The sequence below is a fragment of the Streptomyces sp. NPDC020884 genome (assembly GCF_044333935.1).
Classification (GTDB): Bacteria; Actinomycetota; Actinomycetes; order Streptomycetales; family Streptomycetaceae; genus Streptomyces.
In genome coordinates this window covers 114,837-169,777 of sequence record NZ_JBIRRY010000011.1, presented here as the reverse complement: position 1 = coordinate 169,777, position 54,941 = coordinate 114,837, and the positions used below count along the sequence as shown (strand labels likewise).

The following is a 54,941-nucleotide window of genomic DNA, read 5'->3' as shown; positions in this document are numbered from 1 at the left end:
CGGCAGCATCGCGCCGCTGCGCTCGCCGCACCCTTCGGCGTACTCGCGGGCCAGCTTGCGCTGGGCGCGCTTGTCCGCCTCGCTGTCGGGGACCGGGTCGGCCTTGGGGGCCTTGACGAACTCCTGCGGGTCGGCACAGGAGATGGGGGCCGAGTGGCCGACGCCGCGCGGGTCGAAGCCGACGAAGTCGTACGCCTTGGCGGTCTTGGTCCAGATCGGGTTCTTGGTGGTGATCCGGGTGGGGAACCGCAGCCCCGAACCGCCGGGCCCGCCGGGGTTGTAGAGCAGGGCGCCCTGGCGTTCGTCCTTCGTGCCCGTGCTGACGTGCCGGTCGACGGCCAGCTTGATCTTCTTGCCGTTCGGCTTGGCGTAGTCGAGCGGCACGCTCACCCAGCCGCACTGGATGGGGGCGGTCAGGCCCCAGTCCGCGGGGCAGTCCTGCCAGTCGATCCCGGTCTTCGCCGCCCGCTGCGCCGCGACGGCGACGCCGCGCGCCTCCGTGTCGCCCCGGCCGTGGTGGCGGCCGTCGGCACCGGCGGCGGGCGCGGCCATCGCCCCCGCTATGAGCGTGCCCGCGACGAGGGCGCCGGCCGAACCGAGCATCGTTGTACGTCTCACGTGGAAATCTCCCCCTTCATCCGATCCGCCGCCGAGAGCGGCGTGGTCATCGGTACTTCGCGGGGATCCTTTCGTCTGTGAGGCACCCGGGGCCAGGGCGTACACCTGTTTCTTTACCGAACCCATAACCGGTGAAGGAAGTTCGCTGAGCGGACTCACCCGGCCCGGTCGCCGTGGTCCGCCTTCCGTCCGTCCAGCAGCTCGTGCGTCGCGTCGTCCAGGATCCGGCGCAGCAGACGGGCGTCGGCGGCCACGGCGGTCACCAGGACGGCGGGGCCGGCGAGCGGGGTGAGGGCGGCGGTGGGTCCGAGGAGGCGAGCGGGGAGCGGAGCGTCCTCGAAGGCCGGGTCGGCGAGGAACAGTTGGCCGACGGCCCGGTGGCCGCCGAGGACGGCGGGGCCGTCCCAGCCCGCGGGGGCGCCGGGCCCATAGGTCAGTTGCTGGTCGAGGAGCGGGCGGCCCGCGCGGTGGACGGTGAGCCGGGTGGTGAGCGCGCCGGTGGGTTCGCCGTGCCGGCCGAGGATCTGCTCCTCGCGCAGCAGCAGCCGCGCGGTGGGGGCGAGCCGGACCCGGGTGGTCTGGCGCAGGTCGCTGCGGTGGGCGCAGACGAGCTGTTCGGGCAGCCAGTGCAGGACGGCCTCCTCCCCCACGCTCAGCTCCACGGTGTACGTGGACGGGCCGGTGTCCGCCCGGGGGGCCGGGAGGGCCACGGTGGCCGCCGCCGCGTCGACGGTGAGGCGCGCGCCGTCCGCGACCTCCGCCTCGATGGCGAGGCGATCGCCGTTGAGCGGGGCGCTCATCGCGCCGACGACGGTGACCCGGGCGTACGCGGCCCGTGGGGAGCGGGTGCGGCGCAGGGCGAGCGGGCCATCACTCCGAAGGACGGGCAGGGCGGTGCCGCCCCGCCCGTCGGGCTCGGCGCGCAGCCGGGCCGTCGCGCGGACGCTCACGCGGCCCAGGCGGCGAGCTGCGCCCGCACCCAGTCGGCGACCGGTCCGACGCCCTCGGCCGAGGTCAGCGAGGTGAAGGCGACGGGGAGTTCGCCGCGCTGCTTCTCGGCGTCCAGGGCCATCCGCGCCAGGTCGGAGCCGACGTAGGGGGCGAGGTCGGTCTTGTTGATGACCAGGAGGTCGGCGGTGGTGACGCCGGGACCGCCCTTGCGCGGGATGTCGTCGCCGCCCGCGACGTCGATGACAAACACCTGCGCGTCGACCAGGCCCTTGGAGAAGGTGGCGGTGAGGTTGTCGCCGCCGGACTCGACGAGGATCAGGTCGAGCGGTCCGACCGCGTCCTCCAGGTCCTCGACCGCCTCGAGGTTGGCGGAGATGTCGTCGCGGATCGCGGTGTGCGGGCAGGCGCCGGTCTCCACGGCCTGGATCCGCTCGGGCGGCAGGACCGCGTTGCGCAGCAGGAAGGCGGCGTCCTCCCGGGTGTAGATGTCGTTGGTGACGACGGCGATGGAGAACCGGTCGCGCAGCTCCCGGCAGAGGGCGGCGACGGTGGCCGTCTTGCCGGAGCCGACGGGGCCGCCGAGCCCGATGCGCAGGGCGCGCCGGGCGCCGTCGGGGCGGGTGGCGTCGGCGCTGACGGCGGCGGGGCCGTCGTGGGTGTGGCCGAGGTGCATGGGGGCTCCCGTGGTGGTCGCAGGGGTGGCTAGGAGGCGAAGAGGCGGACCGGCCAGGCGGCGTGCGCCTCGGCGGTGATGTCGAGGAGCGGGGCCGAGGCGGCGGGCAGGGCGTCGATGCCCTGGCGGGCGGCCTCGGCGGCCTGTTCGGCGACCCGGTCCAGCTCGGGGGCGAGCCGGGCGAGTACGGCGGTGGCGTGGAAGGGGTCCAGGGACAGGAGGCGGACGACGGCGGTGGCGGGGCCGCTGACCGTCTCGTACGCGACGCAGTGGGCGGCGTCCTCGGGGCTCAGGCCCGCCGCCCGTGCGGTGAGCCCGAGGACGACGGGCTGGTGGGCGCCGCGCGGCCGGGCCGCCGCGAGCGCGTCCAGTTCGGGGCTCGGCCAGGTGGCGCGGGCGGCCCGCATCATCTGCCGGCCCAGCTTGCGGGCGGTGGCTCGCAGGGCGGGCGAGGGCGTGCGGGCGTCGGCGGCCTCGTCGAGGGCGAGCGGGTCCAGGCCGTGGGCCGCCGCCGCGGCGAGGGCGGCGGCGGTGAGGCCCGCGGTGTGCAGACGGCCCCGGCAGAAGGCGGCGAGGGAGTCGGCGTCGCGGACGCGGCCCTGGGCGACGGCCGGTTCGGCGCCGCCGGAGTGGGCGTGGCCCCCGGCGGGGAAGCGGCCGTCGGCGAGGACGAGGAGCGCTGCGCGTGACATGACTGCGTTCCGCCGCTCTCAGAAGAGGAAGTAGCGCTGGGCCATGGGCAGTTCCGCCGCGGGTGCGGGCTCGACCGGATCGCCGTCGATGGTGACGGCGAAGCTGTCCGGGTCGACGTGGACCTGCGGCAGGGCGTCGTTCTCCCGCATGTCGGCCTTGGTGACCCCCCGGGTGCTGGTGATCGGCACGAACCGCTTGTTCAGGGCGAGCCGTTCGGGCAGCCCGTCCTCGATCGCCGCGGTGGAGACGAAGTTGAACGAGCCGTGGGCGGCCGCCCGTCCCAGGGCGCCGAACATCGGCCGGGGCAGGACCGGCTGGGGCGTCGGAATGGAGGCGTTGGCGTCGCCCATCTGCGCGTACGCGATCTGGCCGCCCTTGATGACGGTCTGCGGCTTGACGCCGAAGAACGCCGGGTCCCAGAGGACGAGGTCGGCGAGCTTGCCGGTCTCCACGGAGCCGATCTCGCGGTCCAGGCCCTGCGCGACGGCCGGGTTGATCGTGTATTTGGCGACATAGCGACGGGCTCGGTGGTTGTCCGCCCGGCCGTCGCCCGGCAGGGCCCCGCGCCGCTTCTTCATCACATGGGCGGTCTGCCAGGTCCGCAGGATCACCTCGCCGATGCGCCCCATGGCCTGGGAGTCGGAGGAGATGATCGAGATGGCTCCGAGGTCGTGCAGGATGTCCTCGGCCGCGATGGTGGAGGGCCGGATCCGGGACTCCGCGAACGCCAGGTCCTCGGGGACCGCGGGGTTCAGGTGGTGGCACACCATCAGCATGTCGAGGTGTTCGTCGATGGTGTTGACGGTGTGCGGCCGGGTGGGGTTGGTCGAGCTGGGCAGGACGTGGGGCTCGGAGACCACGCTGATGATGTCGGGCGCGTGCCCGCCGCCCGCCCCCTCGGTGTGGTACGCGTGGATCGTCCGGCCGGCGATGGCGGCGAGGGTGTCGGCGACGAACCCGGCCTCGTTGAGCGTGTCGGTGTGGATGGCGAGCTGGGCGCCGGTCTCCTCGCAGACGCCCAGGCAGGCGTCGATCACGGCGGGCGTCGCGCCCCAGTCCTCGTGGATCTTGAAGCCGAGGGCTCCGCCGCGCAGTTGGGAGTGCATGGCGTCGCGGGACATCGTGTTGCCCTTGCCGAGCAGCCCGATGTTGACGGGGAAGGTCTCCAGCGCCTCGAACATCCGGGCGAGGTGCCAGGGGCCCGGGGTGATGGTGGTGGCCTTGGTGCCCTCGGCAGGTCCGGTGCCACCGCCGACGAGGGTGGTGATGCCGCTGGAGAGCGCCTGGTCGACGAGGGTGGGTGAGATGAAGTGGACGTGGGCGTCGACCGCTCCGGCCGTGAGCAGTTTTCCGTTGCCCGCGATGATCTCGGTCTCCGGACCGATCACGAGGTCGGGGTGGACGCCGTCCATGGTGTCCGGGTTCCCGGCCTTGCCGATGCCGGTGATCCGGCCGTCCCGGATGCCGATGTCGGCCTTGACGATGCCCCAGTGGTCGAGGACGACGGCCCCGGTGATGACGGTGTCGGGTGCGCCCTCGGCCCGGGTGGTGCGGGCCTGGCCCATGGACTCCCGGATCACCTTGCCGCCGCCGAACACCGCCTCGTCGCCCGCGTGTCCGGGGCCGCCCGAGCGGTCCTCCTCGATCTCGACGAGCAGATCGGTGTCGGCGAGGCGGATCCGGTCGCCGGTGGTGGGTCCGAACAGGTCGGCGTACACGGCTCGCTCGAGGTCAGGCATCGAGGGCACCTCCGGTTTCGCCGCGCAGGCCGGGGACGACGCGGCGGCCGGTGAGGGGGACGAGTTCGACGTCGGCGGGGATGCCGGGTTCGAAGCGGACGGCCGTGCCGGCCGCGATGTTCAGCCGCAGACCGCGGGCGGCGGCGCGGTCGAAGCGCAGCCCGGGGTTGGCCTCGGCGAAGTGGTAGTGGGAGCCGACCTGGACGGGACGGTCGGCGGCGTTGAGGACGGTGAGGCGGGTGACCGTTCGCCCCTCGTTGAGGGGGATGGGCCCGTCCCCGTACAGGATCTCTCCGGGAATCATCGACGCTCCCCCGTCAGACGATCGGATCGTGGACGGTGACGAGCTTCGTGCCGTCGGGGAAGGTGGCCTCGACCTGGACGTCGTGGAGCATCTCGGGGATGCCGTCCATGACCTCGTCCCGGGTGAGCAACGTGCGGCCGGACGCCATGAGTTCGGCGACGGTGCGGCCGTCCCGGGCGCCTTCGAGCAGATGGGCGGTGATCAGTGCGACGGACTCGGGGTGATTGAGCCGCAGCCCGCGTGCCCGGCGCTTCTCGGCCACATCGGCGGCCACATGGATGAGCAGGCGTTCCTGCTCGTGCGGGGTCAGTTGCACGCTTCCACCTCATCGTCTTCCGTCCGGCTCCGGGTCCGGACGCAGCGGGACCTTATCCCCGTTCAACAGTTCGTTGAACGAGGACAGCGGTCTCGCGACCAGGCATTGCACGTTAGGGCGGAAGTTTTTCCGTTGCGTTAACTGATCTTTTGCGGACCCATGGACATCAGCCCGCGCAACCCGTTCTCCAGCACGTCGGGGCGTACGTCCCCGAAGAGCGCCTCCTGCACGATGAAGCCCTGCGCCGTCGCGATCATCGTTCGCGCCACGTCGTCGCCGGGCACGTCGCTCCTCAGGATCCCGGCGGAGCGGTAGGCGTCGACCAGCTCCGCCCAGACGACGCGCAGGGCGGCGTAACCGTCGCCGAGCAGCGCGCCGAGCCGTTCGTCGCGCAGCGTCTCGGACCAGAGCTGGACGACGAGCGCGGCGAAGGTCCGGCGCTCCAGGCCGTGCACCTGCCCCGCGAGCACGCCGCCGAGCACCCGGCCGAGCAGCGCGTCCGGCGTGGGCGGCGGTGTCATCCGGGCCGCCTCCTCGAAGGCTCCGCGAATGACGGCGAAGGTCTCCTCGGTGATGGCCGCGATGATGTCCTCCTTGCCGGTGAAGTAGCGGTAGACCGCTCCGGCGGACAGGCCCACCTCCTTGAGGACGTCCTGCATGGACGTGCCGTGAAATCCCTTGCGGGCGAAGCAGCGTGCCGCGCCGTCGAGGATCTGACGGCGGCGGGCGTCGAGGTGTTCCTGGGATACGCGAGCCATGACCTCAATCTAAAACGAACATTCCTTCTTGACAATCGCGTGCGGCGTCCCGACAGTGGGACCGACAAGAAAAACGAACGATCATTCTCTTTGGTGATCCGTCGCCCACGAATCGAGGCCCTCCATGCCCACCGCACCCAACCGCCGCGCGGTGGCGGTCATTGTGCTGATCCCGCTGATGGTGACGCTCTCCCTCTGGGCCTTCGCCTGGCCCGCCGCCCGGATCGCGCCGCGCGACCTCCCGGTCGGGGTGGCGGGCGCGGCGCCGGCCGCCCAGCAGCTGGAGCAGCGGTTCGAGCAGCGCGGCGGCGCCTTCGCGGTGCACCGCTTCGAGGACGAGGCCGCCGCCCGGACCGCCGTCGAGGACCGGGTCGTATACGGAGCGGTCGTCCTCACACCCCGGGGGCCGCACCTGCTCACCGCCTCGGCGGCGAGCCCCGTCGTCTCCCAGCTGCTGCGCGAGGCCGTGACCGCGTCCGTCCCGCAGGACACCCCGGTCCAGGTCACCGACGTGGTCGCCGCGCCGCCCGGGGATCCCCGCGGCAGCGCACTCGGCGCGAGCGTTCTGCCCCTGGCCCTGGCGGGCATGGCGGCCGGAGCCGTCGTGACCCTCCTGGGCCTGCGCGGGGCGCGGGGCGCGGTGACCCTGATCGGGGCGGCCGCCCTGGTGGGCCTCGCCGCCACGGCCGTGGCGCACAGCTGGCTCGGCGTGGTCACGGGCGACTGGTGGACGGAGGCGGGGGTGCTCGCGCTCACCGTGCTGGCCATCGGTTCGGCGGTGGCGGGGCTCGGCGCCCTGTTCGGGCCGCGCGGCATCGGCGTCGGCGCGCTGCTGATGGTCCTGCTGGGCAACTCCTTCTCCGGCGTCACCAGCGCCCCGGAGCTGCTGCCCGAGCCCGTCGGGGCGATCGGCCAGTGGCTCCCGCCGGGCGCGGGCGGTTCACTGCTGCGCTCGGTCGCCTTCTTCGACGGCAGCGCGGCGGGCGGCGCCGTACTGACGCTCTCGCTGTGGTCGGTGTTCGGCCTGGCGGCGGTGCTGCTCGCCCGCCGCGCACCGGCACCGGCCGCGCCGGCCGAGCCCGTCGGGGAGCCGGCCCTCGCCGGCTGAGCGCCGGAGCCGCACGAACCGGGCCGGGTGGCCTTCCTACGGGAGGGGCACCCGGCTTCGCGCTGTCCCGGGGCGGTCGGGCGTCAGACGTCCCGGTCGTCGTGGGGGCGGTGCTCGGCGGCGATGCCGAACCTGCGCCGTTCGCCCTGAGCGGATGGCGCGGAGCCGATCGAGGAGACCGAGCTGATCACCTGCTCCTCGGCGGCGGCTTCCTCCGCTTCAAGCCTTTGCAGGTCAGCGGCGGAAACCAGCGCGATGAGCGGCTTGCCGTGCCGCGTCACCACGACGCGTTCACCGCCGTAGACAACGCGGTTGATCAGTTCCGCCAGCTCCGCCCGTGCTTGCGTCACCGGAATCTCGTAGGCCATAGTCACCATCATAACCTTCTGTACGTCCTGTACATTTTTTACGGATGGACGGACGGCAGACGGATGGTCAGCTCCAGAAGAGAGGCACGCCATGATCCGCCCCGCCGCCCGCTACGTACTGCCCGCGTTCACCGAGCGCACCGCGACCGGAACCCGGACGATGGACCCGTACTCCAAGCTGCTGTCCGAGCGGATCGTCTTTCTCGGGACCCCGATCGACGACACGGCCGCGAGCGACCTCATCGCCCAGTTCATGTATCTGGAGCACGCCGATCCGGACCGGTCGCTCTCGCTCTACATCAACTCCCCCGGCGGCACGTTCCAGGCGATGGCGGCGGTCTACGACACGATGCAGTTCCTGACCTGCGAGGTGGAGACCTTCTGCCTGGGGCAGGCGGGCTCCTATGCGGCGGCCCTGCTGGCGGCCGGGGCGAAGGGACGCCGACATGCGCTGCCCGGCGCGCGGGTAGTCATCCAGCAGCCCGCACTGGAGGAGCCGATGCGGGGCCAGCCGTCCGACCTGGAGATCCACGCGCGCGAACTGATGCGCACCCGCGAGATGTTCGCGGCCATGCTGGTCCGGCACACGGGCCGGACCGCGGAGCAGGTCACCGCCGACATCGAGCGCGACACCATCCTCGACGCGAAGGCCGCCCTCGCCTACGGGCTGGTCGACCACGTCATGGAGAACCGCTGACCGTCCCGCCCGCCGTACGACGCGAGGTGAATCGCCGATGGAGCCACCCGACTTCCCGCCCCTGCCCGCACTGACCCGCGCCGAGGGCGAGTTCGTCGACTGCTATCTGGCCGTGCTCGACCAGGTGGGCCGGATCAACCCGGCCCACGGCAGCGACACCTACAGCGCACTGCGGGCCGCCCAGGCCCTGGCCTCCCGGGCGGCGGCGCTGCGCGACGCCCTGGCCCTGATGCACGAGCGCGGCGAGTCGCGGATCCACGCCGCCACCCTGGCGCGGGCCCTGCGGGTGCTGGACGGGGAGCGCCGGGCGGGCCGGGTCGCGATGCCGCCGCCCGTGAACTGACCGGCTCGGCGCGCGGGGAGCGCCATACGGGAGCGGGCCGGTCGGTCCCGCGCACGACACGCCCGGTCCCGCGACCGGTTTCCCTCGCTCGTTCGGCGTAGGCGATCACCCGCGCGAGCGACGGCTCAACTTGCGTTCGACGCCCGCGCCGTACTCGAAATGTGCCCTTTCGTCGCTGGTACGAGGGTGTGCGCCCGGCTCGTCGGCGGGCGCGAATCCGACCTGTCCACCTGAATGGATCAGTGGTGAGGAGACTCACAAACCATCGTTTCAACTCGGAAATCCGGCACCGAGTGAGTCAAGATCCCTGGGACGACAAGCCCCCGCCACCGCGGCGGGGCGGTCCGGGCGGACGCCGAGTCCTGCCGCCGCCCGGATGACTGGTCGACAGAAGTGGATCGGCAGGAGTGGAGGACCCGAGCACAACGGGCCGACCGGGAGACCGGGAAGCCCTCGGGGTGAAGCCGCGACGCGGCCGGGCAACTTCGCCAGCCCGAACCCGACAGGTCATCCTTCACAGGCGGCTGACGAAGGGTTGCGCATGTCTGCGCAGGTTCATGTCCCGTCTCTGTTCGCCCGGGTCGGCACGGCCTCGGTGCTCACCCTGGCCGTGACGTCCACGATGCTGGCGCCCGGCCTGGTGAGCGACGCCGAGGCCGCCACCCACTCGACGAAGGCCCTGAAGGTGGCCGCGTCGAAGAAGGGGGCTCCGTACAAGTACGGCGCATCCGGCCCCAGTCGCTTCGACTGTTCGGGGCTGACGCTGTACTCGTTCAAGAAGGCCGGGAAGAAGCTTCCCCGCACGGCACAGCAGCAGTACAACAAGACCCGTCACATCGCGAAGTCGCAGCGCAAACGCGGGGATCTGGTCTTCTTCCATTCCGGGCGCAGCGTCTACCACGTGGGCATCTACGCCGGGGCCGGGAAGATCTGGCACTCCCCCAAATCGGGGGATGTGGTGCGACTGGCGAAAATCTGGTCCAAGGGCGTCTGGTACGGAAGGGTCCGCTGACCCACCGACCGGACGCTTTTTCCTTGCGGGCGGCCCAACCTCTTGCTCACGGGCGGCCCGGCCTCCTCCGGGACCGCCCGTGACGGCGCTGCCGCGCTGACGGCGTCCTCAGCGCAGCAGCGGGCCGGTCACCAGCGCCACCCCCAGACCGGTGAGCGCCACACCGCTGCCGCCCTCGATGGCGCGGGCGGTACGCGGTCGGCGCAACCACCGGCCCAGCCGGTCCACGAGCAGGGCGACGGCCGGGAACCAGATCAGCGCCAGCACCACCACGACGGCCGCGAGCAACAGGGTCCGGGGCAGCGGGGGCTGCCCGTGGGGCACGAACTGGGGCAGCAGGCTGAGGAAGAGGACCGGGGCCTTCGGGTTGAGCGCGTTCGTCAGGAACCCCTGGCGCAGGGCGCGTCCGGGCCGCTGCCCCGGCTCGCCGTCCGGCGCGTCGGAGGGCGTACCGGATCGGTCCGGTGCGGGCCCGCGGCGGATCGCGTACAGCGCGCTGATCCCGAGGTAGAGCACGTACGCGCCGCCGAGCAGCTGGACGGTGCGGAAGAGCACCGGCATGGTCACCAGCACCGCGGCGAGTCCGGCGACCGCGAGCGCGGTGTGCACCAGCAGCCCTCCGGCGACGCCGAGCGCGCTGGCCAGCCCGGCGGTGCGCGAGGCCAGGGCGTTGCGGACGACGACGGTGAAGTCGGCGCCGGGCAGCGCGACCATGCCGGCGGCGACCCCGGTGAAGGCGATCAGTTGTGCGTCCATGAGGTCCAGCCTGGACCTGCGGAGCCTTTAGCGTGTACTTGCAATCTTCTGGGTCTGCCTAAAGGAACGCTTTCATGTACGACCCGACACGGCTCGCGGCCCTGGTGGCGGTCGCGGAGGCCGGATCGATCACCCGGGCCGCCGCCCGCCTGGGCTACACCGCGCCCGCGCTCTCCCAGCAGCTGGCCAAACTGGAGCGGGAGGCCGGGGCGGCGCTGCTGGTGCGCCACCATCGCGGGGCGCGGCTGACGGCGGCGGGCGAGCTGCTGGCGGGCCGGGCCCGGCGGATCCTGGACGAACTGGACCAGGCCCGGCACGAGCTGGCGCGGCTGGCCGGGCTCTCGGGCGGCAGGCTGCGGGTGGGGACGTTCACGACGGCCGGGATCCATCTGCTGCCGCCGGTCCTGAGCGCGTTCCGGCGGGCCCATCCGGAGGTCGAGCTGGCCGTCGCCGAGTACGAGCCGCCCGGCGGGGTCGCCGCGGTGGTGGCGGGCGAGGTGGACCTCGCCCTGACCCACGCCTACGAACCGGCGGCCGCCGGGCCCCCGCCGGTGGGCGTTCTGGTGGAACCCCTCCTGGTCGAGGAACTGGTGCTGGTCACCTCGGTGGGCCACCGGCTCTCCGAGGGCACCGGGCGGCTCGCGGTCACCGAGCTGGCCGGGCGGCCGCTGATCAGCAGCGCGCCCACGCATCCGCCCCGGCGCGGGGTCGAGAACGCGCTCGCCGAGGCCGGGGCGACCCCGGCGGTGATCTGCGAGTCGCCCGGGTACGCACTGGTGTGCGCGCTGGTCAGTGCGGGGCTCGGGGTGGCGGTGGTGCCGGAGATGGTCGCCTCGATGGCGGCCGCCCCGCTGTCGGTCCGGCGGCTGGAGCCCGCGTCGTTCCGCCGGACCATCTCGGTCGTGCACCGGGGCGACCGGTCGACCGCCGCGGCCGCGACGCTGCTGGCGCTGCTGCGCGGCGGATTCGGCCGCGGAGGCACGGCCCCGGCGAACCGGCCGCAGGCGGGCTGATCCGCCCGGACCGGTCCGCCCCGGCCGGTCGAGCCCCGGCGATCAGCCCTGGACCGGCACGACCCACGGGAGGGCGATCCAGACCGTCTTGCCGCCCTCGGCGGTCGGGGTGACCTGGAGCCGCCCGCCGCGCTCCTTGGCCAGCGCCCGGATGATGACCATGCCGCGCCCGTTGTCCTGCCGCACGGCGGCGGGCAGTCGTTGGGGCCAGCGGGGGTGACTGTCCGTGACGCCGAGGTACAGTTCCTCGTCGCGTTCGAGGCGCAGGTCCACGGTGAAGGTGGGCGACTGGCCGAACGTGTGCTGGACGGCGTTGGTGGCCAGCTCCGAGATGATCAGCCGGATTATGTCGGCGAACTCGGTGTCGTCGGGCAGGCCCCATTGGGCGAGGGTCCTGGCGACATATCTGCGGGCCGAGGAGACCGAGACCGGATCGCTCGGCAGAGTGACGGTTGCTTCCTGATGGTCTGCCATGGCGACGCCGTCCCTTTCCCGCCCCGGCCGACCGGTGGTCGGCCGGGATTGTGCTTCGCGCCAGATTGCCATTGATGAAGCTCCCTGTGACGACGTTCGGCCAAGATATGCATATATCTGTCGCTCGAAACGGTGAATTCGGGACCCGTACGGCGTGGACGGACGGCACACTGACCCCTCTGCGGGCCGACCCCGGTGACGGACCGGTCCTTCCCGACAGCAGAAGGAGACCGGCATGCCGCACGGCCCCGTCGTCCGGCGGCGCAAGCTGGGTGAGGAGCTGCGGAGCCTGCGCCACGCCTCCGGGCTGACCAGCAGGGAGGCGGCGCGGCTGCTCGGCTGGCACCAGTCGAAGGTGAGCCGTGTCGAGACGGGCGCGAGCGGGGTGACGCCCGCCGACGTGTCGCGGCTGCTGGACGTCTACGCGGTGCGCGACACCCAGTTGCGGTCCCTGCTCGAGGTCCTCGCGGGGTCGGCGGGCGGTGGCGGTTCGGGCTGGTGGCATGCCTACCGGGGGCTGATCCCCCCGCAGTACCGCGACTTCATCAGTCTGGAGTCGCAGGCCAGTACGGTCCGGACCCTGGAGACCTCGGTGGTGCCGGGGCTGCTCCAGACGGCGGGATACGCGCGGGCGGTGACCCGTGCCTCGCTGGACGGGTTACCCGACGGCCGGCTCGAGGACCTGGTCGAGGTCCGGCTGACCCGCCAGCGGGTGCTGCGCGCCAGTCCGCCACTGCGCTTCACCGCCGTGCTGGACGAGGCGGTGCTCCATCGCGCGGTGGGCGGACCGGAGGTGATGCGGGATCAGTTGCAGCATCTCCGGCAGGTGTCTCAACTACCGCATGTGCAACTGCAGTTGCTGCCGTTCTCGGTCGGCGGCTACGTCGGGCTCACCTCTCCTTTCGTTATCTTCTCCTTTCCGAACATTTCCGATCTGGATGTGGTCGTTCTTGACCACTTGACGAGTAGCCTCTATCTGGAGCGGAAAGAAGACCTCGAGGCGTACAGCTCGGCCTTCCGTACCTTGCAGGCGCACGCGCTGTCGCCCGAGCGCTCGCTGGACCTCATCACCGCGATCAGCCGCAGCTAGGGGGCCCACCATGTCCGACCGTCCCGTACCGCCCGTCGCACCTCCGCAGCCGTCCGTGACCCCGTCCGCTCCGCGGTGGCGGCGCAGCAGCCGCTCCACCGGGATGAACAACTGTGTGGAGACCGCGCTGCTCGGCGGCGCGCTCCTCGCCGTGCGCGACACGAAGGACGTGGACCGGCCGCCGCTGCACTTCTCGGCGACGGCCTGGAGCACCTTCGTGAGCGGTCTCCTCCCGTACGGACCCGCCCCGCGCCGGATCAGCTGACCGGAGCGTCCGCCTGCCGGGGAGCGGTGGCGACGATCGTGGCCACCGCGGTCGCGATCTGCTCCTCGGTCAGGTCGGCCCGCGCGGTCAGCCGCAGCCGGGAAATGCCGTCCGGCACCGACGGCGGGCGGAAGCAGCCGACCGCCATTCCGGCCGCACGGCAGTCGGCCGCCCAGCGCACTGCCGCGTCCGCCGATGGCGCCCGGACGGAGACGACGGCAGCGTCGGGCCGGACCGCGGTCAGTCCGGCGGCGGTGAGCCGTCCGTACAGCGCGGCGGCCACCTCCCGGGCGCGGGCCGCCCGTTCGGGCTCCCGGCGCAGCACCCCGAGCGCGCCGAGCGCGCCGCCGGCCGCCGCCGGGGCGAGTCCGGTGTCGAAGATGAAGGTGCGGGCCGTGTTGACCAGGTGGTCGATGACCCGGGCGGGCCCCAGGACCGCTCCGCCCTGGCTGCCCAGGGACTTGGACAGGGTGAGCGTGGCCACGATGCCCTCGCGGCCCGCCAGGCCGGCGGCGGCGAGCGCGCCGCGGCCGCCGTCGCCCAGGACGCCGAGGCCGTGGGCGTCGTCGACCAGCAGGGCGGCGTCGGCGGACCGGCAGACCTCGGCCAGTGCGGTGAGCGGGGCGGCGTCGCCGTCGACGGAGAAGACCGAGTCGGTGACGGCGAGGGCCCGGCCGTCGTGCGCCCGGAGCTCCTTGGCGACCGCGTCCGGGTCGGCGTGGGGAACGACGGAGGTCGCGGCGCGGGAGAGCCGGCAGCCGTCCACGATCGAGGCGTGGTTGCCCGCGTCGGAGACGATGAGGGAGCCGCGCCCGGACAGCGCGGTCAGTGCGGCGAGGTTGGCCGCGTAGCCGGAGGAGAGCACGAGGGCCGCCTCGAAGCCGCAGAACGCGGCGAGGTCCCGTTCGAGTTCGGCGTGCAGGGCGGTGGATCCGGTGACCAGCCGGGACCCCGTCGCCCCCGCCCCCCAGCGTTCGGCGGCGGCGGCCGCGGCGGCGGTGACCTCCGGGTGCCGGGTGAGCCCCAGGTAGTCGTTGCTCGCGAGGTCCAGCAGTTCCGGCTCGGCGCCGCGCGGACGCAGGGTGCGTACGAGTCCGGCGGCGGCCCGGCCGCGGGCCTCGGCGTCGATCCAGTCGAACGGGGCGAAGGACATGGGGCGGTCCCTTGGGTAGGCGGGGCCCTCGGCGGGCGGCTCCGCGCGGACGGTCCGGCCTGGACGGTCCCTTTGTAGGCAGCCAACAGACCCTAGCCGGGTGCGCAGCAGGTCAGGGTGTGGCAATACACACACCCTCGCCCGGGTCTCCTGTCTGGTTCCTCCTTGGCTGAAGACGGTGCGGTAAGCCAGGATCATCTTTCATGGACCTGCTGAACACGCTGGTGGACAAGGGGCTGCGGCGCGAACTGCCGACCCGTGAAGAAGCGCTCGCCGTACTGGCGACCTCCGACGACGAGCTGCTCGACGTGGTGGCCGCCGCCGGGAAGGTGCGCCGTCAGTGGTTCGGGCGGCGCGTGAAGCTCAACTATCTGGTCAACCTGAAGTCGGGGCTCTGCCCCGAGGACTGCTCCTACTGCTCGCAGCGGCTCGGTTCGAAGGCCGGGATCCTCAAGTACACCTGGCTGAAGCCGGACGAGGCGTCCAGGGCCGCCGCCGCCGGGGTGGCGGGCGGCGCCAAGCGGGTCTGCCTGGTGGCGAGCGGGCGCGGCCCGACGGACCGGGACGTCGAGCGGGTCACCAGGACCATCGAGGCGATCAAGGAGGAGAACGAGGGCGTCGAGGTCTGCGCCTGCCTGGGTCTCCTCTCCGACGGCCAGGCCGACCGGCTGCGTTCGGCGGGCGCCGACGCGTACAACCACAACCTCAACACCTCCGAGGAGACGTACGGGGCGATCACCACCACGCACACGTACGCGGACCGGGTGGAGACCGTGCAGCAGGCCCAGGCCGCCGGGCTCTCGGCCTGTTCCGGGCTGATCGCCGGGATGGGCGAGAGCGACAAGGACCTGGTCGACGTCGTGTTCGCGCTGCGGGACCTGGACCCGGACTCGGTGCCGGTGAACTTCCTGATCCCGTTCGAGGGAACGCCGCTCGCCAAGGAGTGGAACCTCACCCCGCAGCGCTGCCTGCGCATTCTGGCGATGGTCCGGTTCGTCTGCCCCGACGTCGAGGTGCGGCTCGCGGGGGGCCGCGAGGTGCACCTGCGCTCCCTGCAGCCGCTGGCGCTGCACCTGGTGAACTCCATCTTCCTGGGCGACTACCTGACGAGCGAGGGCCAGGCGGGTCAGACCGACCTGGACATGATCGCGGACGCCGGTTTCGAGGTGGAGGGCGCGGGCACGACCACGCTGCCGCGCCACCGGGCCGATGCGCCGGCCGGCGGCTGCGGTACGTCGGCGGAGCCGGCCGGGTGCGGAACGCAGGAGTCCACCGGCTGCGGTTCGCACGCGGGCGGCGGCTGCGGGCCGTGCGGCGGCCACGGGGAGCAGGAACCCGCGGACGCCGGGGAGAGCGTGCCGGCCTCGCGTGCGGAGGCGAACGGCGCGGCGCGCACGGACCTGGTGGCGGTCCGCCGTCGCGGCGCGGGAACGGACCTCGCGCCCAATGCCTGAGCCGCACCCCACCGGGTCCGCCGAGCACCGTGGACCCGCGGCGCCGAAACCGTACGCGCCCGACGAGCTGCGGGCGCTGGACCGCGCGCACGTCTGGCATCCGTACGGTCCGATGCCCGGCCGCCAGGAGCCGCTGATCGTGGAGTCGGCCTCCGGGGTACGGCTCCGGCTCGCCGAACCCGTCGAGGGGCAGCGCGAGTTGGTGGACGGCATGTCCTCCTGGTGGTCGGCGGTGCACGGCTACAACCACCCGGTCCTCAACGAGGCCGCACGCGGCCAGTTGGACCGGATGAGCCATGTGATGTTCGGCGGGCTCACCCATGAGCCCGCCGTCCGGCTGGCGACCCGGCTGGTGGAGATCACCCCCGGGCCGCTCCAGCACGTCTTCCTCGCCGACTCGGGGTCCGTCTCCGTGGAGGTCGCGGTCAAGATGTGCCTGCAGTTCTGGCGTTCGGCCGGGCGTCCGGCCAAGCGGCGGCTGCTGACCTGGCGCGGCGGATACCACGGGGACACCTGGCAGCCGATGTCCGTGTGCGACCCGGAGGGCGGGATGCACGAGCTGTGGTCGGGCTCGCTGCCCCGCCAGGTCTTCGCCGACGCCCCGCCGGACGGCTTCGACGCGGAGCCGGACCCCGCCTACGTGACGCACCTGCGGGAGCTGATCGCCGCGCACGCCGACGAACTCGCGGCGGTCATCGTGGAACCGGTGGTGCAGGGGGCCGGCGGGATGCGGTTCCACTCCCCCGCCTATCTGCGGGTGCTGCGCGAGGCGTGCGACGCGCACGACGTCCTGCTGGTCCTCGACGAGATCGCGACCGGGTTCGGACGTACGGGCAAGCTGTTCGCCGCCGGACACGCCGGGATCTCGCCGGATGTCATGTGCGTCGGCAAGGCCCTGACCGGCGGCTATCTCACGATGGCGGCGACGCTGTGCACCACCCGGGTGGCCGAGGGCATCTCCAGCGGCGAGGTGCCGGTGCTGGCGCACGGGCCGACGTTCATGGGCAATCCGCTGGCCGCTTCGGTGGCCTCGGCCTCCGTGGACCTGCTGCTCGGGCAGGACTGGGAGAGCGAGGTGGCCCGGATCGGCGCGGGCCTGCGCTCCGGGCTCGCCCCCGCCTCGGACATCGCCGGGGTCGTGGACGTACGCGTCCTGGGCGCGATCGGGGTCGTCCAGCTCGGTCACGAGGTGGACATGGCGGCGGCGACCCGGGCGGCCGTGCGCGAGGGCGTGTGGCTGCGGCCGTTCCGCGACCTCGTCTACACGATGCCGCCGTACGTCACGGGCGACGAGGACGTGGCACGGATCTGCCGGGCCGTGTGCGCCGCGGCACGGGAGGGCTGAGCCGATATGTCGATGATTCTGGTGGTGTCCGGTACGGGCACGGAGATCGGCAAGACCGTGGTGACCGCCGCCGTGGCGGCCACCGCGCGAGGCGGCCGGGTCGCGGTGCTCAAGCCCGCGCAGACCGGGCTCGCCCCCGGGGAGCCGGGCGACGCGGCGGAGGTGGTCCGGCTGGCGGGCAGCCATGTCACCGCTGTCGAACTGGCCCGCTTCCCCGAGCCGTTGGCCCCGGCCACGGCCGCCCGGCGGGCGGGGCTCGCGGCGGTGCGGCCGTTCGAGGTCGCCGAGGCGGCGGAGAAGCTGGCCACCGAACACGATCTGGTGCTGGTGGAGGGGGCGGGCGGGCTCCTCGTGCGGTTCGACGACGAGGGCGGCACCCTCGCGGACGCGGCCCGGCTGCTGTCCGCGCCGGTGCTGGTGGTGGCCCCCGCGGGTCTGGGCACGCTGAACGCCACCGCCCTGACCGCCGAGGCGCTGCGGAGCCGGGGGCTGGACTGTCGGGGCGTCGTGATCGGCAGCATGCCCGCCGACCCGGACCTGGCCGCCCGGTGCAACATCGAGGACCTGCCGGTGGCGGCCGGTGCGCCGCTGCTGGGCGCGGTGCCGGCCGGCGCGGGCTCGCTGCCGGGCGCCGAGTTCGCGGCTCGGGCGTCGAGTTGGCTCGCACCGGAACTCGGCGGGACCTGGACCACACACTGATCGGCAGGACGCCCCCAGGGGGCGCACGGGGCGGCCGGACAGCTCCCGCGGGGATTCCCTGCGGGGCGATCGGGGGGAGAATCGTTGAGGAGCGTCACGTCCACTCCTCGACGGAGGTCGTCATGCAGCTGCGCAGCAGGAAGCTCCCCCGGGACGCCGTGCACCACCCGGTCTTCGCCCGCTTCTACGCACGGATGAGCGTGACCGCCGACCTGAAGGGCGGCATCGCCGCGTACCGCGAGGAGCTGCTGTCGGGGCTCTCCGGCCGGGTCATCGAGGTCGGTGCGGGCAACGGGCTGAATTTCGCCCACTACCCCGGCGCCGTGTCGGAGGTCGTGGCACTGGAGCCGGAACGCTCGCTGCGGCAGCTCGCCGCCCGGTCCGCCCTGCGCGCCGAGGTGCCGGTGGACGTCGTGCCGGGGGCGGCGGAGGCGCTGCCGGTGAAGAGCGAGGCCTTCGACGGGGCGGTGGCGTCCCTGGTCCTGTGCACCGTACGGGATCTGCCCCGAGCGCTCGCCGAGATCAGGCGGGTCCTGCGGCCCGGCGGCGAACTGCGGTTCTTCGAGCACGGGGCGGCGCAGGGCCGGGCGCTGGCCACCGCGCAGCGAGCGGCCGACCTGACGCTGTGGCCGCTGCTCTTCGGCGGCTGTCACACGGCCCGGGACCCGCTGGCCGCGATCGAGGCGGCGGGCTTCGAGATGGGCGCCTACCGCAGGCTGCGGATTCCGGAGAAGGGCCTGCAGATGCCTTCCTCCCCCTGCGTCCTGGGCGTGGCCCGCAAGCCGTTCACCGAGGACTGAGCCGGCGGCCCGCCCGCTGCCGGCCGGGGCGCAGGGCCGGGGGGCTCGGGACGCGGGGTCTCAGACGCTCCACTGCCGCAGCTCGTCGGCGATGGCCCGCACGTCCGCCTTGCCCTGCTTCACCAGCAGCGCCAGGTCGCGGACCTGCTCGGGCGAGGTGATGACCTTGAGCCCGGAGGCGACGAGGTAGCCGTAGGCGACGGCCGAGGCGAACATCGCGTTGGAGCGTTCGAGCGCGGGCACATGCAGCAGCAACTGCAACAGGGCGGCCGCCCGGGTGTGCGGGTCGCTGTAGACGGCGCTGCCGAAGATCTCCGCGTCGTGCCGGGCGACGGCGGCGACGAGCGCGCCCCAGTCGACGACCTGCGGGTCTCCGGGGGTCTTGTGCTCGGCGACCATCAGCAGCCAGGAGAGGTCGATCCGCAGGTTCAACGGGTGCCTTCGCGCTCCGGGCCGAACTCCTCGGCGAACACCGACTCGTACTGCTTCATGAAGTCGGCCGCGGCCTCGACGAAGGTGTGTCCCACCTCGCCCGCGTCCTGCTGGACGAGTTCTTCTATGTAGCGGTTCACACTCATCCCCCTCTGCAGCGCGCGCTGCCGCGCGGCCTCGGCGGTGGCCTCTTCGACGCGAACGTTCAGCTGGGTCTTGGGCACCCGACCACGCTAGCGCGGCCGTGCTAGCACCGGCAAGGGGAGCGTGCGGTGCCCCGTACACCCATCCGCCCGGGGCGGGGCGCGTGCGGGGTGCGACCGGAGGGTGAAAGGCGGTCGACGTGCCGGTACGGCGGATGGTGGGATGGCCGCCATGAACGATCTTTCGCTACGGGCCGCGACCGCCGCCGACCTGGACGAGGTCCTCGCCTTCTGGAAGGCGGCCGCCGAGGGCACCAGCATCAGCGACGACGGCGACGGGGTCGCACGCCTGGTGGAACGGGACCCCGACGCCCTGATCCTCGCGGAGCGGGGCGGGGAGCTGGTGGGCACCGTGATCGCGGGCTTCGACGGCTGGCGTTGTCATCTCTACCGGCTCGCGGTCCACCCGGACCAGCGGCGCAGGGGCGTGGGCAGCGCCCTCCTCGCGGCGGCGGAGGAGCGGTTCACCGCCCTGGGCGGGCGGCGGGCCGACGCCATGGTGCTCGACCGCAACGAGTCGGCCCACCACGCCTGGCACGCCGCGGGTTACGGGCCCCAGCCGCGGTGGAGCCGATGGGTGAAGCACCTGACGGGCTGAGGTGTGGGCGGAGCACCGGTGCGGTACGTCGGGTATTCCCGCGGTGGGACGGGGCGCGGCCGGGCAGACGCCTACGATGATGCCCCTCCGTCACCCCCTGTCGAAAGGTGTGAGCGTCCGTCCATGGGCGAGCCTCCCCGTAGCCGATTTCGCCGACGCCGCGCGGTCCCCGCACCCCTGCCCGATCATGGGACGGAGGTGAACCGATGATCGAAGTGCTTCTGCTGCTCGTCGCCCTGCTGCTCTGCGTCGCCTGTGGCGCGTTCGTCGCGGCGGAGTTCTCCCTGACCACCGTGGAGCGCGGCGAACTCGAACGGGCCGTCGAGCGCGGTGACCGGGGCGCCGCGAGCGCGCTGAAGGCCGTCCGGAGCCTCACCTTCCAGCTCTCGGGCGCCCAGCTCGGCATCACCGTCACCAATCTGGTGATCGGCATGCTCTCCGAACCGTCCATCGCCAAGCTGATCCGGGGCCCCGTCGAGGCGGCGGGCCTGCCTCCCGCCGCGGCGTCCACCGTGGCGCTCGTGATCGGTACGGCGCTGTCCACGGTGGTCCTGATGGTGGTCGGCGAACTGGTCCCGAAGAACTGGGCGATCTCCTCCCCGCTGGCCGTGGCCAAGGCGGTGGCCACCCCGCAACGGGGCTTCACCGCGCTGTTCCGGCCCTTCATCAGCCACCTGAACAACACGGCCAACCGGATCGTGCGCCGCTTCGGTCTGGAACCGACCGAGGAGCTGGCCTCCGCCCGCAGCCCGCAGGAGCTGGTGGCGCTGGCCCGGCACTCCGCGAAGGAGGGGGCGCTGGAGGCGGACACCGCCGAGCTCTTCGTCCGCACCCTGAACCTCTCGGAGCTGACCGCGGAGAACGTGATGACACCGCGGGTCCAGGTGACCGCGCTGGACCTGCACGCGACGGCCGAGGACGTCGCCAACGCCACGCGGGCGACCGGCCTGTCCCGCTTTCCGGTCTACCGGGGCAGCCTGGACACCGTGGTGGGCGTGGCCCACATCAAGGACGTGCTGGCGATCCCCGCCGACCGGCGGCCCCGCACCCGCGTCTCGGAACTGCTGCGCGAGCCCCTTCTCGTACCGGAGACGCTCACCGTGGACCGGCTGCTGGACCGGCTGTCCGGACGGCTCGCGATGGCCGTGGTGATCGACGAGTACGGCGGGACGGCCGGGGTCGCGACGCTGGAGGACATCGTGGAGGAGGTCGTCGGCGAGGTGCGGGACGAGCACGATCCGCACGAGACGCCCGACCTCGCCGCCGCCGGTGAGGACGCCGACGGCCGGACCCTGTGGTCGGCCGACGGGGCGGCCCGCACCGACCAGCTGCGCAGAATCGGTCTGCGGGTGCCGGACGGGCCCTACGAGACCCTCGCGGGGCTGATCGCCGCCGAGATCGGGCGGATCCCGACGGTGGACGACAGCGTCGAACTGGAGGGATGGCGGATCGACGTGGTGGACGCCTCGGGCCGTCGCGCCGCGCGGGCGCTGCTGCACGCCCCGCTGCCGGGGTCCGGGCACGGGACGGAGGACGCCCAGTGATCGTTCTCCAGCTCTTCATCGGTCTGCTGACCCTCGTGGCCAACGCCTTCTTCGTGGGCGCCGAATTCGCCCTGATCTCCGTACGTCGCAGCCAGATCGAACCGGAGGCCGAGTCCGGCAACCGGCGGGCCCGCAGCGTCCTGTGGGGTCTGGAGCACGTCTCCGCCCTGCTCGCCGCCGCCCAGCTCGGCATCACGCTCTGCACCCTGGTGCTGGGCATCGTCGCCGAACCGGCCATCGCGCATCTGCTGGAGCCGGTCTTCGACGCGGTGGGGGTGCCGCACGGGCTGGTCCACCCGCTGTCGTTCGTCATCGCGCTGGGCGTGGCGACCTATCTGCACATGCTGCTGGGCGAGATGGTCCCGAAGAACATCGCGCTGGCCGAACCGGCGCGCAGCGCCCTGCTCCTGGGTCCGCCGCTGGTCGCGATGGCCCGTGGGCTGCGTCCGGTGATCTTCACGATCAACGCGTTCGCCAACACCCTGCTCAAGCTGTTGCGGGTGGAAACGAAGGACGAGGTCTCCGCGACGTTCTCGGACGACGAGCTGGCCCGGCTGGTCCAGGACGCCGGGGACGCCGGACTGGTCGACGACCGCTCCGCGCAACGGCTCCACCACGCCCTGGAGCTGGGCCGCCGGCCCGTGCGGGACGTGGTGATGCCGGTCGACCGGGTGCTGTACGCCAGGGTCGGCACCACTCCGGAGGAGCTGGAGCGGCTCTCGTCCGAGTCCGGGTTCTCCCGCTTCCCGGTCATGGACAGCGAGCAGCGCATCCTCGGCTACCTCCATGTGAAGGACGCCCTGGACGCGACCCCCCGCGACGTCCCCTTCCCGGTGACGGCGATGCGCCCGATCGCCCGCGTCCGGGCAGAGACTCCGCTGGACGACGTGCTCACCGCCCTGCGGCGCAGCCGGACCCACCTGGCGGCCGTCCTCGACGGGGACGACCGGCTGGCCGGCCTGGTCACGATGGAGGACGTACTGCGCGAACTCGTCGGGCGACCGCAGTCCCGCTGACCTGCTGCCCCGCTCGACGGGCGGGGCAGCGGGCCCTCGCGGTAGGATCACCGGGCCATGAAATTGAATGCCTCATACACCAGTCTCGTCGCGGTCGGCGACTCGTTCACCGAGGGCATGTCAGACCTGCTCGCCGACGGCACGTACCGGGGCTGGGCCGACGTCCTCGCCTCCCGGCTGGCGGCCCGGTCCGCCGGTTCCGCGTCGGCCGGTCCCGCGTCGGCGGGGTCCGCGTCGGCCGGTTCCACGACTCCCGGTTCCGCGGCTCCCGGTTTCCGGTACGCCAATCTCGCCGTACGCGGCAAGCTCATCGGCCAGATCGTCGACGAGCAGGTGGGGGCGGCGGCCGCGCTCCGGGCCGATGTGGTCACGCTCGTCGGCGGGCTCAACGACACCCTGCGCCCCAAGTGCGACATGGGCATGGTCAAGGGGCGGCTGGAAGAGGCCGTGGAACGCCTGGCCCCGTCCTGCGGACGACTCGTCCTGATGCGCAGCCCCGCCCGCAACGGGCCGGTGCTGGAGCGGTTCCGCCCCCGCATGGAGGAGCTGTTCACCCTGATCGACGACCTGGCCGCCCGGCACGGGGCCGACGTGGTCGATCTCTACAGCGCAGCGTCGCTCAGCGACCCCCGGAGCTGGGACGTGGACCGGCTGCACCTGACCGCCGAGGGTCACCGGCGCGTCGCCGAGGCTGTCTGGCAGACGCTGGGGCTTCCGGCCGAGCTCGACTGGCGTACGCCGGTCCCCGCGACCGCGCCGCCGCGCTGGGCGTCCCGGCGGACCGAGGACATCCGCTTCGCCCGCCGCCACCTGGCCCCCTGGATCGGGCGACGGCTCACCGGCCGGTCCTCCGGCGACGGGCGCTCGGGCGCGCAGTTCGACGCCACGACGGGGCGGGCCTTCTGGATCACGCCCGCGAACGCCGAATCCCCCGGCCCGGTGGCGGGATGGCGACGCGACGCCTCCTGCGACCTCACCCCTTCGTAGCAAGCCACAAACCGGGGCCCGGCGCTGGCCTGCACAAACCGCCAGTAGAATCTTTTTTCGTGACTGCTGTGTCTGCGAAGCCTCGCATCCCCAATGTCCTGGCCGGCCGCTACGCCTCCACGGAGCTGGCCGTCCTCTGGTCCCCCGAGCAGAAGGTGAAGCTGGAGCGTCAGCTGTGGCTGGCGGTGCTGCGCGCTCAGAAGGACCTCGGGATCGAGGTGCCCGATGCGGCGCTGAGCGACTACGAGCGAGTGCTGGACCAGGTGGACCTGGCCTCGATCGCCGAGCGCGAGAAGATCACCCGGCATGACGTGAAGGCCCGGATCGAGGAGTTCAACGCTCTCGCCGGTCATGAGCAGGTCCACAAGGGCATGACCTCCCGGGACCTGACGGAGAACGTCGAACAGCTGCAGATCCGCCTCTCGCTGGAGCTGATGCGCGACCGCACCGTGGCCGTGCTGGCCCGGCTCGGCAAGCTCGCGGCGGAGTACCGCGAGCTCGTCCTCGCCGGACGCTCGCACAATGTCGCCGCGCAGGCGACGACGCTGGGCAAGCGCTTCGCGACCGCGGCCGACGAGCTGCTGGTGGCCCACGGCCGCCTGGAGGACCTTCTCTCCCGCTACCCGCTGCGGGGGATCAAGGGCCCGGTCGGCACCGCCCAGGACATGCTGGACCTGCTGGGCGGCGACGCGGGCAAGCTGGCCGACCTGGAGCAGCGCATCGCCGGGCACCTGGGCTTCGCCGAGGCGTTCACCTCGGTCGGTCAGGTCTACCCCCGATCGCTCGACTACGACGTGGTCACCGCGCTGGTGCAGCTCGCAGCGGCGCCCTCCTCGGTGGCGAAGACCATCCGGCTGATGGCCGGGCACGAGCTGGTGACCGAGGGCTTCAAGCCCGGCCAGGTCGGCTCCTCCGCGATGCCGCACAAGATGAACACGCGCTCCTGCGAGCGGGTGAACGGCCTGATGGTGATCCTGCGCGGCTACGCCTCGATGACCGGCGAGCTGGCGGGCGATCAGTGGAACGAGGGCGACGTGTCCTGTTCCGTGGTCCGCCGAGTGGCGCTCCCGGACGCGTTCTTCGCGTTCGACGGCCTCCTGGAGACCTTCCTGACGGTGCTGGACGAGTTCGGCGCGTTCCCCGCGGTCGTCGCGCGCGAGCTGGACCGCTACCTTCCGTTCCTGGCCACCACCAAGGTCCTGATGGGCGCCGTACGCGCCGGGGTGGGCCGCGAGGTGGCGCACGAGGCGATCAAGGAGCACGCGGTCGCCTCCGCCCTCGCGATGCGCGAACAGGGCGCCGAGCGCAACGAGCTGCTCGACAAGCTCGCCGCGGACGAGCGGATCCCGCTGGACCGCGCCCAGTTGGACGAGCTGATGGCCGACAAGCTCTCGTTCACCGGCGCCGCGGGCGACCAGGTCTCGTCGCTGGTGGCCCGGATCGAGGAGATCACCAAGCAGCACCCCGAGGCTGCGAGCTACACCCCCGGCTCGATCCTGTGACCGGCGCCGCCCTCACCGTATGACCCCCGAAGAGCTGAGCGCCGCCCGTGACCGCATCGTCCCCGATGTGGCCGCGGGCGGTCTGCGCGTGCTGTTCTGCGGCATCAACCCGAGCCTGATGACCGGGGCGACGGGCCATCATTTCGCCCACCCCGGGAACCGGTTCTGGCCGGTCCTGCACCGCTCGGGGTTCACGCCCCGGCAGCTGCACCCCTCGGAGCAGGCCGAGTTGCTCGGTCTCGGGCTCGGCATCACCAACGTGGTGGCACGGGCCACGGCCCGTGCCGACGAGCTCGGCGCGGACGAGTTCCGGGAGGGCGGGGCCGTTCTGACGGCGAAGGTCGAGCGCCTGGCACCGCAGTGGCTCGCGGTGGTCGGCATCACGGCCTACCGCACCGCCTTCGGGGAGCCCCGGGCCCGCATCGGCCCCCAGGACCGCACGATCGGGGGCGCCCGTGTGTGGGCTCTCCCCAACCCCAGTGGCCTCAACGCCCACTGGACGGTCGGGACCATGGCCGAGGAGTACGGCCGCCTCCGGGCCGCCGTCCTCTCCCGGCCCCCGGCCGACGGGTCCCCCGCCCGCCCCACCTCGGCCGACTGATCCCCTCGGGCCGGTCCAGGGCCCCGGGCCGCCGGCCGGATTTCCGCGCTCCGGGGTGACCCAGGTTGCGGCTCGATACCGGCTTCCCTCGCTGGTCGCAGGGGTCCGGGCCAGCGAGTACGATCCGGCAGACATGCGCACGAGCTGGGAGGACACACCGTGGGCCGGCTGACCGGTGGGGACCCGTCGCTGTTGCGGCGGATCAATTCCGCGGTAGTGCTGCACGCCCTCAAGGGGGCCGGCGCGCCGACGCTGACGGACCTGACGCGGATCACGGGTCTGTCCCGGCCCACGGTCGAGGGGGTCGTCGAGGGCCTCTTCGAAGCGGGTCTCGTGGTCGAGGCCCTGCCCGACGAGAGCGAGGCACGGCGCCAGGGGCGTCCTGCCCGGAGGTTCCGTTTCCGGGCCGAGGCCGGGCACCTCCTCGGGGTGGAGATCGGCCCGCACCGGGTGTCGGCGCTCATCTCGGGGCTCGACGGACGGATCGTCGGGGCGGGCTCCCGCGCGGTGTCGGAGACCGCCTGTGCGGATGACCGGCTCGATCAGGTACGGGCTGTCATCGCGGATGTGCTGCGCCGTACCGGGGTGGCCCGGAGCAGCCTGCGCGCGGTCGGCGTGGGCAGTCCCGGGATCGTGGAGGCCGACGGCACCGTCCGGCTGGGGACGGCGTTGCCGGACTGGACCGGTCTCGCGCTCGGGGAGCGGCTGCGCCGCTCCTTCCGCTGCCCCGTGCTCGTCGAGAACGACGCCAACGCCGCCGCGGTGGCCGAGCACTGGAAGGGCGCGGCCACCGAGTCCGATGACGTCGTCTTCGTACTGGCGGGACTGAGCCCAGGAGCGGGCTCCCTGATCGGCGGGCGGCTGCACCGGGGGTTCGGCGGGGCAGCCGGGGAGATCGGCGCTCTGCACCTGCTGGGCAGGGACGTGACGCCGGAGCATCTGCTCTCGACGACGGACACTCCGCTGGACCCGCTGGACGAGCATGCGGTGGCCGCGGTGTTCGCCAAGGCCCGGGAGGGCGATGCGGGGGCCCAGGCGGCGGTCGAGCGGTTCCTCCAGCGGCTGGTGCACGATGTGGCGGCGCTGGTGCTGGCGCTCGACCCGGAGCTGGTCGTGGTCGGTGGCTGGGCCGCCGGACTGGACGGGGTGCTGGAGCCCCTCCGCAGGGAGCTCGCCCGCTACTGCCTGCGCCCGCCGCGGGTGACCCTGTCGCTGCTCGGAGAGGCCGCCGTCGCGACGGGGGCGCTGCGGCTCGCCCTGGACCATGTCGAGGAGGAGCTGTTCGCCGTCGAGGGAGCCGTGACAACCCGCCGCTGAACACGCGCCCGCCGCGTCCCGAGGACCGGAGTCCTCGAAACGCGGCGGGCGTGGGCCGGAGGCGTTCAGGAAGCCTGGCGCTCCGGCTGTTCGTCGTGGCTGATCTCCAGCGCGCCGGAGTCCCCGAAGGTGAGCCGGCAGGTGTCCGCGCGGTAGGTGGCGACGGACACGGCCGCCGTGCCGTCCGCGGTGAAGTAGCGGGTGGTGACGACCAGGACGGGGGCGCCGGGGAGGCGGTCCAGCTCCTTGGCGTCGTCCGCCCGCGCGGAGCCGAGCTCCACGGAGCGGTCCTGACCCTCCAGGCCGAGCCGGTGCAGCTCGCGCAGCACGCTCCGGGCGCGGACGGGGCCGGACGGGGCCTCGATGGCGGAGAGGTCGGGCACCGAGGAGGCGGGGATGTAGAGGAGCTCCGCGGCCACCGCCTGCCCCTGGGTGTCACGGATCCGGCGCACCACGTGCACCGGGTCGGCGGGGTCCGTGCCGAGCATGACGGCCACCGCTGCCGGGACCTTGCCCATGGTGCTGTCGATCGGCTGCCAGGCCTCGCCGCTGACGCCGCCGGTCCATTCGTGCTGGGCGGTGGAGACGGCGATACCCACGCGCGGCGGGGCGACGGTCGTCCCGACACCACGGCGGCGCTGGAGCCTGCCTTCGAGTTCGAGCTGCTCCAGGGCCTGTCGGAGCGTGGCGCGCGCGACACCGAACCGCGCCGCGAGGTCCCGCTCGTTGGGCAGGATCTCCCCCACCGCAAAGTCCGAGTCGAGTGCCTCACTGAGCACGGTCTTGAGGTGCCAGTACTTCGGCTCCTGTACCGATTCCAGCTGCGTGGTCCCCACCCTGTCCTCCGCAATCACCCAGCGTCTTATTCCGCGACGTTATTTATTAAAGGTTCCTGTCTTAAGTGCAGACCCTAGGACGGCATACCCCCTTGGTCAAGACCAATCCTTATTCCGTAACGGAACGAAACGGAACTCTGGCGCAGAGCGTTCACACGACGTTCGCGGTCCCGTGAGGCGCGCGCAGCACAAAGCCCCGGCATCCGGGCGGATGACGGGGCTTTGACCAGGCTTTCGACGAACCCGTCGTACGGTGGTGGCGGCAGTGACCGGTGATGCCCTTGGCTAAGCGACGGACAATCCAGATAGCTTGTCCGGATTGCGAATGATATAGGCGCATTGAATAACACCTTGGCCGACTTCGATCTGGAAGACGGCATCGGGCCTGCCCCCGACGAAGTAGACGGCGGCGGGTCCGCCGTTGACCTCCACGACGCGGATCTCCCCGTCCGGGCCGAGGTCCCGCGCCACCGCGAAGAGGAAGCGGCCGACCTTGTCGGCGGTCTCGATGATCCGCCGCGGCGCCTTCGCCTTGCCCCCGCTGTCGCTGACGAGCCGGACGTCGGGGGCCAGCAGTGCGAGCAGTTGCTCGATGCCGCCCCCGGAGGCGGCGGCGAGGAAGCGCTCGGTGAGGTCGCGCCGCTCGGCCGGGTCCACGTCGTAGCGCGGCTTGCGCTCCTCCACATGCCGCCTGGCGCGGCCGGCGAGCTGCCGGACGGCCGCCTCGGTGCGGTCCAGGGCGGTGGCGATCTCGGCGTACGGGAATCCGAAGGCCTCACGGAGCACGAACACCGCGCGCTCCAGCGGCGAGAGCGACTCGAGGACGACCAGCACGGCGAACGAGACGGAATCGGCGAGAACGGCGCGTTCCGCGGTGTCGGGCAGGGTGGGGCCGAAGTCCGTGACCACCGGCTCCGGCAGCCAGGGCCCCGTGTACGACTCGCGGCGCGACTGGAGGTGCCGGAGCCGGTCGATGGCGAGCCGGGTGGTGATCCGCACCAGGAAGGCGCGCGGCTCGCGGATGTCCTCGCGCGCCGCCGCCGACCACCTCAGCCACGCTTCCTGGACCACGTCCTCGGCGTCGGCGATGCGGCCGAGCATCCGATAGGCGACACCGGTGAGCACGGGCCGGTGTTCTTCGAAGAGCTCGGTGACGACATCGGTGGTCATCGCTCCATCCCAGCCCACGGGCCACCTGCTGTCCAGCGCGAATCGCCGGACCCCTTGAACTACAAGCTACCCGACGGTAATTGTTGTTGACGAGATGTCTACCCACTCCAGGGAGCAGCAGTATGACCACCACGGTCTCCTTCACCGTCGCCACCGCCGAGGGCCCCCGCCCGGTCTCGGTCGCGTACGAACGGACCGGCTCCGGCGCGCCGTTGCTGCTCCTGCACGGCATCGGGCACCACCTGAGGGCCTGGGACCCGGTGACACGGATCCTGGCCGCCGAGCGTGAGGTGATCGCCGTCGACCTGCCCGGCTTCGGCGCATCGCCCGCACTGCCGGACGGAGTTGCCTACGATCTCGCGACGGTCGGCCCGGTGCTCGGAGCCTTCTGTGCCGAACTCGGCCTGGACCGCCCCCATGTGGCCGGGAACTCGCTGGGCGGCCTGCTCGCGCTGGAGCTGGGCCGCACCGAGCTGGCGCGGTCGGTGACCGCGCTGTCCCCGGCGGGCTTCTGGACCGAGGCGGAACGGCGCTACGCCTTCGGCACCCTGCGGACGATGCGGCGGAGCGCACTGGCCCTGCCGGTGCCGCTGATCGAACGTCTCTCGCGCAGCGCGGCCGGGCGGACGGCCCTCACCAGCACCATCTACGCCCGGCCCGGGAGGCGTTCGCCGGAGGCCGTCGTCGCCGAGACGCTCGCCCTGCGCGGAGCGACCGGCTTCCACCGGACGCTGGAGGTCGGCCGGGGCGCGTTCTTCGGCGATGACGTGAAGGGCATCCCCGTCACCGTCGCCTGGGGCACCCGCGACCGGATCCTGCTGCGCAGGCAGGGGGTCCGCGCCAAGCGGGTGATCCCCGACGCCCGACTGGTGCGGCTGCCCGGCTGCGGGCACGTTCCGATGAACGACGACCCGGCGCTCGTGGCCCGCGTCATCCTGGACACCAGCCGCTGAGCCCCCTCGGACGGTGGCCTCGGTCGGTTACGGGCGGTCTCGCGAGGACCGGCACCGTTACGGAGTCGGAGTCGGAGTCGGAGCCGAAGCCGGAGTCGAATTCGGCGTCGGCGTCGGCGCCGACATCGGCATCCGCTTCCCACCGGAGCGCCGCGCTCCGGCCCCCGTCCGTCGGCCCACGACGCCGGAGCCGTACGCCACACCCGCGCCGACCAGAAGGCTTCCCGCGCCCTGCGCCAGGCCGTACGTCCCGGCGCCGACCAGCGGTGCGGTCAGGGCGGCGGACACCGGGATCAGGCCGGAGAAGAGCGTGGCGCGTTCGGCTCCGATGCGCTGGATCCCGCTGTACCAGCAGACGAATCCGATCACGGTGACGACGACGGCCTGCCACAGCAGGGCAGTCGCCTCGCCGCCCGTCGGGACCCGCAGGAACGAGCCGCCGTCCATCAGCAGACCGAGCAGCGCCGACTCGACGGCCGCGACGCCGCAGACCGTCGCGGACAGCAGCTTCGGGCCGAGCGGCCGCAGCACCGGAACGGCGATGACCGCGAAGCCCACCTCACCCGCGAGCGCGCCCACCGAGAAGAGGATGCCGGCCAGGTCGGTGCGGCCCCATCCCTGAACGGCGAACGCCCCGACGGCGACGAGTCCGGCCGCGTACAAGGTGACGCGCGAGGGGCGGCGGCCGTCCAGGAGCGGGACGAGTACGCCGACCACGATCGGCGCACAGCCCACGAAGACCCCCGGAACGGCCGGCTCCGCCGACTGTTCGGCCGCCAGGACCGCCAAGTTGAAGCCGACCATGCCCACGGCGGCGAGCAGGGCGATCCGCCCCCACTGGCGGCGGGTGAGACCCCGGAGCCGGGCCGTCGCGGAGTCCGGGTCACACCGCAGGAGCGGGACGAGCAGGAGCGCGGCGAGACCGTAGCGGAGGGCCTGGCCGCCCGCGTACGGGTAGTCGCCGAGGACGCTGTTGGCCGTGAAGGATGCCCCCACCAGCACGCACGCGAGGGCCGCGAGGAGGGCCCCGCGCAGAGAGGTTGCGTTCATGGGGCCGACGCTAGGGTCGGCGAAGGACCGGTTTAAGGTCCACTTCCATGACGTCTTCGGGGACCAATCCGCACGGCTCGGCGACGACGGGTCCACGGACCGGTGGCGGGGGCCGAGGAGGGGCCGGAGGCGGTGGATCCGATTCCCTGTCCCCGGCCTGGGAGTTGCTGTTGCCCGCCGCCGCCGCTCCGGCGCGCGGGCGGGGGCGTGCGCTGCGGTCCGCGCTGCGGGAGGCGGTTCGGGCCGGACGCCTCGCGGCCGGCACCAGGCTTCCCGCCAGTCGTGAACTCGCGGCCGACCTGGGGGTGTCACGGGGGCTGGTCACCGAGGCGTACGAGCAGCTGACCGCGGAGGGCTATCTGCGCAGCGGGCAGGGCGCGGGCACCTGGGTGAGCGAGGGCGTACGCGCCGCGGAGCGCCCGGTACGCGACCGCGCGCCGCGCACGCCGGGAGCGCGGGTGGACTTCCGGCCCGGCACCCCCGATCTCTCCCTCTTCCCGCGCAGCGCCTGGAGCGCCGCCCAGCGGACGGTGTTCGGCCGACTGCCGCACGGCTCACTGGGCTACCCCGATCCGCGCGGGCTGCCGGAACTGCGCGAAGCCCTGGCGGATCTGCTCGCCCGGCGTCGGGGCGTGGTGGCCGATCCGGAACGGCTGGTGGTCTGTTCGGGGGTGGCCCAGGCGACGACGCTGCTCGGCTTCGTGCTCCGGGACGCGGGCGTGACCTCGGTCGGGGTGGAGGATCCGGGCAGCCCGGAACACGCCTCGCTGTTCGCGGCGACCGGTCTGGGCACGGTCCCGCTGCCCCTCGACGACGACGGCCTCGCCCTCGCGCCCTTGGTGCGCTCCGGCGTGCGCGCGGTGGTGACCACGCCGGCGCACCAGTTCCCCACCGGAATCGGATACTCCGCGCAGCGCCGCGGCGAGCTGCTCGGCTGGGCGCGGGACGCGGACGCCGTGATCATGGAGGACGACTACGACGGGGACTTCCGGTACGACCGGGCGCCGGTGGGGGCGCTGCAGGGGCTGGACCCCGAGCGGGTGGTGTACACCGGATCCGTGAGCAAGTCGCTGGCCCCCGGTCTACGGCTCGGCTGGCTGGTCGCCCCCGCCTCGCTCACCGAGCGGATCGTGGCCCGCAAACGGACCATGGATCTGGGCAATCCCGTGATCGACCAGGCCGTGCTGGCCGACTTCGTCGTGCGCGGCGGCTACGACCGGCAGTTGCGGCGCTGCCAACGGGCCTACCGGGAACGCCGGGACGCCCTGGTGACCGCGCTCGACGAGCACTTCCCCGGCACGGTGGTCAGCGGCATCGCGGCGGGGCTGCACATCATCGCCCGACTGCCCGCGCGGTACGGCCCCGAGGACGTCCTCCTGGACCGGGCGGCCGGGGCCGGCATCGCCCTGCGGCCGCTGCGCGACTGCGGAACGGCCGGGTCCGAGGACGGCACCGTGCCCCTCGTTCTGGGCTACGCCCATCTCGCCCCCGGCGACATCGCCCGGGGGGTCGCCGCGCTGGCGGAGGCATGGCGATCGGGCCGGCCCGGATCCGGCTGACGGGCGCCGTTCACCCGGGGTTGGGGCCCCGGCCTCCGCAGGGCACTAGGCATGGGCCGAGACCCGGCGCCGGTCCACGGTCTTCCCGTGAACGGCGCACCGCCCGCCCACCTCCCTGGAGGCGCTCCGATGCCCTACCGTCCGCGTACGCACTCGCCCGGCCGCCGTGCCGTCCTGCGCGGCTCGCTCATCGCCCCGGCGGCGGTCGCCCTGTCCCCCGCCACCGCTGCGGCGGCCCCCGCGCTGCACCTGGCGGGGCGGCCCGAGGCGTCCTGGGGTGTGCAGGTGGGCGGTGTCACCTCCTCGTCGGCGCTGCTGTGGGTGCGCTCGGACCGGCCGGCCCGGATGCTGGTGGAGACCTCGGCGACCGGGTCGTTCCGGCGGGTCCGCAGGTGGCACGGGCCGTTGATCGGCCCCGGAACGGACTTCACCGGCACCACACCGCTGTACGGGCTGCCCGCGGGAGAGCAGGTGCACTACCGCGTGACGCTCGCCGACCCCGCCGATCCGCGCCGTACCGGCAGGCCGGTGCGCGGGACGTTCCGCACCGCTCCGGCCCGGCGTCGGGCCGGGGTGCGGTTCCTGTGGTCGGGCGACATCGCGGGGCAGGGCTGGGGCATCAATCCGGACATCGGGGGCTACCGGGTGTACGAGGAGATGCGCCGTCTGGACCCGGACTTCTTCCTGTGCAGCGGCGACAGCATCTACGCGGACGGCCCGCTGGAGGCGAGCGTGACGCTGCCGGACGGCCGGATCTGGCGCAATGTCATGACGGAGGAGAAGGCGAAGGTCGCCGAGACGCTGGACGAGTACCGGGGCAACTTCCGCTACAACCTGCTCGACCGGAACGTACGGCGCTTCAACGCGCAGGTGCCCTCCGTCGTGCAGTGGGACGACCACGAGGTGCGCAACAACTGGTACCCCGGCCAGATCCTCGACGACGCCCGCTACACCGAGAAGAACGTGGACATCCTCGCGGCGCGCTCGGTGCGCGCCTTCCACGAGTACGTCCCGCTCGCGCCCTCGCACGGTTCCGGGCGCCGTTCCCGCATGTACCGCGTCGTGCGCCACGGGCCGCTGCTGGACGTGTTCGTGCTCGACATGCGCTCGTACCGCAACGCCAACTCCCCCGGTCGGCAGCCCGACGACGCGACGGGCATCCTCGGCGCCGAGCAGCTGCGGTGGCTGAAGCGCTCGCTCGCCGCCTCCCGGGCCGAGTGGAAGGTGATCGCCGCCGACATGCCGCTCGGCCTCGTGGTCCCGGACGGCGCGACGAACTTCGAAGCGGTGGCGCAGGGTGATCCCGGGGCCCCGCTCGGGCGAGAGCTCCAGATCGCCGAACTGCTCCGGTTCATCAAGCACCGCAGGATCACCGGCACCGTCTGGCTGACGGCGGACGTGCACTACACCTCGGCCCAGCACTACGCGCCGGAGCGGGCGGCGTTCAAGGACTTCGCGCCGTTCTGGGAGTTCGTGTCGGGCCCGCTGGCGGCGGGCGGCTTCCCCGCCAACGCGCTGGACGCGACCTTCGGCCCCGATCGCGTCTTCGTGCGGGCTCCCGACCGCGCCAACGTCTCGCCGATGGAGTCGCCGCAGTTCTTCGGCGAGGTGGAGATCGACGGCGACAGCGCGGAGCTGACGGTTCGGCTGCGGGCGGAGGGCGGGGCGGTGCTGTTCAGCAAGGTGCTGCGGCCGGGCCGCGTCGGTCAGTGAACGGCGGCTTCGGAGCGAACGGCGGCTTCGGCGAGGGCCGTTGAGTGAACGGCAGCTTCGGAGCGAACGGCGGCTTCGGCGAGGGCCGTTGTCAGTGGTGGGTCCTACGCTTTTTCTCATGACCCGATCCGTTCAGGCCCTGGCCTACGCACGCCCGTCCGCCCTGGAGTCCTCGCAGGTGGGGCCCTCCCTCGGTCTGGAGACCGCGGGAGGTCTCACGCCGCGCGGAGCGGAGGCGCACCCCCGGTTCTTCGCGGGTTTCCTCTCCGATCCGCGGATAGCCGCACGGGGTCTGCTGGCGGTCGCGGATGTGGCCGCGGCCCGCTACTACCAGCGTGCGTTGCCCGCCTCGCTGGACCCGGTGGTGACGGGGAACGGCGACCGGCTGCGCTTCGAGTCGTTCTCCGGCTGTTGCGGGGTGTATGCCCGCCTCGATGTGCTCGAGGAGGGCCTGGGCGGACGGGCGACCGGCCACGGAACGACGAACGTGGACGTGAATCCTCCGCTGCGGGAGGCGCTTGCGCGGATCACGGCGGACGATCCGCTGCATCTGCGGGTGGGGCCGGACGAGATGGCGGTGACCACGCTCGACGGTCCGGTGGTGGAGAAGAAGGTGCCGTTGCCGGACCGGTGGCTGCGCGGTTTCGCCGAGGCGCAGGTCGCTTCGGCGAGATGCGATCTGCGGGCCGAGCTGACCGCGGCGCAGGCGGTGGCGTTCCTGCGTTCGCTGCCCCGCTCCCCGTCCTCGGGCAACGCCGCACGCGGCGCCCGGTGGGTGGTGGCGTCGGGCGGGTCCCTGCGCCCGACGACCCGGCCGGTTTCGGGTGCGGTGTGCCTGCCGGGACCGGAGCGGCTGGTGGCGTTGCAGCGGGTGCTGCGCGACGCGACCGCCCTGCGGGTGTACGGGCCGGTGGCCGACGGTGCGGCGGCGGCGAGCGCCTGGGAGGTGGTCCTGCCGGGCATGCGGCTCACGCTGACGCTTTCCCCCGACTCCTCGCGGGGCTTCTCGGGCGAGGGCGGCGTCCTGGAGGCGCTGGCCACGGACGACGCGGCGGCCGACGCCGAGCTGGTGTCCGTGCTGCTCGCCTGGGAGCCCCGGATCGAACCGGCGTCGCTGGCCGAGCAGTCGGGGCTGGGCGTGGAGCGGGTGCGGGCCGCGCTCACCCGGCTCGGCACGGCGGGCCGCGTCGGCTACGACCTGGCGGACGCGGCGTACTTCCACCGGGAGCTGCCGTACGACGCGGACCGGGCGGAGCGGCACAATCCCCGTCTCGTGGCCGCCCGCAGGCTGGCGGGTGAGGGCTCGGTGTCCCTGGACGGTTCGCGGGCGACGGTCGCTTCCGGGGACCGCCGCTACCAGGTGCGCGAGAGCGGTTCCGCGTTCTCCTGCACCTGTCAGTGGTGGGCGGACCACCGGGGGCGGCGAGGGCCCTGCAAACACGCGCTCGCCGTGCGCATGGTCCGCCGTGGTGCGACGGTCACCGGAGGCACGCGATGAACGAGCTGCTCACCGCCGTGCGCGCGGGGCGTCACCACGATGTGCCGCCGCTGGTTCTCCGCCTGGACCGGCCCGGACGCCGCTCCGCGCTCGCCGCGTTGAAGGAGCTGCGCAAGGAGGTGCGGAGCTGGGACTGGCAGCGGCGGGACCGGATCCGCAAGGCGCTGCTGGTGGCCGGCGCGGGCTGTCACACCGGGGCGGCGGGGTGCGCCGCCTGGATCGGGGGCCGTGATCTGCGCGACTGGACCCGCTCCCCGTATCCGTTGATCCTCGCCTCGCTGGGGGACCGCGATCCGGCGTGGCTCGGCGATCTCGCCCACCGGTTCGCGGGGCGCTCGGCCCTCTCCGACGAGGAGTACGCCTTCGTCGCCGAGCTGGCGCGGATCGCTCGGGTCCCGATCCCCGTCACGGACAACCTGGTGGCGGGCTGGAGCGAGCGGGTCGGCACCGCCCGCCGGCGCGACCGGACCCGGCGTCCGCTGACCGACATCCTGCGCGAGGACCCGCACACCGCCGTGCTGGCGCCCCGGCTGTTCGAGATGCCGGAACTGCCGCCGCAGGTCGACTTCTACGACGCGCCGGACTCGCAGGACCACTGGCCCGGCGCGCTCTGCGCCCTGGCCGGCGAGGGGGTGCTGGACCGGCCGCATCTGGTGGAGCGGTGCGTGAGCCGTCTGATGCGCGGCGGCAGATCCGTGGACCAGCGGTTCTTCCTGGCCGTGCTGCAGCGGCTGGAGGCGACGGAGCAGGAGGAGAGCAGGCATCTGCGTGACTGGTCGGCGATGGCCACCGACGGGATCACGCCGGTCGCCTCGCACGCCCAGCAGGTGTTCGTACGGCTGGACGCGCGGGGCGAGCTGTCCACCCGGGAGCTCGCGGACGTGTCGGGGGCGGTGCTCTTCCGCCTGGAGAAGAAGCTCGTGCGGGCCCAGTTGACCCTGCTGGGCAAGGCGCTGCGCCGGGACGCCTCGACGGCGGACGAGCTTCTTCCGGCGGTCGCCGAGGCGTTCGGCCACGAGGGCATCGACGTCCAGGAGCGGGCCCTGAAGCTGGTCGCGCGGTATCTCCCCGCCGTCACCGGCCCGGAGGTGCGCGAGCAGCTGGCGTCCTCGGCCGCGCGGTTGGGGCCCCTGCACCGGGAGACGGTCACCGCCCTGTTCGGCGATCTCGTGGAGGAGGAGCCGGCGGCGGGACCGTACGAGGAGTTCCTGCCGCCCCCGCCGGGGCTGCGACGGCACGAAGCCGCACCGGGGACCGTGGCCGAGCTCGTCGAGGAGGTGGCCGCCGGGGTGAAGGCGCGTCCGTGGGGGCAGGGCGACGCCTCATCGGACGTCGGGGGCCCCTCGTCGGGGGTCACCGCCTTCGAGCGCACGCTCGACGGGCTCGTGCGGCTGGCCCGGACCGACCGGGAGGAGCTGACGGAGGCTCTGCGGGAGGCGCTGGCAGGCGTGTGGTTCCTCGAGCACGGCCTGTCTCCGCACCTGGTCGAACCGCAGTCCGTCTCGACCTCGCACGGGATCTCGGTGCTGGTGGCCTCGCTGCTGGGCCTGGTGTCCGACCGGGACCGGGTCGCGTGGCAGGCGAAGTCCGTCGTCGCGGGACCGGACGCCTGTGCCCACGCCGCGCTGAACGGGGTGCTGCTCGCCCGGGTGTGGGAGGCGGCCGGGGCGATCCTGGCCGAGCGGGTCCCGTTCCTGCTGGCCACGCCGACCTGGCACACCGGGACGATAGAACCGGCCGAGCTCGTCGAGCGGCTGCGGACCTACCGGGAGCTCGGGGTCCGGCCCGGTCCCGCCGACTTCGCCCAGGCCCTGCTGCGGGTCCGCCGGGGCGACGGCCCCGGGAGTGCGGACGCCGCCGGGGCGGCCGAGGCGCTGGGCACCGGCGAGGGCGACCGGCTGGCCGCGTGGATCCGGGCCGACGAGCCGGTGGTCCCGGTGCTGCGGCATCCGGCGACCGCGGTCTCCCGCCCCTCGGCGGGCCCTTGGTGGCAGCGGACGACGACCGGGGCCCGTCAGGTGCTGCCGGCGACCGGGGAGCGGCGGGTGATCCAGCGCGAGTTCCCGGAGGCCTTCCACTGGCTGGGCCGGGCGCAACCGCCCCGGTCCCGGGAGTGCTACCACTGGGGCCCCGACCGGTCGCCGCACTGGACGGCCACCCTGCCCGCGGATCCGGAGGCGCTGGCCGCCTGGCTGATGCCGGACCTGCTGTTCGCCGCCGACCAGGGGCAGCGGGGCGCGGTCGGGTTCCTGCCGGCGCTGGTCGAGAGCGCGGGCGACGTCGGTGGCGCGGTGCATCTCGCGCTGGCCTACGGGCTCGGCGCGCGGTACCCGCAGGACCGGACGGCGGCGGTGGACGCGCTGCTCGTGCTGGCCGCGCAGGACCGCCTGGAGGGGGCTCTGCTCGGGCGGGAGCTGGCGATCCTGGTCGACCGCGACCTGGTGAAGGTGAACCGCGCCACCGACGCGCTCGGCACGGCGGCCGCCACGGGCGCGTACCGCACGGTGCTGGGCGTGCTGGCCGCGATGCTGCCCGGACTGCTGGCCTACGAGAGGACTCCCCGGGGCCTCGGCGACCTGCTGGCCGTGGCGGCCGAGTGCGCCGAGCACTGCGGTACGCGCGACGTCCCGCCGATAGCGGGGCTGGCGGCGACGGCGGGGCGCAAGGGAGCCTCCCAGACGGTCCGCCAGGCCGCCCGGCTGCTCGCCGTGTTCCCGGCCGGGGCGCAGGAGTCCAAAATCTGACCGAAAAACGACGATAGGCAACCAGATCCACACTTAACCCATCAGTCACAAGGCGTTCGTGATCAGGCAACACCGTTCGTTCACAGTGAGGATATGACTGATGTGACCTCTGCGAAGACCGCCCGCCGTCCGCACCACTGGCGGCGGGACCTGATCGAGCTGGCAGCCCTGTTCACCGCCGTGGCCGTGGCCGACGCCATCGCCAACCTGATCGGGCATCAGCCGGACGGGCCCTATCTGCTCATGGCCTCGGCGGTGGCTCTGGTGGCCACGGCCGCGTTCCACACCTGGTGGGCCCGACGCCACAGTCACGCTCCCCCGTCGAAGGAGGCGGACGCCGCGCCGGGCGGGGCGGGGGCGGCGGGCGAGATCGCCGGCGCCGAGGAGACCGCGCTGTGGCGGATGCGGACGACGGTGCGCGACGCCCCGGGCAGTCTGGCCGCCCTCTGCGTGGCCCTCGCCGGGCTGCGGATCGACATCCTCACCCTGCAGACCCACCCGCTCGCCCGGGGGACCGTCGACGAGTTCCTGCTGCGGGCCCCGGCCCCGCTCCAGGCGCAGGAGCTGTCCCGGGAGATCGCGGCCGCGGGCGGCGCCGCCACGTGGCTCGAGCGGGCCGACGCCCATGATCTGGTGGACACCCCGACCCGGGTGCTGTCGCTGGCCACCCGGACGGCGCTCGACGCCGCCGAACTGCCCCTCGCGCTGCGCCAGTTGCTCGGCCGGTGCACCATCCATTCGCTGCCGGCCGTCTCCATCACCGGCCGCGCGACCGGGGAGAGCGCCCCGGTCGAGGGCGTGCTGGAGGAGACGGTGATGCGGCTGCGGGACCCGTCCGGCGGGGTGATCGCCGTCGAGCGTCCCTATCTGCCGTTCACGCCGACCGAGTTCGCACGGGCCCGCGCCCTGGTCGAGCTCGACGCGCGGCTCGGCCCGCGGGTGCCGCGCAGCGAGGACGTCCTCACCCTGCCCGAGGGCAACGAGATCACCGTGCGCCGCGCGGACCGCAGCGATCTCGCCGCCGCCCGCGCCATGCACGACCGCTGCTCGCAGCGCACCCTCGGCCTGCGCTACCACGGCCCGGTCGGCGACGCGGACCACTATCTCGACCACCTGCTGAGCCCCCGCTTCGGCCGCACCCTGGCCGTACAGACGGCCTCCGGCAAGCTGGTGGCACTCGGCCACCTCCTCTGGGACGGCGACGAGACCGAGGTCGCCCTCCTCGTCGAGGACGACTGGCAGCGCCGGGGCATCGGCTCCGAGCTGCTCGGCCGTCTGGTGGCCCTCGCCGTGGAAGCGGGCTGCGACAGCGTGTACGCGGTGACGCAGTCCCACAACACCGGCATGGTGGCCGCGATGCGCGCGCTGGAGCTGCCCCTGGACTACCAGATCGAGGAGGGCACGCTCGTCATCACCGCCCGGCTGACGAGTGAACAGGCCGCTCAGCCGTCCGCGCCGACGGAATGGGCCCGTCGCTGAGCGCCTGGCACAGATCCGCCCACAGGTCCTCGACGTCCTCCAGACCGACCGACATCCGCAGCAGCCGGTCGCCGACGCCGGACGCCCGCCGGTCTCCCTCCTCCACAATGCGGTGGCTGATGGAGGCCGGGTGCTGGATCAGCGAGTCCACGCTGCCGAGGCTGACGGCGGGCGTGATGAGCCGCACCCCGGAGATCACCCGGTGCGGGTCCCCGTACACCTCGAAGGAGATCATCGCGCCGCCGATCCGCGGGTAGTGCACCCGGGCGATCCGCGGGTCGGCGGTGAGCCTGCGGACGAGTTCGGCCGCGCTCGTCGACGCCGCCCGTACGCGCACCGGAAGCGTGGACAGGCCGCGCAGCAGCAGATAGCCGGCCAGCGGGTGCAGCACTCCGCCGGTGGCGAACCGCACCTGGCGCAGCGTGGCGGCGAACTCCTCGTCGCAGGCGACGACGCCGCCCATGACGTCCCCGTGGCCGCCGAGGTACTTGGTGGCGCTGTGCAGGACGATCCGCGCGCCGAGTTCGACGGGGCGCTGCAGGACGGGGGTGGCGAAGGTGTTGTCGACCAGCAGCGGGACGGTTCCGCAGGCGTGGGCGACGGCCCGGATGTCGATCTCCGCCAGCGTCGGGTTGGCCGGCGTCTCGACCATCACGAGCCCGGTGTCCGGGCGGATGGCGTCGGCGATGCCCGCCGGGTCGGTCCAGGTCACCTCGGTGCCCAGCAGCCCGGCGCCGAGCAGATGGTCGCTACAGCCGTAGAGCGGGCGGACCGCGACGACATGGCGCAGCCCCTTGCTCGCGCGGGCGAGCAGCACCGCGGTGAGCGCCGCCATCCCGCTGGCGAAGGCGACCGCGCTCTCGGCCCCCTCCAGCCGGGCGAGCGCCGTCTCGAAGCGGCCCGTGGTGGGGTTGTCCAGCCGGGCGTAGACGGGCGGCCCGTCGGGGCGGGCCCCGGTGGCGGCGAAGGCGTCGATGCGCATCGCCTCGTCGCGCGAGTCGTAGGAGGGGTAGGTGGTGGACAGGTCGATCGGCGGGGCGTGCAGGCCGAGGGAGGCGAGATCGTCGCGTCCGGCGTGCACGGCTTCGGTGGCGAGAGCCCTGGACGGGGTGGGGGCAGGGGGCGTCATCGAGACTTCGTTGTCCATACCGGCCACTCTGAACAGTTACCGGTTCGTAGGGGCAGAACCCCGTGCTACGTTCGCTGTATGTCCGATTCCGTCGCTCTGGATCCGGTGGATCTGCAGATTCTGAGGCTGCTGCAGAACGATGCGCGGACCACCTACCGCGAGCTCGCGGCCGAGGTCGGCGTGGCCGCCTCGACGTGTCTGGACCGGGTGGCCCGGCTGCGCCGTTCCGGGGTGATCCTCGGGGATCAGCTGCGTCTCGATCCGGCGAAGCTCGGCCGGGGGCTCCAGGCGCTGCTCCTGGTGCAGGTCCGGCCGCACCGCCGGGAGCTCATCGGCCCGTTCGTCGACCGCATCAGATCGCTGCCGGAGTCGCGCGCGCTGTTCCATCTCACCGGCCCCGACGACTATCTCGTGCAGGTCGCGGTGGCCGACGCGGCGGATCTGCAGCGGCTGGTCCTGGACGAGTTCACCTCGCGCCGCGAGGTGGCCCGGGTGGACACCCGGCTGATCTTCCAGCAGTGGGACTGCGGGCCGCTGCTGCCTCCCGCCCCGGGAGCGTAGGACGGGCAGCACATGCGGGACGGGCAGGACGTGATCGTCTTTCGGACGCCCGGAGGCCAATGATGATGACGGGACGCGTGCCGCCGTACGAGGATGTCCCCATGTCAGACACTTCGAGCAGCCCGCTGCCCCGTCAGGTCGCCGACGCCTACGTCGACGCCATCATCGAACTCGACCCCATCACGGGCACGTATCTGGGGGTGTCCGAAAGCTCGAGCCGGCTGCCCGACTTCTCACCGGCCGGTCAGGCCGCGGCCGCCGACCTCATCCGCGCGACGCTGCGGGAACTGGACGCCGCGGAGGGGCGCCCCGGTGCCGACAGCGACGCCGAGCGGCGCTGCGGACGGCTGCTGCGCGAGCGCCTGACGGCGGAACTCGCCGTGCACGAGGCCGAGGAGGGCTTGCGGACCGTCTCCAACCTGCAGTCCCCCGCCCACAGCATCACCGAGGTCTTCACCCTCACCCCGACCGCGACGGACGAGGACTGGGCGGCGGTCGTGGAGCGGCTGCGCGCGGTGCCCGCCGCGCACGAGGGCTATCGCGCCTCGCTCGCCCTCGGCCTGGAGCGCAAGCTGTACGGCGGGCCGCGCGCGACCGCCACGTTCATCGGGCAGCTCGCCGAGTGGGGCGGCGAGAGCGGAACCCCGGCGTTCTTCGCGGAGTTCGTCGCTCCGGGACCCGAGTCCCTGCGGGCGGAGCTGGACGAGGCCGCCCGGCTGGCGACGGCCTCGGTACTCTCGCTGCGCGACTGGGTGCGCGACGTGTACGCCCCGGGGATCGAGGGCGCGCCGGACCCGGTCGGCCGGGAGCGCTACGCCCGCTGGTCGCGGCTGTACAACGGCACCGACCTGGATCTCGACGAGGCGTACGCGTACGGCTGGTCGGAATACCACCGGCTGCTCGCCGAGATGAGGACCGAGGCGGCCAGGATCCTGCCCGGGGCCGGCCCCTGGGAGGCGCTCGCCCACCTCGATGTGCACGGCAAGCACATCGAGGGCGTGGACGAGGTCCGCGACTGGCTCCAGGGCCTGATGGACGAGGCGATCGAGGCGCTGGACGGCACGCACTTCGACCTCGCCGAGCGGGTACGGAAGGTGGAGTCCCGCATCGCCCCGCCCGGCGGTGCCGCCGCGCCGTACTACACCGGTCCGTCCGAGGACTTCTCCCGCCCCGGGCGCACCTGGCTGCCCACCATGGGCGAGACCCGTTTCCCGGTGTACGACCTCGTCTCCACCTGGTATCACGAGGGCGTTCCCGGCCACCACCTGCAGATCGCGCAGTGGACGCACGTCGCCGACAGCCTCTCCCGCTACCAGGCGTCGGTCGGCATGGTCAGTGCGAACGCCGAGGGCTGGGCGCTGTACGCGGAGCGGCTGATGGACGAGCTGGGCTTCCTGCCCGACGCGGAACGGCGGCTCGGCTACCTGGACGCCCAGATGATGCGCGCCTGCCGGGTGATCGTCGACATCGGCATGCACCTGGAGCTGGAGATTCCGGCGGACTCCCCCTTCCACCCGGGCGAGCGCTGGACCCCCGCTCTGGCCCAGGAGTTCTTCGGCAACCACAGCGGGCGTCCCGCCGACTTCGTGGAGAGCGAGCTGACCCGCTACCTGTCCATGCCGGGCCAGGCCATCGGCTACAAGCTCGGGGAGCGCGCCTGGCTGCTCGGCCGGGAGAACGCGCGCGCCGCGCACGGCGACGCCTTCGACCTCAAGGCCTGGCACATGGCGGCGCTCTCCCAGGGGTCGCTGGGGCTGGACGATCTGGTGGACGAGCTGTCCCGGCTCTGATCCGCGATCCGCCCCCGGGGGTCACGGCCCCGGGGCCCCGTCCGAAGAAGTGAAGAGGTGAGGAAGTGAGGCGGCCCGTCATGAGCGAGCGGAACGGATTCCTGTTCTGCGCCGACCCGTTGCGGCTCTCCCGGCCCGATCCGCAGTTCGCCGCGGAGGTCGCGGCCGCGCGTGCGACCGGCGGCCGGATCGCGCTGCTCGATCATGACGCGCTGCTCGCCGGGGACGCGGCCGGGGCGGTGGCCCGGGTCGCACGGGACTCGGGGCCGTACTGGTACCGGGGCTGGATGATCCCCGCCGGCCGGTACGCGGAGCTGGAGGCGGCGCTCGCGGCGCGGGGCTGCACCCTGATCACCGGCGCCGCCGGCTACCGTCGCGCGCATGAACTCCCCGGCTGGTACGAGGAGTTCGAGGGGCTGACACCGCGCAGCGTCTGGTGCGCCACGGCTCCGGGGGCTCCGCCGCCCAGCGCGGACGAGCTGGCCGGACTGATGGCGCCGCTCGGTGCGGGGCCCGGCATCGTGAAGGACTTCGTGAAGTCCCGCAAGCACGAGTGGCACGAGGCCTGTTACGTGCCGGAGCTGGCGGACCGGGATCAACTGGCCGCCGTGGTCGGCCGGTTCGTGGAGTTGCAGGGCGCCTTTCTCGCCGGGGGTCTGGTGCTGCGGGCCTTCGAGCCGTTCGTCGCGGGCGGCGAGGCGCGGGTGTGGTGGGTGGACGGGGAGGCGGTGCTCGTCACCGCCCATCCCGACACCCCGGACCGTTTTCCCGCCCCCGAACTCCCGTCCCTGCGGCGGGCGGTGGGCCGCCTGGGAGAGCGCTGGGTCACCACTGACGTGGCGTTGCGCGAGGACGGGGTGTGGCGGGTGGTGGAGGTCGGCGACGGCCAGGTCAGCGGGCTCCCGGCCGGGTCGGAGTCCGGGGCCCTGTTCGCCGCCCTGGCCACCGCCGAGCCACGCTGACCACCGCCCGAATCACACCGGCCGGGCCCGCCGGGGCCCGCCGGGGCCTGTCACAGGCGGTGGCGGACCGACGAGCCCTGCCGCTCCTTCACCACTTCGAGCCGGACCGGGATCCGGCGGCGCAGATCGGCCACGTGGCTGACGATGCCCACGCTGCGGTCCTGCTCCCGCAGGGAGTCCAGCACGTCGAGCACCTCGTCGAGCGTCTGGTCGTCGAGGCTGCCGAAGCCCTCGTCGATGAAGAGGGTGTCCAGGCGCACCCCTCCGGCCTCCTCGGTCACGACGTCGGCGAGGCCGAGCGCGAGGGCCAGCGAGGCGAAGAACGTCTCGCCGCCGGACAGTGTCGCGGTGTCCCGTTCGCTGCCGGTCCAGGCGTCGACCACGTGCAGCCCGAGCCCGGCCCGGCGTCCGCCGGTGCGGGCGTCGGAGTGGACCAGGGTGTAGCGGCCGGAGGACATCCGCCGCAGCCGTGCGGTGGCGGCGGCCGCCACCTGCTCGAGGCGCGCGGCCAGGACGTACGCCTCCAGGCGCATCTTGCGTTCGTTGTCGGCGGAGGTGCCCGCCGCGAGACCCGCGAGCCGGGCGATCCGCTCGTACTCCTGGCGCACCGGGCCCAGCCGCCGCACCTCGTCGGCGGCCTGCCGCGAGAGCCGGGTCAGCTCGGCGCAGCGCTCCTGGGCCCCGGCGCGTGCGGAGGACGCATCGCGCAGCAGCCGTTCCGCGGTCTCGAACTCGCCCTGTACGGCGGCCGGGCGGGCCGGGGGCCGCTCGGCGGCCTCGCGGGCGTCGCGCTCGGCGCGGCGGTCGGCGACCGCGGCGGCCTCCGCCTGCCAGCCGTCGACGCGGTGTTGGAGGTCGCGTTGGGCCGCGGCGTCCAGGAGGGTCGCAGCGGCGGCCTCCGGGGTGTCGAAGCCGGCCCGGAACGCCGCGTCGGAGAGCCGGCCGTCGGCCTCCTTGCGCCGCCGGTCCGCGTCCTGTTCCACGCGTACGGCCTCGGCGGCCTCCGCGAGCAGCGCCACCCGGCGGGTGAGGCGTTCCGCGTACGCGGCGACGGTCCCGGACTCGCCCCGGGCCACGGCGAGTTCGCTCCGCAGCACGGCCTGCTCGCGGTCGAGCGCCTCACGCCGGGAGGTGCGGGCGGCGGCCCGGCGCTCGGTCTCCTGCCGGAGTTCGAGACGCCCGAGGTGTTCGCGCTCGGCGGCATCGAGGGCCTCGCGGGCGGCGTGCGTCCCGGCGGCGAGGCGGTGCGCATCGGCGTGCTCGACGGTCAACCGCTCGACGGCGTCGCGGAGTTCACCGACGGACGGACCGAGATCCGCCTCGGACTCCGTATCGGCCTCCGTCTCCGTCCCGGCCCCCGTCCCGGCGAGCCGGTCGCCGGGCGTCACCGGGTCAGCTGCCGCGGGATCCGCGTCGCGCGCCTCCGCCTGTGCGGCGACGTGACGTTCGCGGACGAGTCCGAGGGCCTGCTCCGCGCGGGTACGGGCCTCCTCGGCGCGGCGGTGGGCGGTGAGGGCCGTCTCCTCGGTGGCCCGGTCGACGTGGCCGTCGCCCTCGGTGGCGGGGGCCGGGTGCTCGGCGGAGCCGCAGACGGTGCAGGGCGCGCCGTCGACGAGTCCGGCGGCCAGCTCCGCCGCGATGTCCCGCAGCCGCCGCTCCCGCAGCCCGAGCCACGTCTCGTGGGCGTCGAGGGCGCGTTCGCGGGCCTCGGCGAGCACCCCCCGGGCGGTCAGGGCCTCGGCGGCCAGCGCGTCGCGGCGGCGGGCCGCCTCCAGTCTGCGGCGGGCCGGGGCGAGGAGTCCGGCGAGCTGTTCGGCGCGGGTCGCGGCCTCCTGCGCGGTCGCGATGCGTTCGCGGAGCCCGGCGTGGACGGTGTCCCAGCTTGTCAGCCAGGCGTCCGCGTCCCGGGCGGTCGCGTCGTCGGCCCGGGATTCGCGCTCGAGGCGGTCCCGTTCCTCGTCGATCTCGGCGCTGCGGGCCTCGGCCCGGCGGGCCGACTCCAGGCCGCCCAGCTCCTGCCGGAACCGGCGCTCCAGCTCGGTGAGTTGATCGGGTCCGGCGTCGGCGAGGTCGGGCGGCAGCTGCGCCCTGGCCCGGTCGAGGGCCTCGCCCGCGCGGCGGTGGGCGCGCTCCGCCTCCTCGCGCAGGTCCAGTGCGGGGGCGACCCGGTCCGCCCTGCGGGCGCGGTCCAACCGCTCCTGGCTGCGGTCGTGTTCCGGGCGCCGCTCCTCCAGCGCCGCGGAGCGCCGCCGGGTCTCCTCGTACCGCTGCTGGAGGCGGGCCAGTTCGCGTTCGGCGTCCAGGGCGTGGCGCGCCGCGCGCTGTCGGCCCTCGGCCTCGGCGACGACGCAGTGGGCGATGTCGAGCCGTTCGCGGGCGGCGCATCGGGCGATCGCGGCCCACTCCAGCACCGCTTCGGCGAGGCCCGGTTCGCCGGGCCGGGCGACGATCGGCGTGGCCTCGGCGCCGACGGGTCCGGCCGCCTGCGCGATGCGCTGGGCCAGGGCGAGGATCCGCTCGTCGGCGGAGGTGACCTTGGCCTCGGCGCCCCGGCGCAGTTCGGCGAGGCGTTCCTCGACGGCGGCGAAGCGGCGGGTGTCGAAGAGCCGGCCGAGGAGCTTTCCGCGGGCCTCGGCGTCGGCGCGCAGGAAGCGGGCGAAGTCGCCCTGCGGCAACAGCACCACCTGGCAGAACTGGTCCCGGCTCATGCCGATCAGCCAGGTCAGCTCCTCGCCGATCTCCTGGTGCGACGTGCTGAGGGCCTGCCAGCCGCGCTCGGGGTCGTAGCCGCGCAGCCGGCTCTGGGCCTTCTCCGAGGTGAAGCCGTCGCCCCGCTTCTTGGGGCGGGGCTGGGCGGGGCTGCGGGTGACTTCGAGGCGTCGGCCGCCGACGGTCAGCTCCAGCTGGACCTCGGTGGGCAGGTCGGCGGGCGCGTGGTCGCTGCGCAGCGAGGCCCCGGGGCTCTGCCGGGCGCCGGGGACAGCTCCGTACAGGGCGAAGCAGACGGCGTCCAGGACGGAGGTCTTCCCCGCGCCGGTGGGTCCGTGGAGCAGGAAGAGGCCGGCGGAGGAGAGGGCGTCGAAGTCGACTTCCTGCGTCGCGCCGAACGGGCCGAAGGCGGTGATGCGGAGGCGGTGCAGTCTCACCGGGACACCTCGCGCACGGTCTCGTCCACCCGTACGTCGTCGAACGCGGCGCGCAGGACGGTGCGTTCGAGGTCACTGGGGCCGCTGCCGCCGCGGACGTGGGAGACGAAGTCCTCGGCGATCTGGTGGTCGTCGCGGCCCTTGAGGCGCTGGGCGTAGGACGCCCCCGGGTCGTCGGGGGGCCGCTCGGGGTCGAAGACGAGGCTGAGGGTGTGCGGGAAGCGCCGGGCGAGGCGGGCCATCGGTTCGGCGGGACGGACCGGGTCGGTGAGGGTGGCCTCGACCCAGGCGGGCTCGTGGCGCTCCAGGGCGGGGTCCTCCAGGAGGGTGTCGAGCCGGCCGCGGAGCCGGACGAGGGGCCGCTCCACGGGGCAGTTCACGCGTTCCTCGGCTGCGAGGTCCCCGCTGCCGTCGAGGTCGATCAGCCACATGGTCTTGCGGTGGTCGGCCTCGGAGAAGGAGTAGGCAAGCGGCGATCCCGAGTAGCGGACGCGGTGCGTGACCCGCTGGGAGCCGTGGAGGTGGCCGAGGGCCACGTAGTCGACGCCGTCGAAGACTCCGGCCGGGACGACGGCGACCCCGCCGACGGTGATGTCGCGTTCGCTGTCGCTGGGCTCGCCGCCCGCGACGAAGGCGTGCGCGAGGACCACGGAGCGGGTGCCCGCTGGGCGGGTGGCGAGGTCGGCCCGGACCCGGTCCATGGCGGCGGTGAGGACCGCCTCGTGACCGGCCCCGGCGGCCCGGAGGGTGTCCTTGACCAGGGCCGGCTCCAGGTAGGGCAGCCCGTAGAACGCCACGTCGCCGTGGGCGTCGGCGAGCACGACGGGCGTGGCGCAGCCCTCGGGGTCGGTCCGCAGATGGATCCCGGCCCGTTCGAAGAGGCCCGCGCCGACGCCGAGCCGGCGGGCCGAGTCGTGGTTGCCGGAGATCATCACGGTGGGAACGCCGACGGCGGCGAGCCGGTGCAGCGCGCGGTCGAACAGCTCGACGGCGGTGAGCGGCGGGACGGCCCGGTCGTAGACGTCGCCCGCGACGAGCACGACGTCCACCTCGCGCTCCCGGACGGTCGCCACCAGATGGTCGAGGTAGGCGGCCTGGGCCTCCAGCAGGGAGACGCGGTGGAGGGACCGGCCCAGGTGCCAGTCCGAGGTGTGCAGGATCCTCACGCCATCACTCCGCCGGTTCCGGCCTGCATCGTCGTCGTCCTCCACCCCGTGAGCCGCGCACCGGCGGTCCGTGATCGCGCGTCGGCACCGACCACGCTAACGCCGCCGGGCCGCCGAACCCGCATCGATCATGATTTTCCCGCTCCGGGAGTGGTCCTCGGGCGGGCGCGCCCGGTCACACGTCGCCGTACGCCTCGCCGCCCAGCTCCAGTGTGGCGGTCCCCGCGGTCGCGTCGGCCAGCCAGGCGGTGAACGCCTCGACGTCGGCGTCCGGCAGCCCGATGCCGAGGGTGACGCCCTCGGCGTACCGCACCTCGCGGACGTCCCGCCCGGTGGCCCGCAGGTCGTTCTCCAGCTTTCCCGCCCGCTGGTGGTCGACGTGGACCGTCGCCAGCCGGAAGCGCTGCCGGGTGAGGGTGCCGAGCGTGTCGAGGGCCTCGCCGACCACTCCCCCGTACGCCCGGATCAGCCCGCCCGCGCCGAGTTTGACCCCGCCGTAGTAGCGGGTGACGACCGCCACCACGTACCGCATCTCCCGTCGCATGAGCATCTGGAGCATCGGGACACCCGCGGTGCCGCCGGGTTCGCCGTCGTCGCTCGCCTTCTGCACGGAGGCGTCGGCGCCGATCACGTACGCGAAGCAGTTGTGGGAGGCGGTCGGATGTTCCTTGCGGACGCGGGCGACGAAGTCCTGCGCCTCCTGTTCGGTGGCGGCGGGGGCGAGGGAGCACAGGAAGCGGGATCGGTTGATCTCGCTCTCGTGCACACCCGCGCGGGCGACGGTCCGGTACTGCTCCTGCATCCGTCCACCCTATGCGCCGCCGCGCGGGCGGATCCCGGCGGGAATGGGCGGGCGGGGCTCGGCGGTTGTCCCGGCATGAGCACAGACGGCGGGTACGCGGACGCGGAGACGATCAGGCGGATTCTTCGGGACACGGGCGACACCTGGGCGGTGGTGGGCCTGTCGGCCAACCGCTCCCGGGCGGCCTTCGGCGTGGCGGAGGTCCTTCAGCGGTTCGGCAAGCGCGTGGTGCCGGTGCACCCGAAGGCGGAGACGGTGCACGGGGAGCAGGGGTACGCCTCGCTGGCGGACATCCCCTTCCCGGTCGATGTGGTGGACGTGTTCGTCAACAGCGGGCTGGCGGGCGGGGTCGCGGACGAGGCGGTGGCGGTGGGCGCGAAGGCGGTGTGGTTCCAGCTCGGCGTGGTGGACCCGGCCGCCCTCGATCGGACCCGGGCCGCAGGGTTGGACATGGTCATGGACCGGTGCCCCGCGATCGAGATCCCGCTGCTGGCCCGGCGCGGCTGAACGGCCCGGGTGTGGGGGACGCCCCGGGGCGGGAAGGATCCCCGCCGTGGACGATGTGATCGACGAGGACCGGACGAGTGCCGCGCTGACCGCACTGGGCGTACGGCCCGGCGAGGTGCTGCTGGTACACGCCTCGCTGCGGTCGGTGGGACCGGTGGCGGACGGTGCGCGCGGTGTGCTGGGCGCGCTGCGCCGGGCGGTGGGCCCGGCGGGGACGGTGGTGGTTCCCTCGTTCACCCCGGAGAACTCCGACACCTCCCCGCACTTCCGCGAGCGGGTGCGGGATCTGGACGCCGGGGCGGTCGACGCCGTGCGCGCCTCGATGGAGCCGTACGACCCGGCCCTGACCCCCGCGCCGTCGATGGGAGCGCTGGCCGAGTCCGTGCGCACGGCGGCGGGGGCCGGGCGCAGCGCGCATCCGCAGACCTCGTTCGCGGCGCTGGGACCAGGGGCGGCTCGGCTGCTCGCCGGGCACCGGGCCGACTGCCATCTCGGCGAGGATTCGCCGCTCGCCCGGCTCTACGAGGCGGATGCCCGGATCCTGCTGCTCGGCACGGACTGGGCCACCTGTACGGCGTTCCACCTGGGCGAGTACCGGATGCCCGGTCCGCCGCGCCGGAGCTACCGCTGTGTGGTGGCGGCGCGGGGGGTGCGCCGGTGGTGGGAGTACGAGGACGTCGCCCTGGACGACGGGGACTTCGCCGCCCTGGGCGCGGCGTTCGAGTCGGCGGCCGCCGAGGGTGACGTACGCCGCGGGAGCCTGGGGGCGGCCGACTGCCGGCTGGTGCGGATGCGGGCCGCCGTCGACTTCGCCACCGGCTGGCTCACGGAGCACCGGCCGGCGGAGCGCTGACCCGGCCGACCGGGGGGCTCAGACGCCGAGCCCCTCGACGAGGACGGCTCCCGGGAGAGCGGCGAGCGCCTTGCCGGGGACGATGAGCTTCCCGCGCCGGCTGCCGCTGCCGATCAGGACCCACTCCTCGTCCACCACGGCGGGGTCCAGCAGGAGGGGCCAGGCGGCGGGCAGGCCGACCGGGGTGATGCCGCCGTACTCCATGCCGCTCTCGCCGACCGCCGTGTCCATCGACGCGAAGGAGGCCTTACGGGCTCCGAGGTGCTTGCGGACCGCGCCGTTGACGTCGACCCGGGTGCGGGAGAGCACCACGCAGGCGGCGAGGGTGACGTCCTGGCCGCGCTTGCCGGCCACCACGACGCAGTTGGCCGAGGTGTCGAGCAGTTCCACGCCGTGGTGTTCGGCGAAGACCGCCGTGTCCGCGACGGCCGGGTCGCTGTCGACGTGGATGACCTGCTCGGCGGTGAACCCGCCCCAGCCGGCGGTCAGGGCCGCGACGACGGGGGCGGGGAGCAGGTCCAGCCGTTCCGCGGCGGGAGCGGCGTCCTCGAAGGTACCGATGGGTGCGCGCATGGCGCTCACGCTAACAGCGGCGGGTGCGGGGGTGTCCGGGCGTCTCAGCGGACGGGCGGGATGGCGACGGCCATGGTGAACACGGCCGGTTCGCCGCCCTCGTTGCGGTAGCCGTGCGGCAGGTGCGCCGCGAAGGCGGCGGAGGTCCCGGCGGGGACGGGATGGGTGCGGCCGTCGACGAGGAGGGTCAGTTCGCCCTCGGTCACATGCAGGAGTTCGACGGTGCCCTCGGGGTGCGGGTCGGAGGAGCTGCCCTCCCCGGGCATCAGCCGCCAGGTCCACAGCTCGAGCGGTCCCCGTGCCTCGGCGCCGACGAGCAGGGTGGTGGAGCTGCCCGCTTCGGTGGACCACATGCGGACGGCCTGGCTCTCCGGGACCAGCCGGACCTGGGTGCCCTGCTCGTGGTCGAGGAGGGTGGTGATGCTGACCCCGAGCGCGTCGGCCAGTTTGACCGTGATGCCGACGCTCGGGTTCGTGCGCGCCTGCTCGATCTGGATGATCATCCCGCGGCTGACGCCCGCGCGGGCCGCGAGGGCGTCGAGAGTGAAGCCGCGCTCCCCGCGCCAGCGCTTGAGATTGCGGGCCAGCGACTGGGTGAGCTGGTCGAGGTCGGACACGTACCGTCCCTGCGGTGGATGGCGGAGTGCGGGTGGCTGAGTCGCGTACGGCGGATGCCGGGGTCAAGAATATTGCACTGCCCTGCGGTGCACTCCCCCGTGCGGCGGGCCGTACCGCCACCGCCGCCCGCGTTACGGCGTCTCCCGCGCCTCGTCCAGGTCGGCGAGGGCCAGCAGCTGCTCGGGCGTGACTCCCTCGGGGATCGGCACGGGCGCGGGTGTGCGCAGGGGCGGCTGCCAGCCCTGCTCCCGGTCCCAGGTGCGGACGACGCGGGCGGGGGCCCCGGCGACCACCGCGTGGTCGGGGACCTCGCCCCGGACGACCGCGCCCGCGGCGACCACGACGTTCCGGCCGAGCCGGGCGCCGGGCAGGATCACCGCGCCGGTGCCGATCCAGCAGCCGGGGCCGATCGCCACCGGTTCCATCCGGGGCCACTGCTTGCCCACGGGCTCGTGCGGGTCGTCGTAGCTGTGGTTGGTGGAGGTGATGTAGACGTACGGACCGCAGTACGTGTCCGGGCCGATCGACACGGTCGTGTCCGCGATCACATGGCTGCCGCGCCCCAGCACCACCCCGTCGCCGAGGGTGAGGACGGTGTCGGGCCCCAGGTCCAGGTCCGGCATCATCCCGGCGGTGAGCGTGACCTGCTCGCCGATGACGCAGTGCGCGCCGAGCTCGATCCAGGGCTCCCCGAACACGGTCCCCTGCGGGAAGGCGAGCCGGGTCCCCGTACCGATCGCGCGGAACCGCAGCCGCCCGGGGTGCTCGGCGGTGACCGCGCCCGCCCGCTGCGCCCAGGCCCAGCCGCGGTGGACCGCGCGGGAGGCGGCGCGGCGCGGCCAGCGGGCGAGGGAGGAGAACGCGTTTCGGTTCTTCGGCACGCGCTCACGGTAGTCGGCGGCGCGATCGGCGATCCGCGCGGTGACCTGTGATGTTCGCCCCACTGCGCGGCGTGTGCCGGGAGCCGTCGCCTACCGTGTGGATCGGCCTGATCCAGCGGGGAGGGCCCAGGAGCACCACACCGGCGCGAAGGAGCAGGCGATGGCGGAGCAGGCGTTGATCACGGGCATGGGCGGCAAGGAGCCGGACATCGACGTGGACGCGTTCGTGGCCCCGACGTCCGTGGTGATCGGCGAGGTGACGCTCGCCCCGGGCTCCAGCGTCTGGTACCAGGCCGTGCTGCGCGCCGACTGCGGTCCCATCACGCTGGGCCCCGACAGCAACATCCAGGACAACTGCAGCGTGCATACCGACCCCGGGTTCCCGCTCACCGTGGGCGCGCGGGTCTCGGTCGGCCACAACGCGGTGCTGCACGGCTGTGTGATCGAGGACGACGTGCTGGTCGGCATGGGCGCCACGGTGCTCAACGGCGCGCACATCGGCGCGGGTTCGCTGATCGCGGCGCAGGCTCTGGTCCCGCAGGGGATGCGGGTGCCGCCGGGCTCGCTCGTCGCGGGGGTGCCGGCGAAGGTGAAGCGGCCGCTGACCGCCGAGGAGCTGGCGGGCATCCGCTTCAACGCGGCCGGGTACGTGGAGCTGGCGAAGGCCCACCGCGAGGCGCACGGGGCCTGACGGCCGCATCCCACCGGATACCGCGCCGGGCCGCCGCCCCTCCCGTTCCGGGGAGGGGCGGCGGCCCGGTTCTCGTTCCCGTACGGCCGTCGTCAGCCGTTGGGGCGCAGGGTCCACACGACGGTCATCTCGCCGGTGACCGCGCCGTCGGCGCGCCGGATCTCGATGGCGACGGGGAATTCCGGCCGCTGACCGGCGTCCAGCTCGGCGACGACGTCGGCGATGGGGCGGCCGAGGGTCGCGGTCGCCGTGACCTCGCCCATGGCGAGCTTCTTGTAGCCGATCTCGGCCTTCACGGCGAGCGGCACGGCACGCGACATCTGGTCGCCGAAGGCGGCGATGACGATCGCGCCGCTGGCGGACTCGGCGAGCGTGAACATCGCTCCGGCGTGGGGTCCGCCGACGTGGTTGTGGTATTCCGCCTGGTCGGGCAGCCGGACGACGGCGCGCTCCGGGGTGGTCTCCACGAATTCGAGGTTGAGGGTCCGGGCCATCGGGACCGTCGCGACGAGCATCTCGCCCACGGTCATCTGTTCAGCGCTCATGGACCGAAGGTTACTCATGAGTAGCCACGTTTGGCCATCCCTTGTGACGGCTCTGGGACAGGGCGGCCGTAGCAGTGGGCGCGTGACCCATCTATGGTTACTGGCCATGTGGCCAGGACAGCAGCCGCCCGGGGGCGAGCAGAACCCGCAGGACCAGAACCCGTACCAGCAGCCGGGGTACCAGCAGCCGAATCCCTATCAGCAACCGGGATATCCGCCGCAGGGCCAACCGGGGCAGCCCACGGAGCCGGGTTACGGCTATCCGCAGGGCCCGCCCGGTGGGCAGCCGGGGTACCAACAGCCCAATCCCTACCAACAGCCGACAGTGCCGCAGCACGCGGTTCCGGGTCCGCCCGGCAGCCCGAAGCCCGGCGACGACAAGAAGAAGACGACGATCGTGGCGATCGTCGCGGCGACCGCGGTCGTCGTGGCCGCGGCCGTCACGGGCGTCGTCGTTCTGGGCAAGGACGACGACGGCGGCAAGACCGTCGCCGACGACAAGAAGTCCGCGTCGCCGAGCGCCAAGCCCAGCGAATCGGCCACCGGCACCGCGCCGGTGGAGAACCCGCGGGGTTCCGAGGGCGACCCCAAGCCGGTCATTCCGGGCTGGAAGGTCGTCACCAACCCCAAGTGGGGCACGCAGTTCGACGTTCCCGGTGACTGGGAGGTCGCGGGCTCGGGAGTCTTCTCCGGCTTCGAGGACGCCAAGAAGCCCGACGGCCCGCCGGCCGCCGGCTTCTCCGCGCCCGCCTACTACAAGAGCAAATGGTGCGTCGACGACTCCGACGGCGACGGCAGCGAGGAGGACACCGGACTGGCCGGCGTCGGGACGAAGGGCGCCCAGGGCGCCAAGAGCACCGACGAGGCCGCGACGAACGAGGCCGCC

56 protein-coding genes and 1 riboswitch (2 of these 57 cut by a window edge) are annotated in these 54,941 nt (G+C 73.4%); of the genes, 31 read left to right on the top strand and 25 right to left on the bottom strand.

Features of this window, described 5'->3' with window-relative positions; genetic code table 11:
* From ACH4UK_RS30615 to ACH4UK_RS30580, 8 genes are all read right to left on the bottom strand, one after another.
* Nucleotides 1-603, bottom strand: the 5' end (the start) of a protein-coding gene (locus tag ACH4UK_RS30615; RefSeq protein ID WP_398361865.1) for an alpha/beta hydrolase. Its footprint begins 966 nt before the window's first position; the window shows 603 of its 1,569 coding nt (coding positions 1-603); it begins with the start codon at nt 601-603; its stop codon lies off the left edge, out of view.
* A gap of 170 nt (nt 604-773) precedes the next feature.
* Entirely contained in the window at nt 774-1,568 is a 795-nt protein-coding gene (locus ACH4UK_RS30610; protein ID WP_398361489.1) for an urease accessory protein UreD, read from the bottom strand.
* Nucleotides 1,565-2,242 (bottom strand): urease accessory protein UreG, encoded by a 678-nt coding sequence (gene ureG, locus ACH4UK_RS30605; protein WP_398361487.1) that lies wholly within the window; start codon nt 2,240-2,242, stop codon nt 1,565-1,567. Before ureG ends, ACH4UK_RS30610 begins: the two co-directional genes overlap by 4 nt.
* Nucleotides 2,243-2,271: 29 nt before the next feature.
* Complete coding sequence (locus ACH4UK_RS30600; protein ID WP_398361485.1) at nt 2,272-2,934, bottom strand: urease accessory protein UreF; 663 nt, start codon at nt 2,932-2,934, stop codon at nt 2,272-2,274.
* Between the two features lie 18 nt (nt 2,935-2,952).
* A complete protein-coding gene (locus ACH4UK_RS30595) occupies nt 2,953-4,674 on the bottom strand; it encodes an urease subunit alpha (protein ID WP_398361483.1) in 1,722 nt (573 codons plus the stop codon).
* On the bottom strand, nt 4,667-4,978 hold the full coding sequence (locus ACH4UK_RS30590) for an urease subunit beta (RefSeq protein ID WP_398361481.1): 312 nt from the start codon (nt 4,976-4,978) through the stop codon (nt 4,667-4,669). Before ACH4UK_RS30590 ends, ACH4UK_RS30595 begins: the two co-directional genes overlap by 8 nt.
* 13 nt (nt 4,979-4,991) lie before the next feature.
* On the bottom strand, nt 4,992-5,294 hold the full coding sequence (locus tag ACH4UK_RS30585) for an urease subunit gamma (RefSeq protein WP_398361479.1): 303 nt from the start codon (nt 5,292-5,294) through the stop codon (nt 4,992-4,994).
* 137 nt (nt 5,295-5,431) lie between these two features.
* Nucleotides 5,432-6,052 (bottom strand): TetR/AcrR family transcriptional regulator, encoded by a 621-nt coding sequence (locus ACH4UK_RS30580; protein WP_398361477.1) that lies wholly within the window; start codon nt 6,050-6,052, stop codon nt 5,432-5,434.
* A gap of 124 nt (nt 6,053-6,176) precedes the next feature.
* Between ACH4UK_RS30580 and ACH4UK_RS30575 the strand changes: the two genes are divergently transcribed.
* Entirely contained in the window at nt 6,177-7,160 is a 984-nt protein-coding gene (locus ACH4UK_RS30575) for an ABC transporter permease (protein WP_398361476.1), read from the top strand.
* An 83-nt stretch (nt 7,161-7,243) separates the two neighbouring features.
* On the opposite strand, the gene ACH4UK_RS30570 is transcribed toward ACH4UK_RS30575, so the two are convergent.
* Nucleotides 7,244-7,528, bottom strand: coding sequence for a type II toxin-antitoxin system Phd/YefM family antitoxin (locus tag ACH4UK_RS30570; RefSeq protein ID WP_398361474.1), 285 nt, complete (start codon nt 7,526-7,528; stop codon nt 7,244-7,246).
* A 91-nt stretch (nt 7,529-7,619) separates the two neighbouring features.
* On the opposite strand from ACH4UK_RS30570, the gene ACH4UK_RS30565 reads away from it, so the two are divergent.
* From ACH4UK_RS30565 to ACH4UK_RS30555, 3 genes are all read left to right on the top strand, one after another.
* On the top strand, nt 7,620-8,225 hold the full coding sequence (locus tag ACH4UK_RS30565) for an ATP-dependent Clp protease proteolytic subunit (protein WP_398361472.1): 606 nt from the start codon (nt 7,620-7,622) through the stop codon (nt 8,223-8,225).
* Between the two features lie 37 nt (nt 8,226-8,262).
* Nucleotides 8,263-8,568 carry a hypothetical protein gene (locus ACH4UK_RS30560; protein WP_007453675.1) on the top strand — a complete coding sequence of 102 codons (306 nt, stop codon included), beginning with the start codon at nt 8,263-8,265 and terminating at the stop codon, nt 8,566-8,568.
* Nucleotides 8,569-8,943: 375 nt separating this feature from the next.
* A riboswitch (cyclic di-AMP (ydaO/yuaA leader) is annotated at nt 8,944-9,106 on the top strand.
* A 3-nt stretch (nt 9,107-9,109) separates the two neighbouring features.
* Entirely contained in the window at nt 9,110-9,580 is a 471-nt protein-coding gene (locus tag ACH4UK_RS30555) for a C40 family peptidase (RefSeq protein WP_398361470.1), read from the top strand.
* Nucleotides 9,581-9,688: 108 nt separating this feature from the next.
* On the opposite strand, the gene ACH4UK_RS30550 is transcribed toward ACH4UK_RS30555, so the two are convergent.
* Nucleotides 9,689-10,336 (bottom strand): LysE family translocator, encoded by a 648-nt coding sequence (locus ACH4UK_RS30550; RefSeq protein ID WP_398361468.1) that lies wholly within the window; start codon nt 10,334-10,336, stop codon nt 9,689-9,691.
* Nucleotides 10,337-10,410: 74 nt separating this feature from the next.
* Here ACH4UK_RS30550 and ACH4UK_RS30545 point away from each other — a divergent pair, with 74 nt between their 5' ends.
* Nucleotides 10,411-11,349 carry a LysR family transcriptional regulator gene (locus ACH4UK_RS30545; RefSeq protein WP_398361466.1) on the top strand — a complete coding sequence of 313 codons (939 nt, stop codon included), beginning with the start codon at nt 10,411-10,413 and terminating at the stop codon, nt 11,347-11,349.
* A gap of 42 nt (nt 11,350-11,391) precedes the next feature.
* Here the strand turns inward: ACH4UK_RS30545 and ACH4UK_RS30540 are convergent, their stop codons facing one another.
* On the bottom strand, nt 11,392-11,823 hold the full coding sequence (locus ACH4UK_RS30540) for an ATP-binding protein (RefSeq protein ID WP_398361464.1): 432 nt from the start codon (nt 11,821-11,823) through the stop codon (nt 11,392-11,394).
* Between the two features lie 235 nt (nt 11,824-12,058).
* Here ACH4UK_RS30540 and ACH4UK_RS30535 point away from each other — a divergent pair, with 235 nt between their 5' ends.
* On the top strand, nt 12,059-12,913 hold the full coding sequence (locus tag ACH4UK_RS30535; protein WP_398361462.1) for a helix-turn-helix domain-containing protein: 855 nt from the start codon (nt 12,059-12,061) through the stop codon (nt 12,911-12,913).
* Nucleotides 12,914-12,923: 10 nt separating this feature from the next.
* Complete coding sequence (locus ACH4UK_RS30530; RefSeq protein WP_398361460.1) at nt 12,924-13,178, top strand: DUF397 domain-containing protein; 255 nt, start codon at nt 12,924-12,926, stop codon at nt 13,176-13,178.
* Here the strand turns inward: ACH4UK_RS30530 and ACH4UK_RS30525 are convergent.
* A complete protein-coding gene (locus ACH4UK_RS30525) occupies nt 13,171-14,331 on the bottom strand; it encodes an 8-amino-7-oxononanoate synthase (protein WP_398361458.1) in 1,161 nt (386 codons plus the stop codon). The genes ACH4UK_RS30530 and ACH4UK_RS30525 overlap by 8 nt on opposite strands.
* 203 nt (nt 14,332-14,534) lie before the next feature.
* On the opposite strand from ACH4UK_RS30525, the gene bioB reads away from it, so the two are divergent.
* From bioB to ACH4UK_RS30505, 4 genes are all read left to right on the top strand, one after another.
* Complete coding sequence (gene bioB, locus ACH4UK_RS30520) at nt 14,535-15,785, top strand: biotin synthase BioB (protein ID WP_398361456.1); 1,251 nt, start codon at nt 14,535-14,537, stop codon at nt 15,783-15,785.
* On the top strand, nt 15,778-17,130 hold the full coding sequence (locus ACH4UK_RS30515) for an adenosylmethionine--8-amino-7-oxononanoate transaminase (protein WP_398361454.1): 1,353 nt from the start codon (nt 15,778-15,780) through the stop codon (nt 17,128-17,130). The genes bioB and ACH4UK_RS30515 overlap by 8 nt, the downstream gene beginning before the upstream one ends.
* A gap of 6 nt (nt 17,131-17,136) precedes the next feature.
* A complete protein-coding gene (gene bioD, locus ACH4UK_RS30510; protein ID WP_398361452.1) occupies nt 17,137-17,829 on the top strand; it encodes a dethiobiotin synthase in 693 nt (230 codons plus the stop codon).
* Between the two features lie 122 nt (nt 17,830-17,951).
* Nucleotides 17,952-18,629, top strand: a complete 678-nt coding sequence (locus ACH4UK_RS30505) for a class I SAM-dependent methyltransferase (protein WP_398361450.1) — start codon at nt 17,952-17,954, stop codon at nt 18,627-18,629.
* A 60-nt stretch (nt 18,630-18,689) separates the two neighbouring features.
* On the opposite strand, the gene ACH4UK_RS30500 is transcribed toward ACH4UK_RS30505, so the two are convergent.
* Together ACH4UK_RS30500 and ACH4UK_RS30495 are read right to left on the bottom strand one after the other, a co-directional pair.
* Nucleotides 18,690-19,061, bottom strand: coding sequence for a fic family toxin-antitoxin system, toxin component (locus tag ACH4UK_RS30500; RefSeq protein ID WP_398361448.1), 372 nt, complete (start codon nt 19,059-19,061; stop codon nt 18,690-18,692).
* Complete coding sequence (locus ACH4UK_RS30495; RefSeq protein ID WP_030582192.1) at nt 19,058-19,285, bottom strand: hypothetical protein; 228 nt, start codon at nt 19,283-19,285, stop codon at nt 19,058-19,060. The genes ACH4UK_RS30500 and ACH4UK_RS30495 overlap by 4 nt, the downstream gene beginning before the upstream one ends.
* 142 nt (nt 19,286-19,427) lie before the next feature.
* Between ACH4UK_RS30495 and ACH4UK_RS30490 the strand changes: the two genes are divergently transcribed.
* The 7 genes from ACH4UK_RS30490 (at nt 19,428) to ACH4UK_RS30460 (ending at nt 26,829) form a co-directional block, all read left to right on the top strand.
* Nucleotides 19,428-19,862, top strand: coding sequence for a GNAT family N-acetyltransferase (locus ACH4UK_RS30490; protein WP_398361447.1), 435 nt, complete (start codon nt 19,428-19,430; stop codon nt 19,860-19,862).
* Nucleotides 19,863-20,068: 206 nt separating this feature from the next.
* Complete coding sequence (locus ACH4UK_RS30485) at nt 20,069-21,406, top strand: hemolysin family protein (protein ID WP_398361445.1); 1,338 nt, start codon at nt 20,069-20,071, stop codon at nt 21,404-21,406.
* On the top strand, nt 21,403-22,422 hold the full coding sequence (locus ACH4UK_RS30480) for a hemolysin family protein (protein WP_398361444.1): 1,020 nt from the start codon (nt 21,403-21,405) through the stop codon (nt 22,420-22,422). The genes ACH4UK_RS30485 and ACH4UK_RS30480 overlap by 4 nt, the downstream gene beginning before the upstream one ends.
* Nucleotides 22,423-22,479: 57 nt before the next feature.
* Nucleotides 22,480-23,409: an SGNH/GDSL hydrolase family protein gene (locus tag ACH4UK_RS30475; protein WP_398361442.1), complete on the top strand. Its 930-nt coding sequence runs from the start codon at nt 22,480-22,482 to the stop codon at nt 23,407-23,409.
* 59 nt (nt 23,410-23,468) lie between these two features.
* A complete protein-coding gene (purB, locus tag ACH4UK_RS30470) occupies nt 23,469-24,911 on the top strand; it encodes an adenylosuccinate lyase (protein WP_398361440.1) in 1,443 nt (480 codons plus the stop codon).
* A gap of 19 nt (nt 24,912-24,930) precedes the next feature.
* Entirely contained in the window at nt 24,931-25,512 is a 582-nt protein-coding gene (mug, locus tag ACH4UK_RS30465) for a G/U mismatch-specific DNA glycosylase (protein WP_398361439.1), read from the top strand.
* A gap of 159 nt (nt 25,513-25,671) precedes the next feature.
* A complete protein-coding gene (locus ACH4UK_RS30460; RefSeq protein ID WP_398361437.1) occupies nt 25,672-26,829 on the top strand; it encodes an ROK family transcriptional regulator in 1,158 nt (385 codons plus the stop codon).
* A 65-nt stretch (nt 26,830-26,894) separates the two neighbouring features.
* Here the strand turns inward: ACH4UK_RS30460 and ACH4UK_RS30455 are convergent, their stop codons facing one another.
* Complete coding sequence (locus ACH4UK_RS30455) at nt 26,895-27,665, bottom strand: GntR family transcriptional regulator (RefSeq protein WP_398361435.1); 771 nt, start codon at nt 27,663-27,665, stop codon at nt 26,895-26,897.
* 285 nt (nt 27,666-27,950) lie between these two features.
* A complete protein-coding gene (sigJ, locus tag ACH4UK_RS30450) occupies nt 27,951-28,835 on the bottom strand; it encodes an RNA polymerase sigma factor SigJ (protein ID WP_398361433.1) in 885 nt (294 codons plus the stop codon).
* Nucleotides 28,836-28,957: 122 nt separating this feature from the next.
* Here sigJ and ACH4UK_RS30445 point away from each other — a divergent pair, with 122 nt between their 5' ends.
* Nucleotides 28,958-29,788 carry an alpha/beta fold hydrolase gene (locus tag ACH4UK_RS30445; protein WP_398361432.1) on the top strand — a complete coding sequence of 277 codons (831 nt, stop codon included), beginning with the start codon at nt 28,958-28,960 and terminating at the stop codon, nt 29,786-29,788.
* A 57-nt stretch (nt 29,789-29,845) separates the two neighbouring features.
* Here ACH4UK_RS30445 and ACH4UK_RS30440 read toward each other — a convergent pair whose 3' ends face one another.
* The gene (locus ACH4UK_RS30440; protein WP_398361430.1) at nt 29,846-30,838 is read right to left on the bottom strand and encodes a DMT family transporter; all 993 of its coding nucleotides are present in this window, start codon (nt 30,836-30,838) and stop codon (nt 29,846-29,848) included.
* A gap of 47 nt (nt 30,839-30,885) precedes the next feature.
* Here ACH4UK_RS30440 and ACH4UK_RS30435 point away from each other — a divergent pair, with 47 nt between their 5' ends.
* The 5 genes from ACH4UK_RS30435 to ACH4UK_RS30415 all read left to right on the top strand — a co-directional run bounded on the left by ACH4UK_RS30435 (nt 30,886) and on the right by ACH4UK_RS30415 (nt 39,831).
* Nucleotides 30,886-32,397: a PLP-dependent aminotransferase family protein gene (locus ACH4UK_RS30435; protein ID WP_398361429.1), complete on the top strand. Its 1,512-nt coding sequence runs from the start codon at nt 30,886-30,888 to the stop codon at nt 32,395-32,397.
* Nucleotides 32,398-32,526: 129 nt separating this feature from the next.
* Complete coding sequence (locus ACH4UK_RS30430) at nt 32,527-34,110, top strand: alkaline phosphatase D family protein (RefSeq protein WP_398361428.1); 1,584 nt, start codon at nt 32,527-32,529, stop codon at nt 34,108-34,110.
* 118 nt (nt 34,111-34,228) lie between these two features.
* Nucleotides 34,229-35,608, top strand: a complete 1,380-nt coding sequence (locus ACH4UK_RS30425) for an SWIM zinc finger family protein (RefSeq protein WP_398361426.1) — start codon at nt 34,229-34,231, stop codon at nt 35,606-35,608.
* A complete protein-coding gene (locus ACH4UK_RS30420) occupies nt 35,605-38,352 on the top strand; it encodes a DUF6493 family protein (protein ID WP_398361424.1) in 2,748 nt (915 codons plus the stop codon). Before ACH4UK_RS30425 ends, ACH4UK_RS30420 begins: the two co-directional genes overlap by 4 nt.
* 102 nt (nt 38,353-38,454) lie before the next feature.
* Entirely contained in the window at nt 38,455-39,831 is a 1,377-nt protein-coding gene (locus tag ACH4UK_RS30415; RefSeq protein ID WP_398361863.1) for a GNAT family N-acetyltransferase, read from the top strand.
* Here the strand turns inward: ACH4UK_RS30415 and ACH4UK_RS30410 are convergent.
* Complete coding sequence (locus ACH4UK_RS30410) at nt 39,764-40,978, bottom strand: trans-sulfuration enzyme family protein (RefSeq protein WP_398361422.1); 1,215 nt, start codon at nt 40,976-40,978, stop codon at nt 39,764-39,766. The genes ACH4UK_RS30415 and ACH4UK_RS30410 overlap by 68 nt on opposite strands.
* A gap of 60 nt (nt 40,979-41,038) precedes the next feature.
* On the opposite strand from ACH4UK_RS30410, the gene ACH4UK_RS30405 reads away from it, so the two are divergent.
* The 3 genes from ACH4UK_RS30405 (at nt 41,039) to ACH4UK_RS30395 (ending at nt 44,273) form a co-directional block, all read left to right on the top strand.
* Nucleotides 41,039-41,521, top strand: coding sequence for an Lrp/AsnC family transcriptional regulator (locus ACH4UK_RS30405; protein WP_398361420.1), 483 nt, complete (start codon nt 41,039-41,041; stop codon nt 41,519-41,521).
* A gap of 101 nt (nt 41,522-41,622) precedes the next feature.
* Nucleotides 41,623-43,311: a DUF885 domain-containing protein gene (locus ACH4UK_RS30400; protein WP_398361419.1), complete on the top strand. Its 1,689-nt coding sequence runs from the start codon at nt 41,623-41,625 to the stop codon at nt 43,309-43,311.
* 80 nt (nt 43,312-43,391) lie between these two features.
* On the top strand, nt 43,392-44,273 hold the full coding sequence (locus ACH4UK_RS30395) for an ATP-grasp domain-containing protein (RefSeq protein WP_398361417.1): 882 nt from the start codon (nt 43,392-43,394) through the stop codon (nt 44,271-44,273).
* Nucleotides 44,274-44,323: 50 nt separating this feature from the next.
* Here ACH4UK_RS30395 and ACH4UK_RS30390 read toward each other — a convergent pair whose 3' ends face one another.
* From ACH4UK_RS30390 to ACH4UK_RS30380, 3 genes are all read right to left on the bottom strand, one after another.
* Nucleotides 44,324-47,419, bottom strand: coding sequence for an AAA family ATPase (locus ACH4UK_RS30390; RefSeq protein ID WP_398361415.1), 3,096 nt, complete (start codon nt 47,417-47,419; stop codon nt 44,324-44,326).
* Complete coding sequence (locus tag ACH4UK_RS30385; RefSeq protein ID WP_398361414.1) at nt 47,416-48,585, bottom strand: exonuclease SbcCD subunit D; 1,170 nt, start codon at nt 48,583-48,585, stop codon at nt 47,416-47,418. The genes ACH4UK_RS30390 and ACH4UK_RS30385 overlap by 4 nt, the downstream gene beginning before the upstream one ends.
* Nucleotides 48,586-48,760: 175 nt before the next feature.
* Complete coding sequence (locus ACH4UK_RS30380; RefSeq protein ID WP_398361412.1) at nt 48,761-49,387, bottom strand: YigZ family protein; 627 nt, start codon at nt 49,385-49,387, stop codon at nt 48,761-48,763.
* Between the two features lie 75 nt (nt 49,388-49,462).
* Here ACH4UK_RS30380 and ACH4UK_RS30375 point away from each other — a divergent pair, with 75 nt between their 5' ends.
* Nucleotides 49,463-49,894 (top strand): CoA-binding protein, encoded by a 432-nt coding sequence (locus tag ACH4UK_RS30375; RefSeq protein WP_398361410.1) that lies wholly within the window; start codon nt 49,463-49,465, stop codon nt 49,892-49,894.
* Nucleotides 49,895-49,949: 55 nt separating this feature from the next.
* On the top strand, nt 49,950-50,747 hold the full coding sequence (locus ACH4UK_RS30370; RefSeq protein ID WP_398361861.1) for an aminoglycoside N(3)-acetyltransferase: 798 nt from the start codon (nt 49,950-49,952) through the stop codon (nt 50,745-50,747).
* A gap of 18 nt (nt 50,748-50,765) precedes the next feature.
* Here ACH4UK_RS30370 and ACH4UK_RS30365 read toward each other — a convergent pair whose 3' ends face one another.
* The 3 genes from ACH4UK_RS30365 to ACH4UK_RS30355 all read right to left on the bottom strand — a co-directional run bounded on the left by ACH4UK_RS30365 (nt 50,766) and on the right by ACH4UK_RS30355 (nt 52,819).
* Nucleotides 50,766-51,320 (bottom strand): YbaK/EbsC family protein, encoded by a 555-nt coding sequence (locus ACH4UK_RS30365; RefSeq protein WP_398361409.1) that lies wholly within the window; start codon nt 51,318-51,320, stop codon nt 50,766-50,768.
* Between the two features lie 44 nt (nt 51,321-51,364).
* The gene (locus tag ACH4UK_RS30360; RefSeq protein ID WP_398361407.1) at nt 51,365-51,937 is read right to left on the bottom strand and encodes a helix-turn-helix domain-containing protein; all 573 of its coding nucleotides are present in this window, start codon (nt 51,935-51,937) and stop codon (nt 51,365-51,367) included.
* Between the two features lie 132 nt (nt 51,938-52,069).
* Nucleotides 52,070-52,819: an acyltransferase gene (locus ACH4UK_RS30355; protein WP_398361405.1), complete on the bottom strand. Its 750-nt coding sequence runs from the start codon at nt 52,817-52,819 to the stop codon at nt 52,070-52,072.
* Between the two features lie 160 nt (nt 52,820-52,979).
* Here ACH4UK_RS30355 and ACH4UK_RS30350 point away from each other — a divergent pair, with 160 nt between their 5' ends.
* Nucleotides 52,980-53,510 (top strand): gamma carbonic anhydrase family protein, encoded by a 531-nt coding sequence (locus ACH4UK_RS30350; RefSeq protein ID WP_398361404.1) that lies wholly within the window; start codon nt 52,980-52,982, stop codon nt 53,508-53,510.
* A 92-nt stretch (nt 53,511-53,602) separates the two neighbouring features.
* On the opposite strand, the gene ACH4UK_RS30345 is transcribed toward ACH4UK_RS30350, so the two are convergent.
* Complete coding sequence (locus ACH4UK_RS30345) at nt 53,603-54,040, bottom strand: DUF4442 domain-containing protein (RefSeq protein ID WP_398361859.1); 438 nt, start codon at nt 54,038-54,040, stop codon at nt 53,603-53,605.
* Between the two features lie 121 nt (nt 54,041-54,161).
* On the opposite strand from ACH4UK_RS30345, the gene ACH4UK_RS30340 reads away from it, so the two are divergent.
* Nucleotides 54,162-54,941, top strand: the 5' portion of a protein-coding gene (locus ACH4UK_RS30340) for a hypothetical protein (RefSeq protein ID WP_398361402.1). The gene runs 306 nt beyond the window's last position; the window shows 780 of its 1,086 coding nt (coding positions 1-780); its start codon is at nt 54,162-54,164; its stop codon lies off the right edge, out of view.

Coding starts and splice junctions, on each gene's coding strand:
- bioB (WP_398361456.1), top strand. CDS start 14,535: ATGGACCTGCTGAACACGCTGGTGGACAAGGGGCTGCGGCGCGAACTG.
- mug (WP_398361439.1), top strand. CDS start 24,931: ATGACCCCCGAAGAGCTGAGCGCCGCCCGTGACCGCATCGTCCCCGAT.
- ACH4UK_RS30590 (WP_398361481.1), bottom strand. CDS start 4,978: ATGATTCCCGGAGAGATCCTGTACGGGGACGGGCCCATCCCCCTCAAC.
- ACH4UK_RS30485 (WP_398361445.1), top strand. CDS start 20,069: ATGATCGAAGTGCTTCTGCTGCTCGTCGCCCTGCTGCTCTGCGTCGCC.
- ACH4UK_RS30600 (WP_398361485.1), bottom strand. CDS start 2,934: ATGTCACGCGCAGCGCTCCTCGTCCTCGCCGACGGCCGCTTCCCCGCC.
- ACH4UK_RS30435 (WP_398361429.1), top strand. CDS start 30,886: ATGACGTCTTCGGGGACCAATCCGCACGGCTCGGCGACGACGGGTCCA.
- ACH4UK_RS30565 (WP_398361472.1), top strand. CDS start 7,620: ATGATCCGCCCCGCCGCCCGCTACGTACTGCCCGCGTTCACCGAGCGC.
- ACH4UK_RS30550 (WP_398361468.1), bottom strand. CDS start 10,336: ATGGACGCACAACTGATCGCCTTCACCGGGGTCGCCGCCGGCATGGTC.
- ACH4UK_RS30580 (WP_398361477.1), bottom strand. CDS start 6,052: ATGGCTCGCGTATCCCAGGAACACCTCGACGCCCGCCGCCGTCAGATC.
- ACH4UK_RS30445 (WP_398361432.1), top strand. CDS start 28,958: ATGACCACCACGGTCTCCTTCACCGTCGCCACCGCCGAGGGCCCCCGC.
- ACH4UK_RS30380 (WP_398361412.1), bottom strand. CDS start 49,387: ATGCAGGAGCAGTACCGGACCGTCGCCCGCGCGGGTGTGCACGAGAGC.
- ACH4UK_RS30555 (WP_398361470.1), top strand. CDS start 9,110: ATGTCTGCGCAGGTTCATGTCCCGTCTCTGTTCGCCCGGGTCGGCACG.
- ACH4UK_RS30575 (WP_398361476.1), top strand. CDS start 6,177: ATGCCCACCGCACCCAACCGCCGCGCGGTGGCGGTCATTGTGCTGATC.
- ACH4UK_RS30545 (WP_398361466.1), top strand. CDS start 10,411: ATGTACGACCCGACACGGCTCGCGGCCCTGGTGGCGGTCGCGGAGGCC.
- ACH4UK_RS30490 (WP_398361447.1), top strand. CDS start 19,428: ATGGCCGCCATGAACGATCTTTCGCTACGGGCCGCGACCGCCGCCGAC.
- ACH4UK_RS30425 (WP_398361426.1), top strand. CDS start 34,229: ATGACCCGATCCGTTCAGGCCCTGGCCTACGCACGCCCGTCCGCCCTG.
- ACH4UK_RS30540 (WP_398361464.1), bottom strand. CDS start 11,823: ATGGCAGACCATCAGGAAGCAACCGTCACTCTGCCGAGCGATCCGGTC.
- bioD (WP_398361452.1), top strand. CDS start 17,137: ATGTCGATGATTCTGGTGGTGTCCGGTACGGGCACGGAGATCGGCAAG.
- ACH4UK_RS30515 (WP_398361454.1), top strand. CDS start 15,778: ATGCCTGAGCCGCACCCCACCGGGTCCGCCGAGCACCGTGGACCCGCG.
- ACH4UK_RS30345 (WP_398361859.1), bottom strand. CDS start 54,040: ATGACCGTGGGCGAGATGCTCGTCGCGACGGTCCCGATGGCCCGGACC.
- ACH4UK_RS30475 (WP_398361442.1), top strand. CDS start 22,480: ATGAAATTGAATGCCTCATACACCAGTCTCGTCGCGGTCGGCGACTCG.
- ureG (WP_398361487.1), bottom strand. CDS start 2,242: ATGCACCTCGGCCACACCCACGACGGCCCCGCCGCCGTCAGCGCCGAC.
- ACH4UK_RS30405 (WP_398361420.1), top strand. CDS start 41,039: ATGTCCGATTCCGTCGCTCTGGATCCGGTGGATCTGCAGATTCTGAGG.
- ACH4UK_RS30570 (WP_398361474.1), bottom strand. CDS start 7,528: ATGGCCTACGAGATTCCGGTGACGCAAGCACGGGCGGAGCTGGCGGAA.
- sigJ (WP_398361433.1), bottom strand. CDS start 28,835: ATGACCACCGATGTCGTCACCGAGCTCTTCGAAGAACACCGGCCCGTG.
- ACH4UK_RS30440 (WP_398361430.1), bottom strand. CDS start 30,838: ATGAACGCAACCTCTCTGCGCGGGGCCCTCCTCGCGGCCCTCGCGTGC.
- ACH4UK_RS30535 (WP_398361462.1), top strand. CDS start 12,059: ATGCCGCACGGCCCCGTCGTCCGGCGGCGCAAGCTGGGTGAGGAGCTG.
- ACH4UK_RS30375 (WP_398361410.1), top strand. CDS start 49,463: ATGAGCACAGACGGCGGGTACGCGGACGCGGAGACGATCAGGCGGATT.
- ACH4UK_RS30525 (WP_398361458.1), bottom strand. CDS start 14,331: ATGTCCTTCGCCCCGTTCGACTGGATCGACGCCGAGGCCCGCGGCCGG.
- ACH4UK_RS30430 (WP_398361428.1), top strand. CDS start 32,527: ATGCCCTACCGTCCGCGTACGCACTCGCCCGGCCGCCGTGCCGTCCTG.
- ACH4UK_RS30400 (WP_398361419.1), top strand. CDS start 41,623: ATGTCAGACACTTCGAGCAGCCCGCTGCCCCGTCAGGTCGCCGACGCC.
- ACH4UK_RS30560 (WP_007453675.1), top strand. CDS start 8,263: ATGGAGCCACCCGACTTCCCGCCCCTGCCCGCACTGACCCGCGCCGAG.
- ACH4UK_RS30420 (WP_398361424.1), top strand. CDS start 35,605: ATGAACGAGCTGCTCACCGCCGTGCGCGCGGGGCGTCACCACGATGTG.
- ACH4UK_RS30410 (WP_398361422.1), bottom strand. CDS start 40,978: ATGGACAACGAAGTCTCGATGACGCCCCCTGCCCCCACCCCGTCCAGG.
- ACH4UK_RS30530 (WP_398361460.1), top strand. CDS start 12,924: ATGTCCGACCGTCCCGTACCGCCCGTCGCACCTCCGCAGCCGTCCGTG.
- ACH4UK_RS30395 (WP_398361417.1), top strand. CDS start 43,392: ATGAGCGAGCGGAACGGATTCCTGTTCTGCGCCGACCCGTTGCGGCTC.
- ACH4UK_RS30365 (WP_398361409.1), bottom strand. CDS start 51,320: ATGCGCGCACCCATCGGTACCTTCGAGGACGCCGCTCCCGCCGCGGAA.
- ACH4UK_RS30595 (WP_398361483.1), bottom strand. CDS start 4,674: ATGCCTGACCTCGAGCGAGCCGTGTACGCCGACCTGTTCGGACCCACC.
- ACH4UK_RS30350 (WP_398361404.1), top strand. CDS start 52,980: ATGGCGGAGCAGGCGTTGATCACGGGCATGGGCGGCAAGGAGCCGGAC.
- ACH4UK_RS30505 (WP_398361450.1), top strand. CDS start 17,952: ATGCAGCTGCGCAGCAGGAAGCTCCCCCGGGACGCCGTGCACCACCCG.